This is a genomic window from uncultured Aquimarina sp. (genome assembly GCF_947495315.1).
Taxonomy (GTDB): domain Bacteria; phylum Bacteroidota; class Bacteroidia; order Flavobacteriales; family Flavobacteriaceae; genus Aquimarina.
The window spans coordinates 1-52,842 of the sequence record NZ_CANLYD010000026.1; the positions used below are offsets into that span (position 1 = coordinate 1).

48 protein-coding genes are annotated in these 52,842 nt (G+C 32.2%); 30 read left to right on the forward strand and 18 right to left on the reverse strand.

Going from position 1 to position 52,842, the window contains the following annotated elements; genetic code table 11:
* Window positions 1–235: 235 nt before the first annotated feature.
* Together Q0910_RS27690 and Q0910_RS27695 are read right to left on the reverse strand one after the other, a co-directional pair.
* On the reverse strand, window positions 236–1,105 hold the full coding sequence (locus tag Q0910_RS27690; protein ID WP_299223816.1) for a type IV pili methyl-accepting chemotaxis transducer N-terminal domain-containing protein: 870 nt from the start codon (window positions 1,103–1,105) through the stop codon (window positions 236–238).
* A gap of 30 nt (window positions 1,106–1,135) precedes the next feature.
* Entirely contained in the window at window positions 1,136–1,489 is a 354-nt protein-coding gene (locus Q0910_RS27695; RefSeq protein WP_299223818.1) for a hypothetical protein, read from the reverse strand.
* 1,004 nt (window positions 1,490–2,493) lie between these two features.
* On the opposite strand from Q0910_RS27695, the gene Q0910_RS27700 reads away from it, so the two are divergent.
* The 3 genes from Q0910_RS27700 to Q0910_RS27710 all read left to right on the forward strand — a co-directional run bounded on the left by Q0910_RS27700 (window position 2,494) and on the right by Q0910_RS27710 (window position 6,428).
* A complete protein-coding gene (locus Q0910_RS27700; RefSeq protein WP_299223820.1) occupies window positions 2,494–3,123 on the forward strand; it encodes a hypothetical protein in 630 nt (209 codons plus the stop codon).
* Window positions 3,124–3,160: 37 nt separating this feature from the next.
* Window positions 3,161–3,820, forward strand: coding sequence for an alpha/beta fold hydrolase (locus Q0910_RS27705; protein WP_299223822.1), 660 nt, complete (start codon window positions 3,161–3,163; stop codon window positions 3,818–3,820).
* Between the two features lie 73 nt (window positions 3,821–3,893).
* Window positions 3,894–6,428 carry a PQQ-dependent sugar dehydrogenase gene (locus tag Q0910_RS27710; RefSeq protein ID WP_299223824.1) on the forward strand — a complete coding sequence of 845 codons (2,535 nt, stop codon included), beginning with the start codon at window positions 3,894–3,896 and terminating at the stop codon, window positions 6,426–6,428.
* 11 nt (window positions 6,429–6,439) lie between these two features.
* Here Q0910_RS27710 and Q0910_RS27715 read toward each other — a convergent pair whose 3' ends face one another.
* The 4 genes from Q0910_RS27715 to Q0910_RS27730 form a co-directional block, all read right to left on the reverse strand.
* On the reverse strand, window positions 6,440–7,030 hold the full coding sequence (locus Q0910_RS27715; protein WP_299223858.1) for a DUF1801 domain-containing protein: 591 nt from the start codon (window positions 7,028–7,030) through the stop codon (window positions 6,440–6,442).
* A gap of 381 nt (window positions 7,031–7,411) precedes the next feature.
* Window positions 7,412–7,765 (reverse strand): nuclear transport factor 2 family protein, encoded by a 354-nt coding sequence (locus Q0910_RS27720; RefSeq protein WP_299223861.1) that lies wholly within the window; start codon window positions 7,763–7,765, stop codon window positions 7,412–7,414.
* Between the two features lie 97 nt (window positions 7,766–7,862).
* Window positions 7,863–8,447 carry a Crp/Fnr family transcriptional regulator gene (locus Q0910_RS27725; protein WP_299223863.1) on the reverse strand — a complete coding sequence of 195 codons (585 nt, stop codon included), beginning with the start codon at window positions 8,445–8,447 and terminating at the stop codon, window positions 7,863–7,865.
* Between the two features lie 243 nt (window positions 8,448–8,690).
* Window positions 8,691–9,134: an SRPBCC domain-containing protein gene (locus Q0910_RS27730; RefSeq protein ID WP_299223865.1), complete on the reverse strand. Its 444-nt coding sequence runs from the start codon at window positions 9,132–9,134 to the stop codon at window positions 8,691–8,693.
* 114 nt (window positions 9,135–9,248) lie between these two features.
* Between Q0910_RS27730 and Q0910_RS27735 the strand changes: the two genes are divergently transcribed.
* Window positions 9,249–9,671 carry a hypothetical protein gene (locus tag Q0910_RS27735; protein ID WP_299223867.1) on the forward strand — a complete coding sequence of 141 codons (423 nt, stop codon included), beginning with the start codon at window positions 9,249–9,251 and terminating at the stop codon, window positions 9,669–9,671.
* 245 nt (window positions 9,672–9,916) lie between these two features.
* On the opposite strand, the gene Q0910_RS27740 is transcribed toward Q0910_RS27735, so the two are convergent.
* Window positions 9,917–10,840 carry an AraC family transcriptional regulator gene (locus Q0910_RS27740; RefSeq protein WP_299223869.1) on the reverse strand — a complete coding sequence of 308 codons (924 nt, stop codon included), beginning with the start codon at window positions 10,838–10,840 and terminating at the stop codon, window positions 9,917–9,919.
* A gap of 583 nt (window positions 10,841–11,423) precedes the next feature.
* Window positions 11,424–13,826, reverse strand: a complete 2,403-nt coding sequence (locus tag Q0910_RS27745) for a TIM-barrel domain-containing protein (RefSeq protein ID WP_299223871.1) — start codon at window positions 13,824–13,826, stop codon at window positions 11,424–11,426.
* Window positions 13,827–14,155: 329 nt separating this feature from the next.
* Between Q0910_RS27745 and Q0910_RS27750 the strand changes: the two genes are divergently transcribed.
* Entirely contained in the window at window positions 14,156–17,020 is a 2,865-nt protein-coding gene (locus Q0910_RS27750) for an esterase-like activity of phytase family protein (RefSeq protein ID WP_299223874.1), read from the forward strand.
* 89 nt (window positions 17,021–17,109) lie between these two features.
* Here the strand turns inward: Q0910_RS27750 and Q0910_RS27755 are convergent, their stop codons facing one another.
* On the reverse strand, window positions 17,110–17,628 hold the full coding sequence (locus Q0910_RS27755) for a hypothetical protein (protein WP_118456476.1): 519 nt from the start codon (window positions 17,626–17,628) through the stop codon (window positions 17,110–17,112).
* 1 nt (window position 17,629) lies between these two features.
* On the reverse strand, window positions 17,630–18,391 hold the full coding sequence (locus Q0910_RS27760) for an MBL fold metallo-hydrolase (protein ID WP_299223877.1): 762 nt from the start codon (window positions 18,389–18,391) through the stop codon (window positions 17,630–17,632).
* Between the two features lie 172 nt (window positions 18,392–18,563).
* Here Q0910_RS27760 and Q0910_RS27765 point away from each other — a divergent pair, with 172 nt between their 5' ends.
* The 16 genes from Q0910_RS27765 (at window position 18,564) to Q0910_RS27840 (ending at window position 31,860) form a co-directional block, all read left to right on the forward strand.
* Window positions 18,564–20,009, forward strand: a complete 1,446-nt coding sequence (locus Q0910_RS27765; protein ID WP_299223879.1) for a TonB-dependent receptor — start codon at window positions 18,564–18,566, stop codon at window positions 20,007–20,009.
* A gap of 131 nt (window positions 20,010–20,140) precedes the next feature.
* Window positions 20,141–21,268, forward strand: a complete 1,128-nt coding sequence (locus Q0910_RS27770) for an alpha/beta hydrolase-fold protein (protein ID WP_299223881.1) — start codon at window positions 20,141–20,143, stop codon at window positions 21,266–21,268.
* Window positions 21,269–21,380: 112 nt separating this feature from the next.
* A complete protein-coding gene (locus Q0910_RS27775) occupies window positions 21,381–21,800 on the forward strand; it encodes a hypothetical protein (RefSeq protein ID WP_299223883.1) in 420 nt (139 codons plus the stop codon).
* 81 nt (window positions 21,801–21,881) lie between these two features.
* Window positions 21,882–22,556, forward strand: a complete 675-nt coding sequence (locus Q0910_RS27780; protein ID WP_299223887.1) for an SMI1/KNR4 family protein — start codon at window positions 21,882–21,884, stop codon at window positions 22,554–22,556.
* A gap of 98 nt (window positions 22,557–22,654) precedes the next feature.
* Window positions 22,655–23,935 (forward strand): sigma-70 family RNA polymerase sigma factor, encoded by a 1,281-nt coding sequence (locus Q0910_RS27785; protein WP_299223889.1) that lies wholly within the window; start codon window positions 22,655–22,657, stop codon window positions 23,933–23,935.
* Between the two features lie 83 nt (window positions 23,936–24,018).
* Window positions 24,019–24,375: a YciI family protein gene (locus tag Q0910_RS27790; protein ID WP_299223891.1), complete on the forward strand. Its 357-nt coding sequence runs from the start codon at window positions 24,019–24,021 to the stop codon at window positions 24,373–24,375.
* A 161-nt stretch (window positions 24,376–24,536) separates the two neighbouring features.
* Window positions 24,537–25,874, forward strand: coding sequence for a DUF2268 domain-containing putative Zn-dependent protease (locus tag Q0910_RS27795; RefSeq protein ID WP_299223893.1), 1,338 nt, complete (start codon window positions 24,537–24,539; stop codon window positions 25,872–25,874).
* 206 nt (window positions 25,875–26,080) lie between these two features.
* Window positions 26,081–26,635 (forward strand): dihydrofolate reductase family protein, encoded by a 555-nt coding sequence (locus Q0910_RS27800; protein ID WP_299223895.1) that lies wholly within the window; start codon window positions 26,081–26,083, stop codon window positions 26,633–26,635.
* Window positions 26,636–27,044: 409 nt separating this feature from the next.
* The gene (locus Q0910_RS27805; protein ID WP_299223897.1) at window positions 27,045–27,626 is read left to right on the forward strand and encodes a TetR/AcrR family transcriptional regulator; all 582 of its coding nucleotides are present in this window, start codon (window positions 27,045–27,047) and stop codon (window positions 27,624–27,626) included.
* A gap of 1 nt (window position 27,627) precedes the next feature.
* Window positions 27,628–28,065, forward strand: coding sequence for a DinB family protein (locus Q0910_RS27810; RefSeq protein ID WP_299223899.1), 438 nt, complete (start codon window positions 27,628–27,630; stop codon window positions 28,063–28,065).
* A gap of 67 nt (window positions 28,066–28,132) precedes the next feature.
* Entirely contained in the window at window positions 28,133–28,882 is a 750-nt protein-coding gene (locus tag Q0910_RS27815) for a hypothetical protein (RefSeq protein WP_299223901.1), read from the forward strand.
* Between the two features lie 67 nt (window positions 28,883–28,949).
* Window positions 28,950–29,375, forward strand: coding sequence for an SRPBCC family protein (locus Q0910_RS27820; RefSeq protein ID WP_299223903.1), 426 nt, complete (start codon window positions 28,950–28,952; stop codon window positions 29,373–29,375).
* Window positions 29,376–29,428: 53 nt separating this feature from the next.
* Entirely contained in the window at window positions 29,429–29,917 is a 489-nt protein-coding gene (locus tag Q0910_RS27825; protein ID WP_299223905.1) for an SRPBCC family protein, read from the forward strand.
* Window positions 29,918–30,256 (forward strand): helix-hairpin-helix domain-containing protein, encoded by a 339-nt coding sequence (locus Q0910_RS27830; protein ID WP_299223907.1) that lies wholly within the window; start codon window positions 29,918–29,920, stop codon window positions 30,254–30,256.
* On the forward strand, window positions 30,240–31,241 hold the full coding sequence (locus Q0910_RS27835) for a zinc-dependent alcohol dehydrogenase family protein (protein ID WP_299223909.1): 1,002 nt from the start codon (window positions 30,240–30,242) through the stop codon (window positions 31,239–31,241). Before Q0910_RS27830 ends, Q0910_RS27835 begins: the two co-directional genes overlap by 17 nt.
* A 190-nt stretch (window positions 31,242–31,431) precedes the next feature.
* Entirely contained in the window at window positions 31,432–31,860 is a 429-nt protein-coding gene (locus tag Q0910_RS27840; RefSeq protein ID WP_299223911.1) for a DUF1801 domain-containing protein, read from the forward strand.
* A 64-nt stretch (window positions 31,861–31,924) separates the two neighbouring features.
* On the opposite strand, the gene bcp is transcribed toward Q0910_RS27840, so the two are convergent.
* Window positions 31,925–32,374 (reverse strand): thioredoxin-dependent thiol peroxidase, encoded by a 450-nt coding sequence (bcp, locus tag Q0910_RS27845; protein WP_299223913.1) that lies wholly within the window; start codon window positions 32,372–32,374, stop codon window positions 31,925–31,927.
* 167 nt (window positions 32,375–32,541) lie between these two features.
* Between bcp and nth the strand changes: the two genes are divergently transcribed.
* A complete protein-coding gene (gene nth / locus Q0910_RS27850) occupies window positions 32,542–33,192 on the forward strand; it encodes an endonuclease III (RefSeq protein WP_299223917.1) in 651 nt (216 codons plus the stop codon).
* Window positions 33,193–33,236: 44 nt separating this feature from the next.
* Here nth and Q0910_RS27855 read toward each other — a convergent pair whose 3' ends face one another.
* Window positions 33,237–33,386: a hypothetical protein gene (locus Q0910_RS27855; RefSeq protein ID WP_299223920.1), complete on the reverse strand. Its 150-nt coding sequence runs from the start codon at window positions 33,384–33,386 to the stop codon at window positions 33,237–33,239.
* Between the two features lie 73 nt (window positions 33,387–33,459).
* A complete protein-coding gene (locus Q0910_RS27860; protein WP_118456486.1) occupies window positions 33,460–34,044 on the reverse strand; it encodes a sigma-70 family RNA polymerase sigma factor in 585 nt (194 codons plus the stop codon).
* 239 nt (window positions 34,045–34,283) lie between these two features.
* Between Q0910_RS27860 and uvrA the strand changes: the two genes are divergently transcribed.
* The 4 genes from uvrA (at window position 34,284) to Q0910_RS27880 (ending at window position 39,813) form a co-directional block, all read left to right on the forward strand.
* Window positions 34,284–37,064, forward strand: coding sequence for an excinuclease ABC subunit UvrA (gene uvrA, locus Q0910_RS27865; RefSeq protein WP_299223923.1), 2,781 nt, complete (start codon window positions 34,284–34,286; stop codon window positions 37,062–37,064).
* A gap of 85 nt (window positions 37,065–37,149) precedes the next feature.
* Window positions 37,150–37,794 (forward strand): peroxiredoxin-like family protein, encoded by a 645-nt coding sequence (locus Q0910_RS27870; protein WP_299223926.1) that lies wholly within the window; start codon window positions 37,150–37,152, stop codon window positions 37,792–37,794.
* A gap of 126 nt (window positions 37,795–37,920) precedes the next feature.
* The gene (locus Q0910_RS27875; protein ID WP_299223929.1) at window positions 37,921–38,571 is read left to right on the forward strand and encodes a hypothetical protein; all 651 of its coding nucleotides are present in this window, start codon (window positions 37,921–37,923) and stop codon (window positions 38,569–38,571) included.
* Between the two features lie 144 nt (window positions 38,572–38,715).
* Entirely contained in the window at window positions 38,716–39,813 is a 1,098-nt protein-coding gene (locus tag Q0910_RS27880; RefSeq protein ID WP_299223931.1) for an amidohydrolase family protein, read from the forward strand.
* A gap of 58 nt (window positions 39,814–39,871) precedes the next feature.
* Here Q0910_RS27880 and Q0910_RS27885 read toward each other — a convergent pair whose 3' ends face one another.
* Entirely contained in the window at window positions 39,872–42,241 is a 2,370-nt protein-coding gene (locus Q0910_RS27885; protein WP_299223934.1) for a T9SS type A sorting domain-containing protein, read from the reverse strand.
* A 245-nt stretch (window positions 42,242–42,486) separates the two neighbouring features.
* Between Q0910_RS27885 and Q0910_RS27890 the strand changes: the two genes are divergently transcribed.
* Entirely contained in the window at window positions 42,487–43,812 is a 1,326-nt protein-coding gene (locus tag Q0910_RS27890; protein ID WP_299223937.1) for a hypothetical protein, read from the forward strand.
* Between the two features lie 60 nt (window positions 43,813–43,872).
* On the opposite strand, the gene Q0910_RS27895 is transcribed toward Q0910_RS27890, so the two are convergent.
* From Q0910_RS27895 to Q0910_RS27910, 4 genes are read right to left on the reverse strand one after another with little or no spacing between them, the layout of a single operon-like run.
* Complete coding sequence (locus tag Q0910_RS27895; RefSeq protein ID WP_299223940.1) at window positions 43,873–45,330, reverse strand: polysaccharide biosynthesis C-terminal domain-containing protein; 1,458 nt, start codon at window positions 45,328–45,330, stop codon at window positions 43,873–43,875.
* A complete protein-coding gene (locus tag Q0910_RS27900) occupies window positions 45,330–46,637 on the reverse strand; it encodes a glycosyltransferase family 4 protein (protein ID WP_299223957.1) in 1,308 nt (435 codons plus the stop codon). Before Q0910_RS27900 ends, Q0910_RS27895 begins: the two co-directional genes overlap by 1 nt.
* Window positions 46,638–46,640: 3 nt before the next feature.
* The gene (locus tag Q0910_RS27905; protein ID WP_299223942.1) at window positions 46,641–49,079 is read right to left on the reverse strand and encodes a YfhO family protein; all 2,439 of its coding nucleotides are present in this window, start codon (window positions 49,077–49,079) and stop codon (window positions 46,641–46,643) included.
* Window positions 49,080–49,110: 31 nt separating this feature from the next.
* Window positions 49,111–49,380, reverse strand: coding sequence for a DUF4834 family protein (locus Q0910_RS27910; RefSeq protein WP_299223945.1), 270 nt, complete (start codon window positions 49,378–49,380; stop codon window positions 49,111–49,113).
* A 100-nt stretch (window positions 49,381–49,480) separates the two neighbouring features.
* Here Q0910_RS27910 and Q0910_RS27915 point away from each other — a divergent pair, with 100 nt between their 5' ends.
* The 3 genes from Q0910_RS27915 to Q0910_RS27925 all read left to right on the forward strand — a co-directional run.
* A complete protein-coding gene (locus Q0910_RS27915) occupies window positions 49,481–51,127 on the forward strand; it encodes a transporter (protein WP_299223948.1) in 1,647 nt (548 codons plus the stop codon).
* A gap of 242 nt (window positions 51,128–51,369) precedes the next feature.
* Entirely contained in the window at window positions 51,370–52,074 is a 705-nt protein-coding gene (locus Q0910_RS27920) for a FadR/GntR family transcriptional regulator (RefSeq protein ID WP_299223951.1), read from the forward strand.
* Window positions 52,075–52,360: 286 nt separating this feature from the next.
* Window positions 52,361–52,842: carboxypeptidase-like regulatory domain-containing protein (locus Q0910_RS27925; RefSeq protein ID WP_299223954.1), on the forward strand; the 482-nt coding region annotated here is incomplete at its 3' end.

The following is a 52,842-nucleotide window of genomic DNA, read 5'->3' on the forward strand; positions in this document are numbered from 1 at the left end:
TGGGGAACCAGACTATTGAATCCATGACGATATTCAAATCGATCTCTAAAATCTAAATCAATACTTAATTCCTGAGCCGTTATAATACTCGTTAATAACAAAGTACATAATAATAATTGTAATTTTATTTTCATATTCATTAGTTTTTAAAAGTTTAGACAAAAAAAATACGTATTAAAAATTTTGTTTAAAATACGTAATTTTCCCCGTTTCACTAACGGTAATATGTAATAATTTATATCTTAACTTTTTCGTATAAGCTAGTTACTGCATTAAAAGCTTTTGTTAAATCGTTACTAATTTTATACATTTCTACAGGTTTAAACCCCTGATTCATTAGCTTTTCTTTACTGTTTTTTACTTGCTCCCATTTAGACATAGCTAATCCTAACTTTTCATCAATTTGCTCATTATTAAAATTAGATATCAGTAACATTGTAATAGCTCCGTCAAGTTCATTAAAAACATTATTCAACATTTGCTCAGAATTTTTAGTCTTCAAAGTAGTTTGATTTGCAAAATAATATAATGCCAATCTTTGAGAAAGCATACGCTGTCTTCCAGCCATGTTTATCATCTTTTTAAGCTCTAAATCAGATTCACTCGAACCATCATCCTCAAGTAAATTTGCATCACTTTGATTGGCTCCTTTTGACTCTACAATAACAGCAGATACTACATCATTTGTTGCTTTAAGCAAATCTGTATTTAAATCTACAATCTTTTTTGCATTATCGTAATTAGGAGTAGTTTCAATAAGCTTTTTAAACTCTGCCCATATAACATCTACCTTAGCGATTCTGTCTTTAGTAACTTTATAAGCAGAATTTTGGTTAATAATACCATTTTGTTTTTCGAAAATGATTTTACTGGTTAATAGATCTCTTTTTGCTTTTGTATCGCTAGGATTCTCTACCAAGTATAAATAGGATTTAGCCATTTTCTGACTTAGCATACGTTGCTTACCTGAAATATTAACCGCTTTATTAAAGGTTAACATTCCGTATTTTACACTTTGTTGGGCACTAATAGTGTTTGTTCCAGATACTATCATTCCGATCAGGAATAAAAGCATCATAGATTTGAGTGTTAAGTTTTTTTTCATTTTTTTTCTTTTAATAGTTTAAATTGATTTTTAATACTCTTCTAGGGATAATTGAGTGATTTTATTATCTGAGGATAATTTTAATATTAGAATTGTTGATGCATTTTCGAACTCAACTAAGTAACGTTTGGTTCCTTCATCATCAACTAAAAAAGAAGATTCTCCTATAGTTCCTTTTTTAGCTTGATTATCGGCTATAAAGCTTTGCACTTTATCTAAGGTAAATGACGATTGTAAATCCGAAGAAAATAACTCGAACAGTTTATTGGCATCTTTTGCATTATATGCATTAGATATTTTTGTGATAGTCATTTGATAGCTATCTTCCGTCTGTGTAAAACTGAAGCAGACACACAGTAATAGTAAGTAGGTAATTTTTTTCATGAAATTTGGGTTATAAATGATTAAACTATGGTTTAGCCGTAATAAATTTACGTTTAATTTCTTGCTAAGAAACCATAAATTGATATTCAATTATCAATTTTTATCGATTAAATACGTAAATAAACGATTAAATGTAATTTTTTGATTTTTAATTTTTATTATATAAAAACTTATTCAGGGAATTTGTAGTCATTCAGATTTCAAAATGGAGCTATACTAAAAATCCGTTTTCTTTCATTAGAAAAAGTATACTACATTTAAAATAGTTACTTTTTTATTTGTAGCCTATGTTTCTACAAGAAGGGCTTTTTTTTTATTTAAATAATTGATTTTCAAATTATTTATAAAAGCGTTAAAGAAGTATTTTTTTTTCATAGATTGTTAAGTTTGGTTATTCAAACTTAAGTTAATGATACGGTAAAACCGTAAAATTATTATGCTTTTAACATATTTTTATGTTTTGTTTAACGTAGTCCTAAATTAAAATGATTTACAAAAAACAACAAAGTAATACGTTTACAAACCAAATCAACCCTCATTACAACTGTAAGAATATTCATCATATTTCTTTAGTAAAATAAAAAATTTCTTGAAACCACCTATCCCCGAGGCAGAGCCATAGGGATATTTCGCTGGTTTCATTTTGATCTTGGGATCAAAAAACGAAATTTTATATTTCCCCCTCACCCCAACCCTCTCCCCCGAAAGGAGAGGGAGAAATAGGAAACCCCGAGGCAGAGCCTCGAGGAATTCTTTAGATTAATTATGTAGATTATACACTAAGAAAGACTAATAATTGTTTACTAAAAACAATAGATTTTAATTTTATGAATAGAATCCTCAAAATAATTTTTAAAATAATAATAGTAACATTTCTAACACTATCAACCCAAGTTGGAGGAGTTATATATTTGATAATTGAATTGACCCTTAAAAGGACTATCAGAAACTATCGATTAATAAAGGTTGGAGTTTTTATTATAACGTATTTAATAATAACATTTATGATAGTCCCTTATCTTGCTCCAATTTTCGGAAGAGAAAAAATAAAAAACAATGAACTAATTGAGGCCTGTACACTGTTTACAATACTTAGTAACAGAAACTACGTCACTCCAGAATTAAATGTTTCTTTACTAAATATCGCAAGTACAATCAATAAAATGCACCCTAATATTAAAATAGTATATCTGGATGCTAATTTTCCATTCATTAATGGATTTCCTTTACCTCCGCATCTAAGTCATAATGATGGAAAAAAAATTGATATTTCTTTCATTTACACAAATAACAAAGGAAAGATTACCAATAAAAAACCGGCACTTTTAGGTTATGGCGTATATGAAGGACCAAATCTAGGAGAATATGATCAAATCAAAGCGTGTAAGAAAAAAGGATACTGGCAATATGACTTTGCAAAATATCTCACATTAGGAATCTCAAATAATCAACTTAAGCTTTCAGAAAAAGCAACAAAAGATTTACTTTTGGCAATTGTAAATCAACAAAAGGTGGGAAAAGTTTTTATTGAACCTCATCTTAAAAGTAGATTAGGAGTAAAAAATCCTAAAATACGATTTCATGGATGTCAAGCGGTCCGGCATGATGATCACATACATTTACAACTAAAATAGACCTAGACTGAATTAGTCTGATATAAAAATAAGTAGTATGGAAATTAAGACCTTATCATTACATCATATCATCAAAGAACCAACTATAAAAAAAGATAAAACTCCTGTTTTATTTATGTTTCATGGGTATGGTAGTGATGAAAATGATTTGTTTTCATTTGCTTCCGAGCTTCAGGATGAATTATGCATTATATCCGTTAGAGCTCCGTATCCGATGCAACCATATGGCAATGCTTGGTACGCCATTTATTTTGATGCTGCACAAGGAAAATTTAGTGATGATGAACAAGCTATAGAGTCCCGGGATAAAATAGCAAATTTTATAGATGAAGCAATTGCAGCTTATGATCTAGATGTGGATAATGTAACCTTACTTGGTTTTAGTCAAGGTACTATTCTTAGTTATGCTGTAGCACTCTCCTATCCTGAAAAAGTAAAAAATGTAGTAGCATTGAGTGGGTATCTAAATGAAGATATTCTCAAAGAAAATTATGAGCATAATGATTTTTCAAAACTTAATTTCTATTGCTCGCACGGAAGTGTTGATCAAGTGATTCCAATTGACTGGGCTCGCAAAGCTCCATTAAAACTTGCTGAACTCGGAATACAAACTTCCTTAAATGAATTCCCTGTGGGTCACGGAGTAGATCCTCGTAATTTTTATCAGTTTAGAGAGTGGCTGGGTAAACACCTTTAAAAATCCTACAAAAATCATACTAAGTAATAGTTTTTTTCGTTGGAATAGAGTCACTTATCTTAAAACTCTAAAAATGAAAACGCTAACCACCCCAATTGTTTTCGTGCTACTTTTTTTTACCTTTTTTGGTACAGCACAGATCACGTATGAAGCTGCATTCCCTAATATAGATTTCGAGTTCCCTACAGAAATACAATCTCCCGGTGACGGAACAGATCGAATGTTTATTGTAGAGCAACGAGGAAGAATCAAAGTGTTTCCTAGGAATAATAATGTTAGTACCAATGAGGTAGACACATTCTTAAACATCACTGATCGTGTTAGATTCAGAGATGGTCAGGAAGTAGGTTTACTAGGACTAGCTTTTCATCCTGATTATAGCACTAATAGATATTTTTATACATATTACACAACGGATAGCCCAGTATCAGGTATTGCTGTAAGAATGGTGCTGTCCAGATTTACAGTAAGCCCTACGAATCCCAATTTTGTAGATCCAGATAGCGAACTGGTTCTTTTTCAGTTTGATAAAAATCAAAATAATAGCAATCACAATGGCGGTAAAATTGCTTTTGGATTAGACGGGTACCTTTATATTTCTATCGGTGACGGCGGTGGTGGAAATGATCCTGAAGGTAATGGACAAAATAAGAACACTGTTTTCGGAAGTATTCTGCGTATTGATGTGGATTTAGATGGAAACAATCCAATAGAAACCAATTCTGATTTACCCAACGGAAATTACGAAATCCCTAGTGATAATCCTTTTGTCGGTCTAAGCGGATTGGATGAAATATATGTCTATGGAATAAGAAACACCTGGAAGTTTTCATTTGATAACGAAACTGGCAGATTATGGGGTGCCGACGTTGGTCAGGGAGCTTTTGAAGAAGTGAACATCATAGAAAATGGTAAAAACTATGGCTGGAGTCGATTCGAAGGGAATTCTATAGCTAATAGCAATGTTATTATTAGCGAACCAACTGTTTTTCCTGTACATGTCTATAACCGTAACCAAGGAGATCGTTCTATTACAGGAGGCTATGTATATAGAGGATCTGAAATTACCAGTTTAAGTCCAGATATCAGTTCGAAATACATTTTTGGTGATTATGTCAGTGGGAGAGTTTGGGTATTAGACTATAATCCATCAACTGGAACTGGCAGTAGTACGTTGTTATTCAATACATCTGGCGAATTTGTTTCTTCTTTTGGAGTAGATAAAAATGGAGAATTATATTTTAGTGATTATGGAAGTAATGCACAAATTTATAAACTAGTAGATGGCACATCCACCCCATCTGGAACTGCAGTAAATGGTATTGGACAGTGGGAAGAATTAAATCAAGGAATCCCTAATGGAATTGTACAATCCGTAGTTACAGATACAAACGGAGATGTATTTCATGCAGGAACCTTTAATCAAGCTGGAAACATAACCACTAATAATATTGCAGTATGGAACGAAGCTTCTGGTTGGAGTACATTAGGCATAGGATCTAATGGAACTATTAATGCTCTTAAAATTGCACCAAACGGAAATTTATATGCAGGTGGAGCTTTTACAGAAATAGGAGGGGTTTCTGCTCAAAATATAGCCGTGTGGAATGGTAGTAACTGGTCTCCCCTAGGATCAGGAGTTGATGGAACGGTAGCTGCCTTAGAGATCGATAATAATAATAATGTATATGTTGGTGGAGTTTTTGAAACCGTAAATGGAAATACTGTCCGAAATATCGCTTTATGGAATGGTACAACCTGGTCTGCATTAACTGATGCCACTAGCGGTGTATCAGGTACTAATAATGAAGTTCGATCTTTGGTATTAGACAGTGATGGAACACTTTATGTCGGAGGAAATTTTGATGAAGCCGGAAACAATACTGCCAATAGAATCGCCACTTGGAATGGAACTAATTGGGGAACGTTAGGCTCCGGAACTAGTGGTTTTGTAGAGGCTATTGCGGTAAGCTCAACAGAAGTATTCATAGGAGGTAACTTTTCTATTGCTGGAGGTCAGACTGTAAATCGTATCGCAAGATGGAATAAAAACACAGCTAACTGGTCTGCTTTAGGCAATGGCGTAAACAACATTGTAAATTCATTAATTTACGATGGAAACAACTTATATGTTGGTGGTGCTTTTGATACTGCAAATATTGATAATAGTAATAGTATCATTGTAAATAATATAGCAAGATGGAGCGAAACTAATGGTTGGGAAGCTTTAGGTACTAATACGAATGTGGGAGTAGATATTAAAATCAACACCTTGGATTTTGCTTCTGATAGTGACGGAATAAATAAAATTTTTGTAGGTGGAAACTTTTCAAGTGCAGGAGTAATCAATGCAAATAATACAGCTAAGTGGGTTTCTGGAAATGCATTAAGTATTCCGGATATAGATCGGCAAACGGTTTACCTCTATCCTAATCCCACTACTGGAATAGTACAACTTCCTAACGTAAATGATTGGATACTTTTAGATAATTCTGGTAAAATTATTGATAAAGGCAGAAGTGCTACTCTTGATATATCTGGATACGCAGTGGGGATGTATTTTTTAAAAATAAAAAACAGTAATACCTTAAAGATCATTAAGAAATAATAACAAAAGTCTTAACGATATTTATCGTTAAGACCAACACCATCCAAAATCATAGGTGTAATTTTTTCTACTCTAGAAATTCTGGTAGTTTCTCGTTTTGCTGTGGCTATATATTCTTTGTATTCCTTTTGTTTAAATGGAGTTAGTTGCTCAAAACAAGTTTTCAAATCAGAATTAGACATTAATATGGCTTGTAATTCTTCAGGCATTTCGACATCCTTAGATTTTTCTATTTTTATTTCTTTACTATCTTTTTGATTCTGAATCGCTTCGTGTACATACGGCAACACAAACTCTTTGTCAATTTCTTCAAAAGTATTAAACCTCCATTGTCTCAAACCTTTTGTCTTTCCTTCTTGAGCATTAATTAGTTTATTATGGGGATCCTTCAGAAATACTCCTTGATAAAACCAAATCCCTACATAAGATTTAAAAGCGCCTATACCTATCACATTTTTACCTTCAATCATATATACTGGGATACCCCATTTTATGGTTTCTTCCATTTCTGTAGAAAGCATAATAGATCTAAGTAATTCTAAACTTTCTTTCCAATCCGCTTTCTTAGATATAAACTCCTCTACCGATGTATTCTTTTCCATAATCTAAATATATAGTACTTGCTAATGTAAAAAAATCTCTCAAAAATAATATCAATATAATTCTGAAAAGTTTTATGCAATCTATAAAAACATTGTTATGATTTTTATTCTATTTTACCATTAATATTATGTTTTGATAAAAAATTTCAGATCTCTTCACTTGCATTTATGCCCTTATACTATTACTCTAAAACACCATACATTGGTTTCTTTATTAAACTTTGATGAATAGACTTAACTTAATTATTGGAAACATTCGATTATAGGTAGTATCGACCTAATAAGTACTGTCTTTCCATTTTATAGCTTACTTAAATGAAAAAACGCAAGTCTTTTGACTTGCGCTTAGTTAATTATTTTTCATACTTAGTTAAACATAGGTTATGCTCCGTAGTAAAATTTCTCCTTTATTATTTTTCCATCCTTCCAATCTTGAACAGCAACCTGAGTATAATTTTTAATCCCCCAGTCTTTATGAGTATAGTCGAAATGCCATTCTACCATTGTTGTATTTTCACCGACTGTTACTTTTAAAGGTTGTGCACCTCTAAATTCTGTAATTGCTCCAAAGAATTCTTCTTCACGTTTTCTATTGGCTTCTTTACCTTTAATAACCGGATTATCGTTTTCTTGCATTACAATATCGTTATGATAGAATTGGTCAAAAGCTTCTAAGGCTTTTCCTTGAAGTATCATGTTATTAATTGTGCTGATTTTTTCTAAAAGAGTATTCATTTTTTTATTGTTTTAAATATTATTATACAAATGTCCAAAACAAGGAGCAAAGAGAAAATGAAGTAGATTATGAAATAATGTTAAACTAGATTAACATCTATTGATTTTGTATTAATTGGCTTTTAATTTTACTTAAAAATTCCTTGGTAATACCGAGATAAGAAGCAATCATGTATTGAGGAACACGTTGCTCTATTTTTGGGTAGGTTTCCTTAAAAATAAGATATCGTTCTTTTGCAGTCAAACTAAAATTTCGAATAATTCGTTTTTGGGAAGCTACAAAAGCACGTTCTACAATCTTTCTAAAAAGGCGCTCCAATTTTGGTATTTCTGAATACAATTCTTCGAGCGTATTATTAGTAAATTGAATAAGTTGAGTATTTTCTAGGCATTGAACATTATAATCTGCAGGTGTTTGGGATATAAAACTCCCTAAATCCGATGTCCACCAATCTTCAATAGAAAATATAACAATATGTTCCTGTCCTTCTTTATCCATGTAAAACATTTTTGTACATCCAGATAAAATAAAACATACACTATTACATACATCCCCTTGTTGAACGATATATTGATCTTTGAGATAATCTCTATATCTAATTTTGGAGAACAGGATGTCTTCTTCTTCCATAGTTAAATTGATATACTTATTTATATACTCCAATAAAGGTTTACGATTCATCTATATTTATTGCTTACGTCTAAAGTGTTTGTTTATGGTCTAACCATTTCTTTTCATTTTCTCTTTCAATTCTATAGTTCTTTTATCTGTTCTTGAAAACCTCATTCAAAGTTAAATCTATTTTTATGAATGCAGCAATTGGTCACTAATTAGATATCTAACACCATAAGTTGATCTAGCTCCTTTTTTAAAATTATTAGCAACTAATATTCATATCCGAGTTTTTAAAACTAAAAAAGTATTTTATGTAAGATTACTTTCTAAATACTCCTTCAATCTTTCTCCTATAAAATAATTCCATCCTTGTTGGCAACTCTCTCTCGTAAATTCTGGAATATTTGATGGAAAATCTTCAGTTACATTAAGAGATAGCTTAAGTGTTACCTGATCTTGTTTTTCGGATAACTCAAAAGTTACCGAAGCATCACCAGGATATTCTTCATAACTCCAAGTATACGTAATTTTCTTATTAGGGATTACTTGTATTACCTTCCAGCAATGAGTGTACCTCCTATCTTCTACCTGCACTAAAAATTGTGTTTCAAATCCTACCTCAGGCATAAAGGATTCTATGTTATCAAAGAACCAAAGTCGCATATCTTTTACATCAGTTATGGCTTTCCAAACCTTATCAACCGTCGCAGTAAAAGTCTCATCAACGGTAATAGGCGCATCTGTAGTTTCCATATTTTTAGAATTTTATAAATAGTGATATTACCTATCCCTAAAATAAGGATGTTCTGTATATCTACAAAATATTAATATGGCACCAAATTTGATTCGATTTGTCAAAATCAAATTATGAGGGCTTTACTTTTTATTACATTTTTTTTACTATTATTTTCATCTTGTATACCTACTAAAATAGCACCCAATATTAAAGAAGATAAGGTAATGACAGCCAAAAAATTCAAAAAACAACTTCCTAAAAGACAAGGTTTTATTTTTGAAGATCCTAAAAATGCTAATGAGTTTTATGCTTATATCAATGCCAAATTTAAATTGAACAACAAAGATGTTCGATGGAATGTTCCTTTTACCCTAAACAATAAAGAATATTATCTCTCATTTTATGAAGTAGAAAGAACTTCTAAAACTATTAATATAGCTCCAATTATAGCTGATGCCGCTTTAGTAGCGGCATATCAGACAGTAGGAACTGCTTTTGAAAATTTTTATACTTCTAGAAGTGGAAAAGTGGTATGTAGTTATTACGATAAATGAAGAAGATTTTATGGACCCTCTTGAAGAGAACTACACAAAAAGGGAAGAAATTGTAGCTTTTCTACGACAACTCAAAAAAGAATATTTATCTACTAGTAATTATAACAAATATTTATTAATGGATTAATGTAATTATAAGAAACAACTGAGGAGTTAAGAATGCAACCACCTCAATTTACTCGTTATCCATTTTGATTTTTGATTCTAAATCTGTCAAAAAACACAATGGGTTTAGTTTATTGTTTTTATACAATAGGTATATAAAAGTCTACCAAAAATTTATTCTCGGGATGTTCCCGGAAATCATTATGATATATTTCAAAGGGTTTTTCTTCTGCTTTTAGGTATCCTTGTTCGTTCATCCATACAAAAAGACTACTCCAGGCTTTTTCGAAATCATTTGGCGTAATTTCAAAACGCCCCACAATACTTCTCCCATTTTTGATTGTAACCGGAATAATTTCACCTTCAGCAGTCACTGGCTTCTCCATCAACATACAAATACTCATTCGCACCTTATCTGGTGAAGTGATTTTAAAACTATCATGAAACACTCTTCCCATTTTTGTTTCGGGATTTTCCATCACCCCTTTAGATCTCACCCACTGTATCAGCTTTTCAAAAGCGTTTTCGATTCCACTCATTCCTATATGGGTAATACTAGCAAAATGTAATTCTGGTGTTTCTTTTACTTCAATTTTTGCATTCATCTTAATCCAATTTATATGATCATAACTATTGCAAATGTATTTTTCGAAGATCGAATTCTCTTGTCCGATCTTGCTTTCGGCTTTACCAATCTTGCTAAATTTGCTTGGAAGTTGTTTTCGAAACTCTGTTGGGTTAACTCCATAAAATTTTTTGAATGCTCTGGTAAACGAAGAATTACTATTGAAGCCATATTGAAGTGATAATTCCGTAATATTTACCTCTTTCTTATGCATTAATACTGAAGCCATTTTTTCAATCCGTCTCCTGTTTACATAAACATTAAGGGATTCTCCAATTACTGTTTTAAAAATCCTATGAAAATGATACGGAGAATACATACCTATATCCGAAACAGCATCTAAGGATAAATCACCATCCAGATGATCATCAATATATCGTAATGCCAAATTAATTCTGTGGGTGTATTCTCTATTTAATTCTTGTTCTGTAGCTATCATTTTTTAATCAAACAATTTGTAAAAACACAATCAGGAAAACAATAATCGGAAATAAAACTAAATCAGTAACTCTAATTAATCGTTCATCCCATAAATCTGTTTTCGATTTACCTAATGCAACAAATTCTTTTTTTTGAATTTTTAAACTTGCTAATCGAAAAACTTGATGGATTATTAAAAATACCGAATAATTTCTTAGTCCTCTAATTGATGGCCAGTCAACTTGATCTAATTCCAACCGGTAATATATAAAAACGTGTATCAGTGAAAAACCAAACCAAATTAACCATACATTAAATTTTCTTAGAGATTCATAATTAAAAAAATAAGTAAAGAAATATGTCCCTATAGAATACCAAAATATAGGAAATCTACTCTGAAAATCAATGCTCTTGATACTAAAAATATAAATAGTTATAAGTAAATAAACACCGATTGTAATCCAATCCCAAGCTTTAAATTTATCAAAGTATAAAAATTTACTTATTGACATATTGTTTCATAAAAAACATTAAACTCTTATAATTACAATCATTCCATATAACCAATTTAGGAATATCTTTTGTATCAACAAATATAATGTTTACAACTGTATGCCAACTCTCTCAATAACCGCAGAATTCCAGTCAAATTCTATGGATAAGGTATTTTCTTTTTCATTCCAATTAGCCTCAACGGTTTTGCCTCCAACCGTAACAGATTTTGGAGATGTTTCAATATTATGTGCAATTAGTGAGATCTTACGAGTTGTTTTAGCATACTCATTTCCTGTATTAGCTTTAAAGTCTATAGACAGTATATTATCAGTATTCTTACTTTCAAAATTTAGTATTTCATACTTTCCTTTCTCATAAGCATTTGAAGTTACACCATCATCATCATATAACTTTCCAAAACTATTTTCGGCCTTTACATCGTAATAATAGTGTAAGATGAGTTCCTTTGTATTATAAGATTCCGTATTCTGAATTGTCGTCACCATCGGAATAAATGATCCTCCTTTTACAAATACAGGAATATGATCTTCTTCGGTTTCCACTGTAAGATATCTTCCTCCTTCATATTTTTGACCACTAAAGAAATCATACCAATTGGAGCCTTTAGGAAAGTACACATCTTTTGATACCACTCCAGATTTTACAATTGGAGACACAAGGAAGTTATCACCCCATAAATAAGTATTGGATACTGTTTGTAATTCTTTGGTATCAGCATCATCAAAAAACAGTGGTCTCATTAATGGAATACCAGTTTGATTATTTTCAAAAGCCAAGGAGTAATTGTATGGAAGCATTTGATATCTAAGTTCTATACTCTTTTTAGCAAGAGCTTTCGTTTTCTTATCATGAAAAACAGGTTCCGGAGCGATATGCTCCTGTGCGTGTGGCCTATAGATAGGCTGAAAAACTCCATACTGTAACCAACGCGTATACAACTCTGCATCAAATTTTTCTCCGCCAGCAAATCCACCAAGATCCGAATGCATATATCCTAATCCTTGAATTGCCATAGACAAAGCTATTTCTGTCTGTGGTTGTAATCCACCCCAACTTCTACTTACATCTCCTGACCAAGGAATCATACCGAATCGCTGTGATCCCGAATATCCTGCACGCATTAAAATAAACGGACGCTGCTCCGGGAAATCCTTTTCATATCCTTCCTGAACCAATCTTGCCCAATCGTGACCATAGATATTATGTACTTCATCAGCAGATCCAGTAGCATGTAATAATGCTGAAGGATGTACTTCTGGTTCTCCAAGATCTCCCCACCATCCTGAGACTCCATATTCCTGAGTATAGGTTTTATAGATATTCCAGAACCAGGCTGCACCGTTTTTATCATAGATATCTATAATTCCAGTATTACCAAAATAGAAATCATATCTATAAGGATTACCCGCAGCATCTTTTCCTAATACTTTTTCGGCCACAGCTTCCTCCCATTTTTTGGATGTTGATAAAACAAAAGGTTCTGTTATCAATATGGTTTTTACTCCTTGATCTTTAAAATCATTGATCATTTGTTTTGGATTAGGGAATGAATCTTTAAGAAACTCAAAGTTCCCCATATGACCTTTAATGTCTTTTCCGAACCAATAAATATCTAGGATTACTGCATCTAATGGAATAGAATCATTCTTAAACTTAGCAATTGTCTCTTTGGTCTCTTTCTCTGAATGATATCCAAAACGACTAGCAAAATTACCAAAAGCCCATCTAGGCGGCAATGGTTGTTTACCTGTTAAATCTGTATACTGATCCATTAAGTCTTTCCAATCATCACCAGCCACAACTTGATACGTCTTTCTACCATTAATAGTCTCATAACTAAGCGTATTATCTTTTTTACTATCAATATCCAGAAATCCAATAGGTGCATTATCAAAATGAACTGCATACGTCTTAGAAGACAACACTAATGGCATTGTATAATTCATTAGTTCAGAACGGGTTTCATATCCATAATGTGCCTTATTATATAATTGTAATCGATTTCCTCTTCTATTAATTCCTACTACCCTTGCTCCTGCTCCATAAATAACTTCTTCTTTATCTAGATTAAAATTCAGAATTTCCGTAGAATCAGTTTTGACATACCCTAACTTTTCAGAAATTAACTCCTTATCCTTATAGAAGTACGATATATGAAAAGGTTCTTTGGTGATATGAACATAAATTCCATCAGAACCATATGCAATAATTTTATCAGTTTCTTTTAGTTGTGATACTATTCCTTTTTCTAAAACTACTGCATGGGATTCTGGGTTAAAAGTTTCTCCAGTAGGAATGAAAGAAGTTTCTATAATCTTATCAGAATATAATTTGATTATGTATTTCCCATTATCCCTAGCAATCTCTATAAACCGATCTTCTTGGTAACTATCAATATTAGCAATAAAATCGCTTGTAGCTGTTTTGCAGGAAAGCATTAAAAAAGTAAGTGTTCCGAAAAGCAAAAAGGAAAAAAATCTTGACTTCATATGTAATGGGTGTTTCTGATTTAGATAAGAATCAAATATACTAGAATCCCCTTAGAATAAGAATATAACAATAAATAGCAATACCGAATTATCGAATTTTCAGTTAAACTGAAGAAACGTAAGAAAAACCATAACAGTTTACTACAACGATTTCGTTAGTATATAGACTTCATTTTTTCGATTAGTAATACAATTCATACAGCAGTTACAGTATCATAAAACACCTAACCTTATCCTAATAATTTATTGAGATATACTAAACGTTTTGGTAATATCGAAGCTATACATTTAGGGTATCAATAACCAATTTAATCTTAATCAATTTACACATGAAAAATCATTATTACTCTTTGTTCAGTGAATACAGAAAATTAATACGCTTTTCTGTATGTCTAAGCTTGTTTTTTTCTTTCTCAACTTGGGCACAAACACAAAAAAGTAAAACAAAACCACAATTTGATCTTCCGAATGACAATTATTATGGTCAGGAAATCTACGCAAAAGGTAAAGGGAAATCTTTTAGAAATTTTGGAGATTTATTATTTTCCAGAGCAGTATTAAAAGCTCCAAGTTTTTCAGAAGGGCCTACTTCAGGGCTTTTTATCGGTGATGGACCAATCAATGAACAAGAACTTCCTTTTGCAAACAAACAACCTATTCAAGGATTCTCCGCAGTATTGAATAATATGGACGGAACCTTTACTGCAATGTCTGATAATGGTTTCGGAAGTATTGAAAATTCTTCGGATTACAACTTACGTTTGTACAAAATCAAACCTAGATTTGAAACCTTTTTCAGAAAAGGAGAAGGAGATATTCAGGTACTGGAATATATAGAACTAAAAGATCCTAATGGATTAATCCCTTTTGCAATTACCAATCACTTTAGTCAAGATAGAATATTAACAGGTGCCGATTTTGACATCGAGTCTATCCAAAGAACAAATAATGGTGACTATTGGATCGGAGATGAATTTGGTCCTTTCTTATTACATTTTGATAAAAACGGAGTTTTATTAGACGCTCCTTATCCGCTACCTGATCTAGACAATCCTAGTAAAGAATTGCGATCTCCACAAAATCCATTTAGTGAAGAAGCAAGTGCGATAAGAGTTATGAATGCAATGAGAGCACATGCACAAGCTAATAGCAGTAAAACTCCGGTAATGTCACCTTGGTTTGTTATGCTAGACGATAATGATGAGACTACCGCAGTAGGAAGTAGAACAACACCTTCTAATGGTTTAGCAGAAGCATCAAGTGAATTATTTAATGTTTCCTCATTAAACCGAGCAGGACATCCTGTGGTTGTATACACTGTAAACGATACTCAAAACATGAATCGTTTATTAGATTTAGACTTACAAGGGATTATTTCTGATCGTCCTGATCTTTTATTGGAAGCTGTACAAAATTTTGATAAAAATCAAGATGGACATGCTGATTATATGGATGCTAACGGTCTAATCGATGTAACCCTTTTTGATGCACAAGGACATCGTGGTGCTCGAAATTTACGCCCAGAAAACACCTTACCATCTATGGAAGCGGCCTTAGATTACTTAATGCCTACACTAGAAACAGATTGTGGAATTACATTAGATGGAATCCCGGTATTAGATCACGATCCACATATAGAAGCAGCTAAAACAAGAAAAGCAGATGATACTAACTACGAATTTGAAGATGAAGTATTCGTAAAAGATCTTACGCTATCCACTATTCAAAACACTTTTATCGCAGATAAAATATTATCAGGAAGACCAGCACAAACTAATGATCTTTCACTATCTCCTGTATCTGTAGCTTTTTCTAGTGAAAAAGGTTTTATCGATCCTTACATCATGCCATCACTACAGCAGTTATTTGATTTTGTAGAGTTTTATGTCGGCTATTATAAAAATGGTGAAGGATCTGCTCATCCAGAAGCGACAAAACGTTGGATGAATGCTTCTAAAGTTCGTTTCAATATAGAGACTAAAATCAACCCAAGAACAGATCTTGACGATCGTGGAGATGTATTTGCCGAGAGAACATTTGGTCCTGAAACATTTACTAAAGCAATTGCCGATGTTATCGTTACCAATGGATTAACAGATCGTGCGGATATACAAAGCTTTGATTTTAGAACATTACTACTTACACAAGAACAATATCCAGAAATTAGAACAGTTTGTCTATTTGGTGATTTCCCTAAAGTTGGTGATGCAGGTGACGGTACTAACTTACAAGATCAAAACGGAGACAATACTCCTTGGTTAGCAGGAATGTACTGGCCATATAGAGTTACAAAGTTAGATACTCCTTTTAATGTAAAGCAAAGTGGTGGTTTTGAAGGAATGGCTTTAACTACAGACAATACTACATTATTACCACTATTAGAAAAACCTTTAGAAAATAGTGAGAACAATAATTTATTAATTCACGAATTTAATTTAGCGAGTAAATCCTATACCAATAAAAAGTATGAGTACCCACTTAACGAAAGAGCATCTGCTATTGGTGACTTCATCATGTTTAGTGGACAAAGAGGGTTGATTATCGAGCGTGATGGATCTCAAGGAGATCTTGAAGGGTTCAAAGCTATTTACGAAATAGAATTAGATGAAGATTCTACTATGGTTCAAAAACGACTAAATGTAGATTTATTAAAAATTAGGGATCCAAGAAGAATTTCAGAACCTGGTTTACCTGGAGATGTAGGAATCGGTAGAGATTTTGCCTTTCCTTTTGTAACAATAGAAAGTGTTGTTGTCTTCAATCCATATTTAATAGGTGTATTAAATGACAATAATTATCCATTTAGTGTAGGGCGACACGTAGGCGAAGGATTACCAGATGACAATGAATTTATTCTTATTTGGTTAGACCAACGATTGGGATTACCTTGGTATAACAATAGCGGTAACATCTCAAGACTCCAAGATAATGGTTTCAAAACCTATCCTAATACTTTTACAGATCAAGTTACTTTCTCCACTACGAATAAAAATATAAACTCTATAGCGATCGATATATTCGATATAGCAGGAAATATAATAAAAAGAGAGCGTTTTTCAAATACCGATAAGGATGATTTTCAATATACCTGGAATGGTCAAACAGGCAATGGTATCGAAGTAGCTACGGGAATTTATATTGCAATCATTGAAGCAGACGGAGAATTCTTCAAGAAAAAACTCGTAAAAAAATAAAGCCGAAAATTAACCAACTTTTTATCAAGAAAAACCAAAAAAAGACCTGCTTATTTTAGCAGGTCTTTTCATGCATTTTTTAATATATATTAATTTCTAGGATATAAAAATGATTTTTCGACCTCAAAATCGACTACTCCATCCTTTCTAACATCATAAATAATAAACAATTGCCCCCAATAAACACCATCTGTAAAATCGGCTATAATCCATTTATGATTTAGTAACCGAACCTTATTAATGGCCATATTTCCTTCCATCCCAACAAAAGGAACGATTGGATTATCTGTACCTGCTTTATTCTGACTTACTATTTGATCACTGATTGTTAATTCTAATTTTTTAGCATCATAGCCTTGCTCTTCAAAATAACTGATCGCTTCCTCATCACTGTCCAATGAGAAATAAGTAAGATCCAAGATTTTTTCAATTAATGAATCCTTTTCTAGATCTTTAGATTTTAATTCTTCTTCCTTCTCCCCTATTTTTTTTACTAAATTTTCAATCTTACCATCATAAGATTCTTTTGCCTTTTTGGCATTCATAAACTGAAACAAGATGAACAACACTGAAAAAATAAATAAGTATAAAAATATTCTACTTCGCATATTAAATTGTGATTTTTAGATTATCGTAGGCAATAAAAACGTTTTTTGGTAATTGTTGTTGTACTTCTTCATGAAATCCTAACATATGGCTGATATGTGTCAGATAAGCTTTTTCTGGTCTAATTTCATCAATAAACTCTAATGCTTCTTCCAGATTAAAATGAGAATGATGTGGTTCTATCCTCAATGCACTTACCACCAACGCCTTAACACCTTCTAGTTTTTTTCTCTCTTCTTTTTCAACTGTTTTCACATCCGTTAAATATGCAAAATCCTTGAATCTAAATCCAAAAACCTGTAACCGATTATGCATCAGATTTATTGGAATCACGTCCAGGTTGCCCAGTGCAAATGGTTGGTTAGTTAGTTCATTTTCTATAACACTGGGTGCTCCCGGATATTTATTCTGTGATGAAAATATATAGCTAAATCTTACTCTTAAAGATTCTAATACTCTTTTATGTGCGAATACGGGAATATCTCCTTGCCTAAAGAAAAATGGTCTTATATCATCCATTCCCATGGTATGATCTGCATGCTCATGGGTAAAAACAATCCCATCGATCCTGTCTATATTATTTGCTAGCATCTGTTGTCTAAAATCTGGTCCGCAATCAATTATATATTGATATTCATCCCAAGCAACCATTACTGATACTCGTAATCTCTTATCCTTTGGATCTTTACTTAAACATACAGGATGTGTACTTCCAATTATCGGAATTCCTTGTGATGTTCCTGTACCAAGAAATGTAATCTCCATATCTTTATTAAGTGAAAGCAAATGTAATTATAATTTTTTTGCTCAAAAAGTAATTCATTTCTACTGCTTATTATTTATACCTATTATAAAATGCAAAAATTTGCATCTAGTTTTTTTTAATAATACTTAATGTATTAGTAACTTTACATAAACAAAAAAAGCCCTTTTCGCTATGCCTATTACTATCATGGGAGACAAAGAATTTGAGTCTGTCCCTTCACTTAAGAGTAAAGCCTTACGAATTAATCTTAATGCTAACATCTATGGTACCTTTGCAGAAATTGGTGCCGGTCAGGAAACAGCACGTAATTTCTTTAGAGCTGGTGGTGCCTCTGGTACTATCGCAAAGGCTATGAGTGCCTATGATAAAGATTTTAGTGATGCCATCTATGGTATAGAAGATGACAAACGTTACGTTACCGAAGCGCGATTAAAAAAAATGTTGAAGCACGAAGTTCGTCTTATAGAAGAACGTATTACTAGAGAAAAACATCCAAATAAATTGTTTTTTAGTTATGCTAATACTGTAGCTACAATTGATTTCGCTAAAAAATATAAAGGACATGGTTGGGTAGGTATTCGATACCAAACGAAACCAGACGAAGATTATAATGAGATTATACTACATATTCGTTTTCACGAAAACGATGCGAGGTTACAACAAATGACGCTTGGAGTATTAGGTGTAAATCTTATTTATGGAGCATATTATAAATATGACAATCCAAAAAAGCTTTTACGATACCTATATGATCATTTAGATAAAGATCAAATAGAAATTGATACTATAAATTTTTCAGGACCTAGATTTAAGAAAGTTGATAACCGATTAATGAGTTTACAGTTGGTTAAAAATGGAATGACGGAAGCGGTAATGTTTGGTCCAGATGGTAATAACGTTTTACCAGCTGCTGTTTTATACAAAAAGAATATTCTCGCTCTTAGAGGAAGTTTTAGGCCAGTGACTAAAGTAAATATGGACATTTACAAGAAGTCTCTTAATATGTTCCTGAATGAAAATAAGGTACGTAAGGAAAAAACGATAGAGATTTTTGAAATTACGCTTTCTAATCTTAGAGCAGAAGGAGAAATTGACGAAGAAGATTTTATGTGCAGAGCCCGTTTGCTTTGTTCTCTCGGACAAACAGTAATGATCTCTAATTTCCAGGAATATTATAAAGTTGTGGAGTATTTCTCTAACTATACAAAAGAGCGTATGGCGCTATCAATGGGTGTAAACAATTTGGTAGATATTTTTGATGAGAAATATTACCGACATCTGAGCGGTGGTATTCTAGAGGCCTTTGGGAAACTTTTCTTTAAAGATTTAAAAGTATACTTATACCCATTAAAAGATCCTAAAACTGGTGAACTTACAACTAGTGAAAATCTTAAGGTACATCCTAGAATGAAAGAATTATATAAATTCTTTAAACATAATGGAAAGCTACAAGACATTGTGGATTATGATCCTACTATTATGGATATATACTCCAGAGAGGTGCTTCAGAAAATCCAAGAAGGAGAACCTGGATGGGAGGAACAATTACCTGATCTTATCCCAGAAATGATTAAGGAAAATAATTTCTTTGGTTATAAAGAAACGGAAACGGTGTAATTAAGTTATTACGGAAGGTATATAACGTTTACTTGCACCTACAATTAAGTACAAATGCGTATATAGTTACAAAAAGTAACTATATACGATTGTAGTAGAACATTGAGAAATTACAATAAGGAATCAAATTCATGAAGCCATTATTCATTCTTATCGTATGCTGTTTTATAAATGTAATATGTATCGCACAAGAAGATAATTCCCAAATTGCTATAGGCATTAATCACACTATTAAATCTTCCATATTAAATCAAGATAGAACAATTCAAATTTATACGCCTGATGGTTATTCAGATTCAGAACAAGAATATCCAGTACTTTATATTTTAGATGGACAATGGTATTTTTTAAGTGGTGTGGCAATTCAAAAAGCCTTACGTACTCCTGGTGCTATTCCAGAAATGATTGTTGTAGGCATCAATAATAGCAATCCATTAAGAAGAACATTATTTGGAGGTGAAAATGAAAAATTTACTGATTTTTTAATCAATGAAGTCATACATTATATAGATTCAAATTACAGAACAAATAAAGAACGTGTCATTTTTGGATGGGAAGCTGCTGCTTATTATATAAGTGAGTTGATTTTTAAAAAAAGTGAAGTCTTTAATGGAGCAATAATAACCGATGGTGGTTATGCTTCTGAAGACTTAGTCAAAGAGTTTACTTCGAAGAGAGATGTTTATCTATTTATGGCTAACTCTAGAAAAGACATTTATTATATCGGTTCAACTGAAGCGTTCCATAAAATATTGAAAAAGAACAATCCCGAGAATCTTATTTGGAAATACGATTTATTTAATGATGAAGTACATGAAACCTTAGCGCATTTGGCAATATATAAAGGATTGAAATACTATTATCATAATTATGATTCACCAGTTTTTGAAAGTATACAACAATACATTGATTCAGGTGAAATTGGTTACCTGACTGCTTATTTTAAAGAAAGAGCAAAACGATTTGGAGGAGATGATCATATAGATAATAGCACAAAAAATGGATTAATTTGGTTAGCATGGAACAGAAATAATTTTGAATACTTTAATATTTTTATGACTGAATTTAAAGATGTTTTAACTACAGAAAGGTATGCTTCAGCGTATTGGCAAAATCGTTTTGGACAGTTTTACCTAAAACATAAAGATTACCAAAACGCAATTAAATATTTTAATGCTGGGTTAACAAAATATCCAAATTCAAGTTTTGAAGAAGAAATGCAACTGGGCATGATGAATGCAAAAAGTATGAAAGATTAATCAACTAAAAAGAAGCACATAAAAACATTCTACAACACCGTATAACAAATCATAACCACCTTAGGTAAGCTAAGCTTGTTATACTTAAAGCTATAACAAATTAAATTAAAAAATGAAAATTAAGTCTATTTTTATAACTCTACTATTTCCATTTCTTTTTTACTCCTGTAATATGAACGAAGGAGGAGTTAGAACAACAAACAATATGGAAAAATACGCTTTGGATTATATTAAGGATAACCAATTATTAGAAGAGAGAGAAAAAATATTGGCTTATTATGATTACACGGTCTCACTTAAAGGTACGGAATCTGTTTTACTAACCAATTCTCGATTGATCTATCATAATAAGGAAACACAGACAACATCTATTGATATTACAGATATTGTTGACCTTCAACACAGAAAAGAGTCTTTCATCGGAGATATTATCGAAGTAATTAGTAAAAATGGGGATATTATGATGATTGAAATTGCCCCTTTAAATCAAGGAGAGACTTTTTTAAAAATTTTAAAATCCAAAATAAATTAACGAGAAATAAAAATAACACAGATAAATATAAATCGATCGGTTAAAGTATACTTGCCGTCATATACCATAGAATTGAACTAAATGACTAATTGGGATGAAATAAAAAAGCTTTATAATATAACCGAAAAAGAAAATAAATTTGGTTATCAAGTGGATGAGATTAATGAAGTTGAAGCTCGGTTAAAAATTAATATTCCTCAAACACTAAGAAGTTATTATTTCACTTTAGGTAAAAATGAAAATATTAATAATTCTCACAACAGACTCTTAAAGCCAAATAAAGAAATTGGATTTTCTATTGATGGATATTTAGTCTTTTACGAGGAAAATCAAGCATCAGTATATTGGGGAATTAAACAAGAAGACCTGGAGCTTAACAACCCACCTGTTTGGGGGAATTATGGAACAAATGAATCTCCCGATTGGCATTTAGAAACAAAAACAACCGAGAGTTTTCTATTACTTATGGGAATTAATAATGGAACATTAGGTGGGCTAAAATACAATGCAAACTGTTTTGAAACCATTGAACTTGATACAGTAAAAAGGATTCAGAAAAATTGGAATGAAATCAATAAAATCAGTTGGGACAAGCAACGAATTTATACTAATGATTTTGAAGAAGTCCTTAGCTTAAATTTTGATGAGAACAGCAATTGTACTGCTATTTTTATTGGAACAAGCCATAAAGAACGATTTGATAATCTTTTAGAGAGCCTTACTGTTGATTGGTCTTATACGTCCTATGAAGAATAAAACAATTAAGAAAGAAACAACAATCCACAACGTTAGAAACTAATTTAGTGTAAAGTCTAATCTTTAACTTGTGTAAACTATGTATCTTAACTAACATTTTGGAAGAACTAAAAAACATATCTGAAATAAATAAATTAGTTGAGCATTTTTTTAGACACGAATCTGCAAAAATGATTTCGGTTCTAACAGGTATCTTTGGTAAGAACAATCTAATTCTTGTTGAAGATATTGTTCAGGATACATTAATAGAAGCCATAAGTAATTGGACTTATAAAGGCATTCCAGAAAACCCTGTAGGTTGGTTATATACTGTTGCTAAAAATAAGAGCTTGAATGCTATAAAGCGAAAAAAACACCAAGAAAAGTATATTTCCGAGAGTTTATATTTTACAAAAGTACAAGAACATACCAAACTGAACTCAGTTCATTTTTTCTCAGAAGAAAGTATCTCAGACGACCAATTGCGAATGATGTTTATGTGTTGTCATCCATCTATCTCAAAAGATTCGCAAATTGCCCTAATGCTCAAAACATTGTGTGGATTTAATATCGCAGAAATAGCTAAATCGTTCTTAACCAATAAAGAGAGTATCAATAAACGTCTAGTTAGAGCCAGAAAAACAATAAGAGAAGACAATGTTCCTTTTGAAGTTCCTTCGAAACAAGAATTAGACACAAGAGTTGAGGCTGTTTTAGAAGCTATTTACCTCTTGTTTAATGAAGGGTACAGTGCTTCAAACGGAGATAAATTAATTCGTACAGAACTTTGTCAAGAATCAATTCGGCTTGCAGAAATGGTTGCTAACCACAAAGCCATAACCAACAAGTCTAATCCCTATGCCTTGATAGCACTAATGCAATTAAATTCGTCACGTTTTAAAGCTAGAGAAGATGAAAATGGTAACATATTAACCTTGAGCCAACAAAATCGTTCTTTGTGGGACTATCATATTATGGAGCAAGGGTTTTCGAATTTAAAAAAAGCCGCCAATATTGAACACATTTCCAAATACCATATTTTAGCAGCCGTTTCGGCTTATCATTGTTCGTCCAAAGATTTTGCGTCAACTGACTGGAAAAGCATTCTAACATTATATGATAAATTATTAATTATAGATAACTCTCCTATTGTTATTCTTAACCGTGCTATTGTGTTATCAAAAGTAGGTAAGAATAAAAAAGCACTGAAGGAGTTAGAAATAATCGAAAATGACAAGACCATCAAGTCCAACCATCTATTCTATTCGGTTAAAGCCGAGTTCCTAGTTCAATTAGAGAAACATGACATGGCAAAAAAAACACTTAAAAAAGCCATTGAACTTGCTCCTCTGACTCAAGAAAAACAAATGTTAGAAAATCGATTTAAAAATTTATTTTGAAAGAAAAAGTAATAATGATGTCCCTATTATCTAAACTCGATTGTTATTAATTATAAATCATTATAAATTAAAAAAAAAGAACAATGAAAGATTATTTATTGATTATCAAAACAGAAGGATGTGTTTGGACAGATTTATCTCCTGAGCAATTGCAAAAGCATATGGAAAACGGTGGGGCTTATATTGGAAATCTTATGAAATCCGGTAAACTTAAAGTTGCTAATCCAATTGAAAAATCTGGTAGCAGAATTGTAACAAAAAACAATGAAGGTCTTAAAGATGGGCCCTTTAATGAAAGCAAAGAGGTTGTTGCTGGATTCTTTCATATTACCGCAAATAATGTAGATGAAGCTGTACAAATTGCTAAGGAGAACCCTATCTTCAATGATATTACCACTAAAATAGAGGTACATCCATTAATGCCAATTGGAGGAAATTAATTCAATTTCGAAAAGTAAATTTTGAAAAAAAATCTAACCTAAAATTAAAAACAGCATAATGTAACTTCTAAACAAAAACTTTGTCTTCTTATTAAAACAAATATTTGTTTTAATAAGAAGACAAAGTTTTAAAATTGTTATGTAAATTAAAACTACTTAACATGAAATCATTAAAGAAAGAAAATAAAAATCATTGGCTATTCTATCTATTGCTCATATTCCTTATATGCGGTTGTAGCAACAGTAAAAAAGACCAATTAGAAGAAAATAAGTTAGATTTCGACAAGGCTTTTGATAGTTTTAACATTGCCAAAAAACACCTAAAAGAAGATAAAGACACCTTAAAAGCAATAGATTATTTTATCAAGGCAGCTGAGTATGGCTACGAGCCAAGAAATGCTTACTCGAATGCTATTGTTGAATCGTTAGCTATAAATAAGCTGGATACCGCCATGAAGTTGGCGTTTAAAATGGCAGATTATGGGTTTAGGGATGTCAGAGCAATGGATAACGAATATTTTAGAAAACTTAAAAATCACCCAAAATGGGATAGTTTGAAATTAGTTCTTGAGCTAAATGCTAAATCATACGCTAAAAATCTTCAAGATTTAAACAATGTGAAGTTAATAACTTCCGACATACAAAATTTTTGGAATGCTTATGACCTAGCTTCAAAAGAGATAGAATATAGTTCGAAGCGTGCTATTTATTTAAATGAATATTTTGAAAAAGGAACAGTTGGACTTAGAGATTTTACATTTCTAAAAATACGAAATGGTATAGATCAGTTTGTAGAATTTGTAGAATCTCATAGGCCATATTACGATGGTATTAGAAAAGCCAATTCAACCGCACTTAAAAACTTAGCCAAAGTTGATGTATATTTTAAAAAAATAGATAGTATTATTCCTAATGCGACCTTCCCAAATTATTATTTCGTTATGGGGTGTCATACATCTTTTGGCACAGTTAGCTTAAATGGATCATTGATTGGTCTAGAAAATGTTATTGACGAAAGTACTCCTATTGAAACATTACCAGGACATAGAATAGATGTTGTTTCACAAGCCGATTTTTTACCTTTTGTGTTAATTCATGAATTAATACATACGTATCAGAACACCTCTGATAAAACATTGTTAGGTGCTACAATTGTAGAAGGTACTGCTGATTTTTTTACTGAATTAGTAGTTGGTGAACCCAATCCTAAACCCAACTATAGAATATATGGAGAAGCCAATGAAAAACAAATTTTTAGCGAGTTTAAAGAAAATTTAGAAAACACAAATCATATCAATTGGATTGCTAGTAGGGACGATAAAAAAAAGAAACAAGGGTGGCCAAATGATCTTTCTTATTTTATAGGCTATAAAATCGCGAAAGGATACTATGAGAACTCAATAAATAAAAAGGAAGCGATTAAAGATTTATTAGATATTAAAAATCCTCATGATATTTTAAAGAAATCTAAATATCAAGAATATATCAATGGACTTTAATAATTCTCGTAATTGTTTAAAAACAAAAGCGTTGCCAACGATCAACTGAGTAAAAAATAAACATTCTCAAATAAAGAAACTCTAGTAATTTCTTGAGTAATGTCAACAAAAAAGAATGAAAATTAAGTGTATTTTTGAAGAAAGTGATTAAATTTCAAACAACTGAATATCAATACAATAATTTAGTATTAGTTAGAATTTGAAAAATGAAAACTCAAACACCTAAAGTGACTATACATATGGTTTCTAGCCTCGATGGATTCATCGCCAAAAAGGACGGAAACGTATCCTGGATGAGGTCAACGGACAAATATGATAAAGGAATAACACTTACCGATGAATACATTTCAGAATTTCTGAAATCTATTGATTGTTATGTTATGGGTTCAAAAACCTATCAACACGCACTAGAACTTGGGTGGCCATATGGAGATATTCCAGTTTTCGTATTGACAAATAAAAACCTAATAACAGACAAAAAAAATGTAAAATTCTATTCCGGAGAGCTCGAAAAAATTGTGAATGACAAACTAAAACCAAATTTCAAGAATATTTGGATGGTCGGCGGTTCTATTCTGACAAAAGAATTTATCCGAAAAGGTTTGGCTGACAAAATAGTTACAACGATTATGCCTGTTATTTTAGGAAATGGAACATTATTTTTTGATTATATAGGACAAGAACATTTATTGCACCTTGAAGATGTTCTAGCATTTGACGATGGAATGGTGGAACTGTGCTACGAAATAAAAAGAGAATAAAAATGTGTACCAACAAAGAACTTTAAGAAAACTGGAACGAATGAAACAAAATTTGTTAAAACTATCTGTTTTTTTTATCTCATTAACAAACTGTCATTCACAAAAAAAATCAAAAGCCTTGCAGGATTTGACGTTTTAACCAATTCAATAAATACTTTTTCATAAATCAAGAATGCATTTGCTTTAGATTGCTGCTATAAATCACAGCAAAGCCTTTTATTTAATATCTCTCAAAAGCAAGTGGAATTATCAATTAGAATAAATTTGTTACTATCCAACATATAAATTCTTGACTTATATTCACCACTTAACATATACTTAATGTTACACTCAACCATTAGTGAAATTTGGTAGACTCATATTTTTGTCTATATTTGCATATAGATAGATCGGTCTAATTAATTAAATTATGAATATTAAGCATAGTAAAGAAGACGTATTAAATAAAGGAATGATGTTATTTCGATTGAACGGTTATCATAATACCGGAACAAACGAAATTTTAAGAGAGACCGGTATATCCCGAGGTTCGTTCTACAATTTTTTCAAAGACAAAGATGATTTTGGGGTACAGGTATTAGACTATTACACAATGAGTACTACTAATTATATCAATGAACTTCTAAATAAAAAAGGATTAAACGCAAAACAGCGTATCGTTCATTTGTTTGAAATCTTTACGGAAAGTTACACTAAGGTAAATTACAAATGGGGATGCCTATTGGTAGGTATGACTCAAGAGTTATCTGGTATTAATGAACTTTTTACCCAAGCCACAGGACGCAATTTTGAAGAACTCATAAAGCCCCTTACTATTTGCATACAACAAGGACAAGAAGCTGGAGTGATAAATAAAGGTCAAAAGCCAAGAGCAATGGCTCTATCCATTTGGGGATCTTATAACGGAGCATTGGTCCTAATGAAATCTGGATTGCATCAAGAACCCTTGGATGCTTTTTTAGAAAATTTAAACAAAACACTTAAAGTATAAAATGACGCAGGGAGAACTTATAAAAAAATGGAAAGGAAATAGACGGTTTACGCTAAAATTTGTTGACATATTCCCAGAGGAAGATTTTGAATTTAAACCTACACCGGAGATGAAAAGCTATAAATCTCAACTAAGTCACATTACCAGTTGGTTACGTACCCATAGTCGTTTTGTTATAGATGAAACATTTGAAAAAGCAAAAATGACCTCGAGAGATTTAATAAGACTAGCTTTAGAGGACTTTTTTGACACCTTCATTGAAAGACTGGAAAAAATGGATGAATCTCAATTTGGAGAAATTGTAGATGTATGGTATGGTAAAACCACTAGATATCAAATTGCTAATATCATGGACAATCATTTATCTCATCATAGAGGGCAAATGATCGTATACTTAAGACTTAAAAATCATAAGCCACCATCCTACATTGGGTGGTAATATATTTTTTACATTTCAATTAGACAGACCAATCTATATAATTAAAATTAATCTCTAAAAATTAAAAATGAAAACAAATAATTATCTAAGTCTATTGTTTATCTGTTTGACAATATTTCAATTGTCAGGCTGTGAAGATCCAATAAAAACAACCAATTTCACCATTAAAGCTGGAGCTATGGTAGAAACACTTTATTTAAATGTACCTAATGGTAATACTAGCATAGCTAGTAAGTTACTACCTGCTTATGCAAAAACTGTTTCTTCATCCGGAGGTGAGGTACTTGCTACATTTGAAGTAACACAATTACCCGATACAGATCGTAAAATGACACATATTGTGCTCATTCAATGGACAGATCCATCAAAGAGAACCGGAAGTGTAAACAAAGGTAGTTTCAAAAAAATAGTAGCTGCTCTCGGAAGTGAAAATATTCAATATGGTTTCTTTGGTTCACAACAAGATACACCAGTGACACTCAGCTCTGATAAAATTTATGATTTTACAAGCGCATGGTTTATTTCAGATGATCCGTGTACATTCCCTTCGCTATTTGGGGTATTAGGCACTTATTTTTCAAAAATTCCACCAGTACTTCAGGAATATAAAATTTCTCAGACCGCATTTTTTGGTCCCCATCCCGCAATGCCTAAAACGGAGACAAACGTATTTGTACCACATATGTTTGGAATTTTTGAATGGCAAAAGTTTGAAGACCGGGAACTTTTTAACAAGGCCCCAAGATATACAGAACACGTTGACATACGTAATTCGGTACTAAAAAAAATGGATGTAGTTTTCGCAAAAGCTATTTAATAAAATTTATATTTCTAATAAATAGATTGGTCTATATACTAATATTTAATCTTTAAAATTTAATACAATGAAAAAAACAATTCAGACGGTAAATCAAGTAAATGCACCATTGGATAAAGTATGGGCAAAGGTAGGTCCAGGAACCAATATGGATAAATGGATGCCTATTGTAGCCACCTGTCGCGTAGAAGGTGATAAACGTATTTGCGGCACACATGAAGCAGGGGATTTAAAGGAAACTATCTTAAAATCTGATGACAAAAATAAAGTGTTCCAATATCGCATTGATGAGCAATCTATGCTCCCTGTAACAAACATTATAGGTACAATGACACTTTCAGAAAAGAATGGCGGAACGCAGCTTAATTGGGATGTAGAATTTGACATTTCTGAAGAAAATGCAGGAGCGTTCGAGGAAATTAAAACAAACACCGAAGGTCTTTATCAAATGGCAGCAACTAGTCTTGCCGAGTATGTAAATGCTCAAAACTAATAATTCAACACCGTCTATTCATTTCTGAATAGACGGTGTTTTAAAAAAATAAAATGACAAATATAACATCAACACGTACCATCCCATTTTCAAAAGAAAAAATATGGGAGATCATAGACGATTTTGAAAACATACATGTATGGAACCCTGGCGTAAAATCCTCCTACTCTACCTCCACTGGTAAACCCACAGGCAAAGGAGCACAAAGACATTGTGATTTAGCCCCATTTGGTTCTTTTGAAGAACGTATCACAATATATGAGCCTCACAAAAAAATGGGCATAGATATTTATGAAGGCGCAAAACTCCCTCCCATTAAAAATATGAAAGCCCAGCTAGACCTGGAAGAATTGGGTAAAAACAGTACAAAGGTCTCCTTCTCCTTTAGCTATGACACCAAGGGGCTTATGGGTAAAATTATGAACCCAATAATGGTGAAGCCTAAAATGATCGATGGGACAGAAAATTTCCTTAAGGGACTTGAACATTATATCAAAACAGGTAAAAAAATTACCAAGTCAGAACTTAAAAAGGTTATCTAAATGAAAGTTCTCCAATATGACAATGGAATAAAAGAATTGAAAATGTTGCCTCGTGTTGGTGATAAAGCAGCATCATGTTTATGGAGAATAGGGATACATAAAATTGATGATTTAAAATATCGAAGTCCAGAAAAACTCTATACTCTATACAATAAACTTATTGGTAAACAAACCAATAGGGCATTACTCTATATCTTTAGATGTGCCGTATATGTTACAGAAACACCTAAAGAACTTCAAGAAAAGGAAAAACTAGATTGGTTTTATTGGAATGATAAGAAGAATAAAAACTGCATAGAAGACTTAAAAAAATTAAAGTATCATGAACAGCGTAGTTAAATTTAACAAAGCAGAAGGGCCAAATGCATTGGCACTAATTACTGAAGACATTCCTACACCTAGTCAAGATGAAGTCGTAGTACAAATGAAAGCAACAGGTCTAAACCGTTCAGAACACATGTATATGAGCGGTGTTTATGTAATAGCACCTGAATTCCCATCAAAAATAGGTACGGAAGGATCAGGTATTATTCATAGTCTAGGTACAAATGTTTCTGACTTTAATATAGGGGATGAAGTATGTATCACACCCAATATATTACCTAATGAATACGGTGTTTTAGGAAAATATATGTGTATCCCCAAGGAAGCGATCGTTTTAAAACCAAAAGATATAAATTTTACAGAAGCGGCCTCCGTATGGATGTCATTAGCTACCGCTTATTGTGCATTGGTATCTAATGGAGGTTTAAAGGAAAATACAAATCAAACCGTAGTCATTACGGCAGCAAGCTCGGCAATAGGTATTGCAGTCATACAAATGGCTAAACGATATGGTGCAAAGGTAATTGCTACATCTCGTAGCAGTTCTAAAGATGCCTTTTTAAAAGAAAATGGAGCCAATGCAATCATACATACTGATTCTGAAGACCTTACGGAAAAGATTTTGGAACATACAAATGGTAAAGGTTTTGATATAGCCGTAGACCTAGTATTAGGTACATTTACAGAAAAATTGGCCAATGCAGCTGCGCAAAAGGCAACCATAATTGCTGGAGGTATTTTATCCATGGAAGTACCTGAATTACCATTCTTTCCCCTAGTTATGAAAAACCTCAAACTCACAAGTTTTCACGTCGTGTTCCATTTATTCAGAATACCCGATGTTTTTGAGAAGGCAAAGGTTGAAATCCTAGAAGGGCTTAAAAATAAACACTATTGGCCTGTAATTGATAAAGTCTTTACGCTGGAACAGGCTTCTGAAGCGTACCGATATCTAGAAGCAAGTATGCAAAAAGGTAAAGTTGTGATCCAAATAGAATGAAAAAACTGCATATCACAAAATACCTTATAGTCAATTACTAGGCTAGGATGCGTTTAAATACTATCACGGAAAAACTTCAGAATTTCTAAAAACCCCGAAAACAACGTCAACATTCATCGGAATCTTGTTTTCTCATAACAAAAACGTATTAAAACTAATTCTTTTCATAATTTTATATCTTTTGAAACCTATGTCAGAATTACACATAAAAACAAATCCAAAGGTCGAATCGGTTTATCAGAACTACACAGATCCTGTTCGCAAGAAAATAATGAATCTTAGAAACCTAATTATTGAAACCGCAGAAGAAACAGATGGAATATCAAGTTTAGAAGAGACCTTGAAATGGGGGGAACCTAGTTTTTTGACCAAAAAAGGAAGTACTATTAGAATTGACTGGAAAAAAGGAAAACCGAATCAATACGCTATGTATTTTCAATGTACGAGTAAATTGGTAACAACTTTCAGAGTTTTATATAAAGACACATTTCAGTTCGAAGGAAATCGTGCAATAATCTTCCCGATGAATGCTAAAATTCCTAAAAAGGAACTAAAGAACTGTATTACTGCGGCATTAACTTATCATAAAGTGAAACATCTATCAACTTTAGGTATATAAAATAGAAAAGCATCTGTAGTAAATACACATGCTTTTTTATAGATATTAGTTTTAAATAGTATCGCTACAGTATTTGTGCTGCGTGATCTTTAGTTTTTACCTTCATAATAACTTCAGAAAGCACTCCGTTTTCATCAATTACAAAAGTTGTACGGTGGATTCCATCATATTCCTTTCCCATAAATTTTTTAGGCCCCCAAACACCAAATGCTTCTATCACTTTCTTATCCTCATCTGCTAACAATGGATAAGGCAACTCATATTTATTTTTGAAATTCTGTTGACGCTTTGCACTATCTGCACTTACACCAAGAATCTCATATCCTTGTGCTTGAAAAGTTTGATAATTATCTTTCAGATTACAAGCTTCAGCCGTACAACCAGGTGTACTAGCTTTTGGGTAGAAAAAAACAACTAGTTTTTTTCCTTTGTAATCTTCTAAACTAATAGTATTTCCATCTTGATCCAATGCTGAGAAATTAGGAGCTTTATCTCCTGCTTTTAATGATGTCATTCTTTTAAAATTATGTGAAAATTTAAAATTAAGTTTGTTTAAACTTTTTTGATAAAATTAAAACAAAAATAATAATTCAATGATGATTTTATTAAAAATTTAAGTTTTAATTGGATATCTAAAACCTCTTAAATATTCATATTTTAGCAAGAAATAATTCTATTCATATGACCAAACAGGAAAAGGTTGATTTCACAATCAAAACACTCAGAAAATTGTATCCAACCATACCCATTCCATTAGATCATAAAGATCCGTACACACTGCTTATTGCTGTTTTAATGAGCGCTCAAAGCACTGATGTTAGAGTAAATAAAATCACTCCTCTCCTATTCGAAAGAGCCGATAATCCGTATACAATGGTAAAACTATCAGTAGAAGAAATTAGAGAAATCATAAAACCTGTAGGTTTAAGTCCTATGAAATCAAAAGGAATTCATGGACTATCCCAGATTCTGATTGACAAACATAATGGAGAAGTACCCCAAAGTTTTGAAGATTTAGAAGAATTACCTGCTGTTGGTCATAAAACTGCTAGTGTGGTTATGTCTCAAGCTTTTGGCGTTCCTGCATTTCCGGTAGATACTCATATTCATCGTTTAATGTATCGATGGGGTTTTAGTAATGGTAAAAATGTAACCCAAACAGAAAAAGATGCCAAACGCTTATTTCCAAAAGAATTATGGAATGACCTTCATCTACAAATTATTTGGTATGGAAGAGAATATTCTCCCGCCAGAGGTTGGGATCTTGATAAGGATATTATAACTAAGACAATCGGAAGAAAAACGGTAATCAATGAGTACCATAAAAAATAAAAGACCTGCAATCTAGGATAGCAGGTCTTTCACAAAGTTTAGTTTTAATTTAGAAGTGCTTCAAACTTCATATTTTTATAATCTATAACACTTAAAGCCTTTGAGTAATTTAGTAGAAAATCTATAGTGATTTCCTTCGGTACTAATTGTTGTTGCTCCTCTTTTCGAGAAGACTTAAAGTAAAATTTTGCCATATTAATTAATCTTAAATTAAGGGTTATTTTTATAAATAACGAGGCAAAATATACTTTATTGCATAAAGAAATGTTAATTTGTTAAAACGATATTGTTTTTCTCAATAACCTTTCTCAAGTTAATTAATGCATATCTCATTCGCCCAAGAGCTGTATTAATACTCACACCTGTTTTATCAGATATTTCTTTAAAACTCATATCACGATACATACGCATTACTAATACTTCTTTTTGGTCTTCTGGCAATTCCTGAATCAAATTACGTAGATCTTCTTCTACCTGATCTTTTATGATTCTTTTTTCTGCATTCAGATCTCCATCACTAATAATTGAGAAAATACTAAATTCTCCATTATCTTCGAATTTCGGCATACGATTTCCTTTACGGAAATGGTCAATAACTAGGTTATGCGCAATACGCATTACCCAAGGTAAAAACTTTCCTTCTTCGTTATACTTTCCAAGTTTTAAAGTACGAATTACTTTAATAAACGTATCCTGAAATATATCCTCGGATACATCACGATCAAAAACTTTGGAATAAATAAAACTGTAAATACGTTGCTTATGACGTTCGATCAGTGTAGATAAGGCGTTTTCCTCACCGTTGATGTAATTGTTTACCAGAACAGCATCCGATATTGTGTAATCTTTCATACCTATTACTTAATTTAGTACCAACAAGCTTGGGGCTCGGGCTATGTTAAACTTTAAAAGTAAAGGTATACTATAGGCTATTCTTTTTAGATTTAGGTTTAATTACTGGGGCTAATATAATAACAATCCTTGAAAATCAAACTATTTTCTGTTAATTTTTTTAACTTAACTTTCCGGATCAATCCTCTAGAATACTTCTGAAGTAATCATTATATTTGCCCTCACACCGCATATTTACTATGATTCAAGACATTACAACTTTAGATCCAAAACATAATATATTAATTAAAGGAGCTAAGCTGCATAACCTCAAAAATTTGGATGCAGCCATCCCAAGGAATAAATTAGTCGTAATTACTGGGCTATCTGGGTCCGGTAAATCTAGTTTGGCTTTTGATACTTTGTATGCAGAAGGTCAACGTAGATATGTAGAGAGCCTTTCTTCTTATGCAAGACAATTTTTAGGACGACTCAATAAACCAAAAGTTGATTATATAAAAGGAATAGCTCCAGCAATTGCAATTGAACAAAAAGTAAATTCTACCAATCCTAGATCAACCGTTGGAACTACTACAGAGATTTATGATTACCTAAAACTTCTTTTTGCCAGAATTGGTAAAACCTACTCTCCTATTTCGGGGAACCAGGTTAAAAAAGATACTGTAACGGATGTAATTGAATATGTAAAAACATTTGATGAAGGTGAGAAACTATTATTATTAGCTCCGATTCATGTAGAAAATGGACGTACAACAGAAGAAAAACTAAAAGTATTACAACAGCAAGGATATGCTCGTGTAAAAATTAATGATACCATCTGTAGAATAGAAGAGGCTCACATAACAAAAAAGGATGAAGTATACCTTGTAATAGATCGAATCATAAAAAGAGATGAAGAGGATTTCTATAACCGCCTTGCAGATGCAGTTAGTTCTGGATTTTTTGAAGGAAAAGGAACTTGTTTTGTTGAAACTTTAAAAGATAATAATTTACGACAATTTAGTAATAAGTTCGAATTAGACGGAATGACATTTCTGGAGCCTAATGTGCACTTATTCAGTTTTAACAATCCTTATGGAGCTTGCCCGGAATGTGAAGGTTATGGCGATGTGATTGGTATTGATGAAGACTTGGTAGTTCCTAACACTTCTCTTAGCATATTTGAAGGAGCAGTTTTTCCATGGAAAGGGGATGCTATGAGTTGGTATAAAGATCAATTGGTTAATAGTGCTTATAAATTTGATTTCCCAATTCATAAACCATATTTCGAATTGTCACCAGAGCAGAAAGAGCTGCTATGGAAAGGGAATGAATATTTTGAAGGTATTGATAATTTCTTTATTGAACTAGAAGCCAAAGCATATAAAATTCAGAATCGAGTGATGCTTTCTCGCTATCGCGGAAAAACAAAATGTGCTACCTGTAAAGGAAAACGTCTTCGCTCGGAAACAAATTATGTAAAGGTAGGAGAAGCAACGCTTACAGACTTGGTTGAGAAACCACTAAATGAACTTGCTGACTTCTTTAAAAACTTACAACTTAATGAGTATGACGCTCAAATTGGTAAACGATTACTGAAAGAAATTAATAGTAGACTAGAATTTTTAGATAATGTAGGTTTACAATACCTAACACTCAACAGAAAATCGAATACATTATCTGGTGGAGAATCTCAGCGAATTAACCTGGCTACTTCTTTAGGTAGTAGTCTCGTTGGATCTATGTATATTTTGGATGAACCAAGTATAGGTTTACACCCCAAAGACACCGAAAAACTGATTAAAGTATTACAATCTTTGCGAGATTTAGGGAATACAGTCATAGTAGTAGAACATGATGAAGATATCATGAAAGCTGCTGATCAGATATTAGATATTGGTCCGGAAGCTGGAACATATGGAGGAAATTTAGTCGCTAGTGGTACTTTTGATCAAATCTTGAAATCCGATTCACTTACTGCTAAATATCTTAATGGTGATCTTGAAATTGAGGTTCCAAAAGAAAGAAAAACTTTTAAGTATTATCTAGATATTGTCGGAGCTCGTGAAAATAATCTAAAGAACATTGACATCAAGATTCCTTTGGGTATTTTTACCGCTATTACAGGAGTTTCTGGTAGTGGAAAAAGTACCTTGGTTAAAAAAATTGTATATCCTTCTGTTCTAAAACAATTAGGAGGATATGGTGAAAAAGCAGGTCAATTTACAGAACTTAAGGGTAACTATAGTAATATTAAACATGTAGAATTTGTAGATCAAAATCCTATTGGGCGTTCATCCAGATCCAATCCTGTTACTTATATCAAAGCATATGACGATATCAGAAGCTTATTTGCCAGTCAAAAGCTATCTAAAATACGTAATTATCAATCAAAGCATTTTTCTTTTAATGTCGATGGTGGACGTTGTGAAACCTGCAAAGGTGAAGGCGAAGTAACCATCGAAATGCAGTTCATGGCTGATGTACATCTGGAATGTGAAACCTGTGGAGGAAAACGATTCAAAAAAGATGTATTAGAAGTTACTTTTGAAGATAAAAATATAGACGACATCCTTACCATGACTATCGATAATGCTATCGATTTCTTCTCTATTCACGAACAAGCTAAGATCATTAGAAAACTACAACCGCTGCAAGATGTAGGGCTTGGATATGTGCAGTTAGGTCAAAGCTCCTCTACCCTTTCTGGTGGTGAAGCGCAACGAATTAAATTGGCTACTTTTCTGGTAAAAGGAAGTACAAAAGATAAAGCACTCTTTATTTTTGACGAACCTACTACAGGATTACATTTTCACGATATAAAAAAGTTATTGAAATCCTTTAATGAACTCATCGATAAAGGACATTCTATTTTGGTAATAGAACATAATTTAGATTTGGTAAAATGTGCAGATTACGTAATCGACTTAGGACCAGAAGGTGGAAAAAATGGTGGAAAAGTAATTGCGCAAGGAACTCCAGAAGAAGTTAGTAAAAATAAGAAATCATATACTGGACAATATCTAAAGGAAAAACTCTAAAAATATTAACATAATTGTAATATATCAATCTGTAAAGTGACACAAAAGATTTCGGCTAAGCTAGCCAATAATTAAAACTAATAAAATGTCACTTACAGAACAACTAAAAGCACGAGCTGATCAATCGGCAAACAAATATCCAGAAACTATTCATAAGATAATGAATAATGGAATAGCCAATGTTAAGGATACTCAGCTTGTATCCAAAGCTTTAAAAACAGGAGATGAAATTCCTGAAATCTTGCTACCTAATGCTGCTGGAGCCAACATCTCAATACAAGAATTACTAGTAAACAAAAAAGTAATTCTTTCGTTTTATCGCGGAGGCTGGTGTCCATATTGTAATCTAGAACTAAAAGCATTACAACAATATCAAAATGAATTTGAAGGATTAGGAGCAACATTGGTTGCTATAAGTCCGGAAACTCCAGATAATTCTCTCACTACTTCAGAAAAAAACAATCTAAGCTTTGAAGTTCTTTCTGATATAGATAATAAAATAGCCAGAGAATTCAACCTAGCATTTACACTTCCTAAAGATTTAATAGAAGTTTATAAAGGTTTTGGAATTGATCTAATCAAAAGTAACGGCAATCAGGATTATCAATTACCAATCTCCGCAACCTATATAATTGATCAAGACGGAATCATAATTTATGATTTTATCAAAGAAGATTACAAAGAAAGAGCAGATCCGAAAGAAATTTTCAACTTTTTGAAAAACAATTAATTACACCTTATTTATCATCAATTTTATTATGACTAAAAAAATTTGGCACGCCATTTGGTTAGTTACTAATCAAATAGCGGAAACCGAAAAGCTAATGAGTAGGTAAAAACCCAAAACATTTTAGTTATGAAAAAAATGATACTTTTTATCGCAGCAATGTTACTAGTTGGAACAGCTGCACAAGCGGCCGATCAAAAACTGTCGGATCAAGTTGATAGGGTTACAAAACGCTATCGTTACGCACAACCTATTGTATTTGTCGAAGGTGGTGTAACATTCTTTGTGTATCCTAATGGAGAAATTGATTTTAAAAATCCAAAACGAAGAAATTATAATAATTGGGATTGGAATTCCAGAAATTACAATTCACCAGGACGTACTAGAGGTTATAGACACAACAATCGTTTTACTGTAAGGTATGATTATTATGGAAGATTGAAACGAGTAGGACTTACTACTATTGGTTATAATCGATTTGATCAGGTAAGAAGAATTGGTTCTGTGCTAATGAGATACAACAGAAGAGGAAAATTAGCGCAAGTAGGTGGATTACGTGTTTTCTATGGGAAACGAGGAAGAATTAGACATATAGAAGGTAATATTCATTATACAGGATGCGGTTTTTGTGGAGTTGATGGATGTAGTATAACCCACGATCCATATTACAACTTTAACGGAAGATCAAATCATTACAAAGGAGATGATCAAGATGATGATGATGATCACTATAAAAACAGAAAAAGAAAAAAGAAATATAGTAATCAAGATGATGATTAGTATAAATAGTTAGTTGGTTAGTTGTTAGAAAGCCCGTTACTGTCTTGGTAACGGGCTTTCTTTTTTAACTAAAAATGTTAAGCTTTCTTCCAGACTGGGCGATTATTTTATATTTATGATGTAATATAAAAATTAGATCATCTTATGAAATTTTACAAATTCTCAGTTCTACTACTTTTTATGTTGTTTATACATGAAGTTATTGCTCAAAAAATGCAATTCGAAGATTATGATCCACCTTCTACCTTAGTTGTTCCGGAAACCATTATTAAGAAAGCTAAATTTCCCTTTATCGATGTACATAACCATCAATTCAGAATGCCTACACAAGATCTAAGTGAACTCGTTGCAGAAATGGATAAACTGAATATGGTCGTGATGGTAAATTTATCAGGAAGAGGAAGAGGCTCTGACGAACATCTTAAAGGAGCTTTAGAAAATGTAAAAACCAACGCATCAAATCGTTTTATAGTCTTTACGAATATTAACCTACAAGGAATTGACGACCCCGACTGGACTAAAAAAACTGTAACCCAAATAGAAAATGATGTTGCAGCAGGTGCCAATGGACTAAAAATATATAAAAGCCAAGGAATGGATAATAAGGATAGTAAAGGTAATCGTATAAAAATTGATGATCCACGTATCGGACCAGTATGGGAAAAATGTGGAGAATTAGGAATTCCTGTATTGATACACGCTGCTGATCCGAAACCATTTTGGGATACACATGATAATCAAAACGAGAGATGGTTAGAATTAAAATTACGTTCCAGAAGAAAAAGAGATGCTAACGTAACAGGTTCTTGGGAAACGATCATACAAGAACAACATAATATCTTCAGAAAACACAAGAACACTAAATTCATTAATGCCCACTTAGGTTGGTATGGTAATAATTTAGCTAAACTTGCACAGTTAATGGACGAAATACCGAACATGTATTCTGAAATTGGAGCAGTAATTGCGGAACTTGGAAGACAACCTCGTAATGCAAAAGCTTTTTTAACCAAATATCAAGATAGAATTATGTTTGGTAAAGATTCTTGGAATCCAGAGGAATACTATACGTATTTTAGAGTTCTGGAGTCAAATGATGAATACTTTCCTTATTATAAAAGATACCATGCATTCTGGAAAATGTATGGATTAGATCTAGATGACGAAGTTTTGAAAAAATTGTACTACAAAAATGCATTAAAAGTAATTCCGAATATTGATAAAAGCTTATTCCCAAACTAGTATACTAGTAAATAAGAGAGTATTTTGAAAAATACTCTCTTATTATTTTTAGAAAATCTTATTGAATAATAATCATACTAGATACTTTCTTTGCTCCAAACTCTGAAGTCAAAATATATTGTCCGGCGGACAATCCTTCCGAATTTAATTGAAAAGTATTAGGACCATCCTTTCCTTCATAAGTAAACTCTTTTACTTTTTGACCGTTAATTGTATGCAAAACAAAACGAATTGATGTATCACCACTTAAAACAACATCAGCATTAATTGGCATACTCCTTTGTACAGGATTCGGATAAATTTTTACACTATTTATTCCTCCTAGTCCTTTATTAATAGAACTACTATTGACTGATGCTCTGCTAGGTGCCGACACAAAAACGGGATCACTTTTTATCACTAAATTAGGAATAGCAGAATTACGAACATCACAGGAATAGGTACCATCTGATGGAACCGCAAATAAGGAAGCATTAGGTCCTGAAGGATTCCAGGTATAATCAATACCTCCTCCAACATTTACAGATACTATGTTTCCGGATACGAGAGTGGGAACATTACGTTGTGGATTATACGAAAAATTGAAAGTTCCTATTACACTACTATAAGGTAATAGATCATTAAAATGTAAATTGTTATTAATTACATTTAGGTTATTTAAAGTTCTACCAGCACCAAAAACATTAGAGGGTAAAACTAATTCATCAAAAAGATTATCTCGTGCATTACATAGTGTAATGTTTGGCATATTAGAGATATCCAATGTTCCTTCAAATTGATTATCTGCAATTACAAAATACAACATTTCATCATAAGTTCCAGACATAATTAATTGACTTAATCCTAATCCTTGCACTCTAAAATCCAGTAATTTTCGCATTCCAGAAATATCCATCGTCCTACCTGGAGTTACCGGATTGTTATAGAAATATAACCTACTTAATTCTGAATTGCTACCAAAATTAAAATCCGTAAACTGATTATCTCGCGCATTACACTGTCTAAGGTTTGGCATATTAGATATGTCTAAAGTCCCTGAAATTTGGTTTTCCTGAATCATAAAATAAAACATTTCATTATATGTTCCAGAAACGATCAATCGTCCTAAATTTAATCCATGAACCCTAAAATCAAGTAATTTTCGCATTCCAGAAATATCCATCGTCCTACCTGGAGTTACCGGATTGTTATAGAAATATAACCTACTTAATTCTGGGTTACTACCAAAATTAAAATCAGTAAACTGGTTATCTCGTGCATTACATTGTCTGAGGTTTGGCATATTAGATATATCCAGAGTACCGGAAATTTGGTTCTCCTGAATCATAAAATAAAGCATTTCATTGTATGTCCCAGAAACGATCAATCGTCCAAGATTTAATCCTTGAACCCTAAAATCAAGTAATTTTCGCATTCCGGAAATATCCATCGTCCTACCTGGAATTACAGGGTTATTGTAAAAATATAACCTGCTTAACTCTGGATTACTTCCAAAATTAAAATCCGTAAACTGATTATCTCGTGCATTACATAATCTGAGGTTTGGCATATTAGATATATTCAATATACCTGAGATTTGATTATCTGGAATAATAAGATACAACAGGTTATTGTATGTTCCTGAAGTCGTCAAACCACTTAAACTTAGTCCTGACGCCCTGAAATCAGTTAATTGATGCATTGTAGAAATATCAATAGTTTTACCCGCAATAAAAGAAGGGTTTTGATAAATATATACTCTTTGTAATAATAAATTTGATCCAAAAACCACATCACTGAGATCGTTATTATGAACACTGACATCCAGTAAATCCGGCATTGTAGAAATATCCAAAACACCAGATATGTTATTTTTGCTCAGATTAATTCGTTTTAAAGCTGTAAGATTAGAAAATGATGCTGGAATTGGTCCATTAAGGTTGTTATTGGACAGCCTTAGTCCAGTAACTCTGCAGTTAGTAACGGTGACTCCTTCCCAAGTTTCCATCGGATCAGTTAACCAATTCGAATTTCTAAACCAAAAAGAACCATTAGTACTATTATAAAATTCTACCAAGGCTTGTCGATCACGATCATAATCACTAATACTGCTGGAAAAAATACCTAAAGCCACCGTATTAGCAAGTGGAACACCATCTACAATTACATTATAATCTCCAACATCTGTATTACTGAAATTGGTAATTGTAAGTGTAGAAGAGGTTGCTCCACTAATATCAATTTCGTTTAGAGTCCATTGATATATAGCTCCCGCAATCGGTGAGGTCAAAGTAGTAGATGCACCTTCGACTATAGTAATATTCGAAAAAGCTTCCGCTTGAACAGAAATATTAGGCTGTCCTATAGTACATTGTCCAAAAGTCGCATTGGTAAGGATTCCTATAAATAGGATCATTACACATTTAAGTGTGAAGAAATAAGTTTTCATATTATAAAGTTTTAAGATGAATAAGTATTTCTTTGTGTAGACTTCCATTAGAAGGTTAACTTTCTGTTTAAAAAAATAAAAACCTAAAAGACACTGATTTACAATAATTTAAACACAAAATATAGTAATTATCACCTTTTAAAAATTTATCCACATATCCTAAAACCTGTTTTTGGCACGCTGCTTGATACTATAAAAGAGAGTACGAAAAATTAATTTTGGTGCTTGTTTTAAAATCACAGATTATGAAAAATATTGTTTTACTTTTTACCGGCTTATTAATAGCATCTTTTACTGCTAATGCGTTTGATACAAATTCCGAAACCGTATCTCGATACTACAATTATGGAAAATCTTTCATCTTTAGTGAAAACGGAGTAGAGTTTTCTGTATATGCAGATGGACAGTTTGATTTCTATGTAAATAGACCAAGAGGTGGTGTTAGTGTAAATGTTAACAGACCTGGAGTAAACATAAGTTTTAATTCTGGATATAATTATGATGCTTATGTGCAGTATGATGATTATGGAGCGGTAGTACAGGTAGAAGATGTTCCTGTATTTTATGACTACTATGGTAGAATTAGCCAAGCTGGTGATGTATATATTAACTATAATCGTTTTGGAAGAGTATCTAGAGTTGGTGGATTATATGTGAACTATAACAGTTATGGGAATTTTGTAAACTGTACAGGATATATCAATAACTTTAATAGACATTACGTATACAGACCATTTCATGCCTTTTTTACGGTTCCTGTTGTTAGCAGATGTATTGTATTCAATAGACCATATAGAAGATTCTATAACCCATATAGATGTTCTTATAACGTATTCAGAAATAACTACTACAGTGGTTATTATGCTAAACCATATAGAAGTCGTAACTATTACAGACCCAATAATAGAGTAGCTAGTTATAATAGAGGAAATAGAACGAGTAGAGCTAGAAGTTTAGACTACAGAAATCGTGATAGAAGAACGGCTATGTATACCAGAAATGATCGTAACTATAGTACTGTAAACCGTAGTAGATCAACTTCTGTAAATAGAAACAGAGCAAGAGTAAATGATAATACTTCTAGAAGTACAACAAGAAATCGTACTGTAACCAGAAGAAGTGCTGAATCAAGAGATCGTGTACAAGCAAATACAAGAGGTACTCAAAGTAGAAATAGAGTTCAGACAACTCAAAGAAGCAGAAACACAGTAGCCAATCGTTCTACTAGAAATTCTGAGTCTAGAGACCAAGTAAGACGTAGTGATAGAAATAGAGTAGTATCAAAACCAAGAAATACTCAGAATAGAAATCGAGTACAGTCTACTCAGAGATCTCAGAGAAGTAGAAATACGGTTGCAAACCGTTCTACAAGAAGTAACAATAAAGTAAGAACGACTAGAAGTAATGGAAATAAGCGTTCTGGAAATGTAACAAAACGTTCTAATAACAGTCGATATACTAGTAAAGGAAATAGTTCTAGATCGAAAGTTCAGAAACAAAGAAGTAATACTTCTAACAGAAAAGCAAGATCAAACAATTCCAGATCTCGTACTGCAAGAAGTAGAAGTTAAAAAATATAAAGAATTTATTTTTTTGGTTGGTTAGTTGGAAAATCCCCCAGAGTTGTATGCTTAGGCACCTCGGGGGATTTTCTTTAATATATTATTAATATCCTCTGATATCTTAAGAAAATATAACAAAATAATATATCCTGCTCCGATTAAAATACTTTTCAAAGTAATATTTACTATCGGATGAAATCCAAAATCCCAAAAATAAAATCCAAACACGAATACAATAATTAGTAGTAATGTTATTAAGGTGTTTTTGGAAAATGGATGCATTTTAAACTTCTTTTGAACAATCCATATCTTCGCTAGATTATAACAAAATACTGCTGCAAACGAAGCTATGGCTGCTCCGGTAACTCCAAAAATTGGAATACAAATCCAATTAAGAATAAACGCCAGAATCGCCATTCCGATTCCTATGTACAAGATCAATCGGTAATAATCAGAATTGAATAAGATAGAATTATTGTTTCCTAATAAGTTGTCAAATAATTTAGCTGCTCCTATCAATAACACTACCCATATAAATAATTCATATTCCTGCGGAATTAATTCGAAAAGTTGATTTACATTACAAATAATCAATACAAACAACAACCCACTAATTGTAAAAAGGTTCAGAGAACTTTTTTTATATAATTCTCGCAGTTGTTCAAAACCTTTTTCATTAATTAATTTAGCTGTTAATGGATATGTAATCTGATGCATTGCTCTTGATGGAATGATAATCACACTGGCAATATAAGCGCAGATACCATATTTAGCGACATATTCAATAGGAAGATAGCGTTCGATCATCGTCTTGTCTAGATCTATTAATAAAGTAGCAACCGATCCTGCTAATAAAATTAATAAGGAATACTTAAAAACTGAAACGTAATTACTAGGCAAAGAGAAACTAAATTTAAATTCATGCAATCCAAACGCATACATTGACATAATTACTAATCTCAGGATATATACCATAACAATAGCATATATAAATTGCTGAACCGTAATCATTTCGATAGACACAAAAATCAAAAGAATCATAGTACATACCCGTACGAATAATTCTTTCAGAATATTACCAAAGACACTTTTCAACTTTACTTTGGCCCAGGCAAAAAATATTTCAAAATAAGATAAAGCAATTGCCAGAATATAAATTGTCCATACATAAGGTTGTACAATCGTATTATCTTCATTAAAAAAATCAAGAATATACTCGTATAGTGCAGAACCAATTGCTCCTACAAATAATGCAATACACATTGGTAAAATAAGCATCATAGTCAGAAACTTATTTCGCTCTCCTCTATTTGTATAAGAAGAATAAAACTTTACCAAGGTATTATGAACACCAAAAGCCATCAAAGGCCAAATTAAATTGGATACTGAAAATAAATAAGATACAAGTCCATAATACTCTTCTTCCAAAAATTTAGTAAACAGAAACAATGTATTAATTGCACCAATCCCAAAACCTAAACAGGTAATGATTACATTCTTTATGGATTGATTGACTACTATTCCCATTATTTTGGTCTATGACTCTTTTTTTTTAGGTTTTTTAACACCAAAGACATCTCTTTGGTAAGCGTTCTTCTACTATATTTCTCTATTCTCTCAGTTTTTGCTATTAGTTTTCCTTCCTGAAATTCCTTAAAATAACTGAGTATTACGCTTTTCATTTCACTCTCCTCAGAATACTCAAAGAAATAACCAGAATTTGTTTCCCTTATTAATCTTGATATATCAGCATCTTTAGGTCCGATAGCTAAAATAGGCCTTTTAGAAACCATATATTCAAATAACTTTCCGGGTATAATACATTTAGTTTCAGGTTTATCTATTTCTACTAATAATAAAACCTGAGAACTATGTTGAATCTCTATTGCTTCTTTATGAGAAACATATCCTTTGTTATCCAAAAAACCAGATAATCCAGCTTCATTGATAGAAAACAATACATCTTCACTTACCGCTCCAACTAATCGCAATCTAAAAGCTTTTGCAAATTCATCATTTTCTTGCGTAAGATCATAAAGTACCTGCCATAATTTTTCTGGATTTCTTCCTGATAATAATGAACCTATATGCGAAATTGTAAATTCACTATCAAGTTTTACTTCTGAAACCTTTTCTGTATCATATCCATTAGTAATTACAGAAACTGGCTTATTAGTAATTTCAAGGAACTCTTCTTTCGTAGTATAACTTGTTACAGTTATATGATCCACAGATGTTAAAACTTCTTGTTCTAATTGCTTATGCTTTTTTATTGAACGCTTCGTAAGTTTTAATTTATCATGATATCCAATTGTAGTCCAGGGATCTCTAAAATCAGCTATCCACTTAAGATTGAGTTTTTCTTTTAACTCCTTCCCTATCAGATGAACACTATGTGGTGGGCCTGTAGTAATTATAGTATCTATATTAGCTTCGGAAATATATTTTTGAAGAAATTTTACAGACGGTTTTATCCAAAACTTACGTGCATCCGGTATAAAAAAGTTTCCTCTTATATATAGCAAAAGTTTTTGAATAAGAGATTGTTTTTCTTTTTTAGCAATAATACCTTTACTAATGGTTTTAGATGATTTTTTAGAAAAAACTTCAGCTAAACGGTAAGGTTCAAAAATAGGTTGTTTTAAAATGGTTATTTCGGCAGGAACCTCTGATGCTAGTGATTCATCTATTAAAGGGTATGTTGGATTTTCTGGAATATACACTATAGGCTCAATTCCAAAATCTTTAAAGTATTTAACGAATTTAAGCCATCGCTGTACTCCAGGACCACCTGCAGGCGGCCAATAATATGTGATGAGTAATACTTTCAAAATCTTTTAAGAATTCTCTTCTGAAACCTCCGTTTTTTGTTTTTTATATTCAAAAAACAAGGCTCCCAAAAATAATAACCCAAAGATAATAGAACTTGCCAAAGTAATTGTACTTCCCGTTTTTACCACTTGCGGTTCGAACTTAAACTCTATAGTATGTTTTCCTACAGGAACTTTTAAACCCCTTAACATATAGTTTACAGGATAAATTGTTTCCAACTCTCCATCTATATATGCATTCCATCCATCTTTATAATACGTTTCCGAAAAAACAAGAAATCCTGGCTTTTCTGTATACGAATTATACGCCAAGTGATCTGGATCTGTTTTAGATATAGAAATTGTAGCAATACTATCTTTAATAAGTTTGTAGCCCTCTAATGCTGATTTAAATTCTTTCTTAACAACAGCCGTTTTCTTAGTATCAATAGTATTTAATGACTCAAATTCTGACTTATAATCATCAACAAATTTTAATTCTTCTATAAACCAAGCTGGTCCATTTGCCGAAGGATTCTCTTGTACATCCAGACGTCTTTCTTCATTTTGTTGTATCACATATTTAATGTTCAACATATTAATCACTTGGAGATTGCCTTTGGTAATATGTTCATTGTAGATATCGTCTATTTTTCTAGGTCTTGCCGCAGAATATCCATTCACAGAATTGAAGAAATAATTGGTATGAGAATTTCTAAATCCTCTTGCTTGATCCAATACTCTATAATACGATTTATCTTTTAAAATTTCCTGATCTACTGCAGTTGGTTGAAAATATGATTTATAGGTGCGTTTCGAAATAAAAGACTCGTTATCCACACTGCGTCGATCCACTCCTACTAAATCGATAAGAATAAGAACGCCAACACCTATAATCATTAGGTTTTCAGAAACTTTTTTCTTTAAAGTGAACCAAAGTAGTCCTCCGATTAATACTATGAAAATTAAAGATCGAAGACTATCACTTTTCATAATAGTAATACGATCTTCTTTAATTGCATCAAAAATTGCGGGTTGTTCTATGGCTACCTGAACATCATTAGGAGACTTAAAACTAAATAAACTTCCTCCAAATAACCAAAATATCAAACACAATCCTCCAAAAACGCCTAGAGATATAAAAAATTTCTTTTGTCGCTCTTGAAATGAGGTTTTCTCATTAAATAATTGATACAAACCAAATACTGCTGCAATCGGTATTACGAATTCTAGAATAACCTGAATACTAGAAACTGCTCTAAACTTATTATATAGCGGAACATATTCTACAAAGAATCGAGTCAGAAAATCTAAATTTTTACCCCAACTTAAGGTAAGCGATAAAATAATTCCGCCAAGTAACCACCATCGCAGCCTACCTTTTACTAGTAATAACCCTAATAATGCCAGAAACACTACTGTGATACCTAAATAAGGTGGAGCCTCGACAAAAGGTTGCGCTCCCCAATATAATCCAGTAACATTCGCATAATAGTTTGCTGTCTCCGGAGACTCTCCTAACATAATCAGTTTTTGATAAAAAGCAGAGTCTTTTCCTAAATCAGAAGCTCTTCCCAATCCCATCAATTTAGGAACAAAAAGGTTTAAAGATTCTAATTTACCATAACTATATGCTGTAATATATTCATAATCTAATCCATCTTTTACAGAAGAAGAAGATGTTTCTTCTGCTAATAAATTTTCACCTCTAATACTAGTCTTTGCATACTCTGATGTCGCTAATAATGTAGTAGCATTGGTGGCTAGTCCTAAAATTGCTGCTATAATTAAAATAGCCGAAGATTTCAAGAAATGTGGAATCTCTTTTCTTTTAAAAGCATCTATAAAATAAGTTACGCCAATTACAAATACTAGTAAACCCAGATAATAGGTCATTTGATAATGATTCGCCTGGATTTCTAACCCCATTGCTAGAGCTGTAAGCATAAACCCCCAGACATATCGTTTCTGGAAAACTAATAAAATACCAGAAACGACTAATGGAAAATAGGCGATCGCATGGGCTTTTGCATTATGCCCTACTCCTATTATGATGATAAGATATGCAGAAAATCCAAACGCCAATGCTCCGAGAATTGCCATTTTCCATGGAATTCTCATAACCAACAATAGTATATAAAAACTGGTAAGATATAGAAATAAGTAATCCGCAGGTCTTGGTAAAAATCGAATTAAACGATCCAACTTATCCATATAATCGTGAGGAAATTTCGCACCTATAGCGTATGTAGGCATTCCACCAAAGGCTGCATTGTTCCAAAAAGTTTCCTTTCCAGTATTTTTCCGAAACTCGTTTTGTTGCCTAGCCGTACCTTCATACAATTTGATATCGCTTTGAAATATCATTTTTCCGCTAAGAACGGGGTTAAAAAAAGCAAGTGAAGCGATTACAAAACCTAAAACAACAAGTAAATGAGGTAGAAATCTTTTTAGATAAGCCATCATGTGCGAAACAATTTACGAATGAAGCGCCAAATTAATCAATTTCCTCATAATCGATGTACTCTCCCACATCTTTATTAGTAGATTTTTGTTTAGATTTTTTATCAATGGTTATATCTTCCTTTGGCGAAGATTGGGGTTGTTGGTATTGCTTAAATTGCTGTTGAAATTTTTCTCCTGCTTTCTTTGTTACGTATCTAAGCAATAGAGGACCAAATAAACGCGTTAATATCTTTAATCCGTAATATATCAATAACAGAATGAGAATTACCTTTAATACCCCTGATAATGAAGCCTCTTGCATATTATTTTTTTTCAAAAATAGGGAACTCTCTATACAATTACATGAAGTCAATCCTAAAAAAATGATAAAATCTGCTATATTTGAACCAAATCTATTGAATATGAGCCCTAAATCTTTGCTATTGTTGGTAAGCCTATTCCTACTCGGCTTTACCACATCTGCACAATATACTGAGAAAATTAACACAAATAGACCTGGGACTTCTCAAGGTGCATTCTCTGTTGGTAATAATGTATTACAATTAGAAGGTGGTTTCGGTTTTGGAAAAGAAAAACACAAATTATTTGACACCAAGACGAATACATTTAATTTCGACTACACTATTAGATATGGGTTATTGATAGAGCAGCTGGAAATTAATTTGAATGGTAGTTTTAGAAGTGAAGGCATTAAACAAACGGTAGGTGCTAACGAAGAAAAAATAAGACGAACAGATTTTGAATATAATACTATAGGAGTTAAATATCTTATTTACGATCCATATAAAAAACCAAAAGATCAGGATTCAATAAATTACGATGAACTAAAAAGCTGGAAAGAACGCTACAGATTTAAATGGAAAAGCCTTGTTCCCGCAGTATCCGCTTATGTTGGTATGAACTATGTGAATACAGACAACGCTTTTACCTTTCCTACTGATCAAACAATTAGTCCAAAAATTGTTGTAATGACTCAAAATAACTGGTGGACTAGTAATGCTGGAAGCTGGGTGTTGGTCACAAACTTAATCATAGATAAAATAACCACAGATAATCCTGCATATGGTTGGATTATTACTAGTACTCACACTCTAAATGATAAATGGGCCGTCTTTGGTGAATATCAGGGACAGAAAAGTGATTTTTATAGTGACAATATACTAAGGCTCGGTGGAGCATATTTGTTCAATGATGACTTGCAGATTGATGCCAATATTGCAACAAACTTTAAAGATACTCCTTCTATTTTTCGAGTAAGTGTTGGTGCTTCTTATAGATTTGACTGGCATAAAAAAGATGAAATTATAGAAAAACCAGGTTTTGAAAGTGGCATAAAGAACGAAGAGGAATTAAATGAAAAAGAAAATGATAGTTTAAGTATCGATCGGGAATTCGAAGAACTAGAAAATGATAGTTTAAAATTAGAGAAAACACCATTCATAAATGAGTTCGAAGATAGCAGCCTTAGAGATGCAATGGAAAAAGATCTCGACGAAAGAAGAACTGCACAGCGCTTAGAACGCGAGCGAATCGAAAAAGAAAAACAAGACAAAAAAGACGATAAAAAGTTCCAGAAAGAAGAACGCAGAAGATTAAAGCGTGAAGCTAAGGAAGCTAAACAAGCAGAAAAAGCTCGAATCAAAGCCGAAAAAGAAAAGCAAAAAATGATCGAGGATATAGATGCTGAATTGGATAAAATGGAGCAAGATGAAGGTGTAGATGATGAGTTAAAGAAGATTGATGAAGAACTCAAAAAACTAGAGGAAATGGAGAAAGACGTTGATCCTGAAAAGGAAAAAGAACAGAAAGAAGAGAAGAAAAAAGTTGAAGAAGAGGAGGAAGAAGAAGATGTAGATGCGGCTTATGACAAACTTCAAAAAGAGCAAGCTCAAGCTAAAAAAGAAGAAGAAAAACGCAGAAAGAAGGAAGAGAAGAAACGCTTGAAAGAAGAAAAGAAAAGAAAAAAAGAAGAAGAAAAACGTAAAAAAGCGGAAGAGAAAAAGAAAAAAGAAGAAGAAAAAGAAGGTGATGATAATAATGAAGGCTAGTTCTTCTTAGTTTTTAACACCTCTTTATATATAAAAAGGGCTGAACATATTATTATGTTTAGCCCTTTTTCAGTACACCATATATACAATTGCATCATCAATCCGAATGTTTCGAAAATAACAAAATCCTATAAAAAAGATCATTTTTTTAATATTTCTATCATTTTTTAACATTTAAAATACGTAGGTTAAAATAAAACTCTTATATTTGGTTAACCAATTTGGTTGACCAATTTAAAAATATGAGAATTAACCTAGGAAACGATCCTTTATCTTCTAAAACCGAAGTTGAAACCGTAATCTCAAAAATAAGAGACCTAATCATAAACCGGCAACTTGAACCAGGAGATAAACTACCATCAGAAAGAGCACTATCCAATAAATTCGACGCCAGTAGAAGCCAATTACGGCTAGCCATACAAAAGTTAGAATTTTATGGACTAGTAAAGAGATACCCAAAAAGCGGAACTTTTGTGTCCAAAATTGGTGTAGGGGCTCTAAACTCTATGATGGCAAATATTTTACACTTACAAACACCAGATTTTAAGTCATTGGTAGAGACGAGATTAATACTGGAAACAAAAGCCGTAAAATTAGCGGCTGTGAGAAGAACTGAAAAACAATTATATCAAATTGAAAAAGCACATGAAGCATACATTAAAAAATCTATTAATGGTCAAAATGCATTAGACGAAGATTTATTGTTTCATCTTAAAGTAGCAGAAGCAAGTTGTAACAGTGTTATTAACTCCTTGATGCTAGTAATCACGCCTGAAATAATCACAAATTTTGTTACAAACAAAATTTGTGATGCTCAAAACTTTTCAAGTTTGATAAAAGAACATCAGGATATTGTAAATGCCATAAAAAATAGTGATCCGGACGAAGCCACAAAAAGTCTAAAGATTCATTTTAAAGACTTATACAATTATTGTCATACTAATTAAAAAAAACTAGCCTATGTAAACTTTAATATTAAAAGAAAAAAGGACAGGCAAAACCTATCCTTTTCAATTATTCTGTAATCACTTCAAGTTAGAGGGAGAAGTCAATTAACAAGAATAATAGTACACTATTACCTAAGTAAACATGCAGTAGCAAATATAACAATTCATACTATGGTTGAAATTTTGCTCTTGTTAATGTTTAGTTAAGTAACGCACAAGTCAAAATAGCTTAAAAAAGCAGATAGACTTATATCTGAAACAAAACTAATCATTGAAACAATTACACATGAATCACAAAATAACTATAGCTTTACTACTATCGTTATTGTATCATTTCACCTCATATGGGCAAGAAAGTTATGAGTTAACTGGTATAGTAACATCAATAGAAACAAATACACCTATTCCCGGTGTGAGCGTCCTTGTTGTTGGAACTTCTACAGGAGCAGTAACAGATTTTGACGGGAAATATACTATAAATGTAAAATCGGGTGATGTGGTACAATTCTCCTATGTAGGACTTACTACAAAAAATGTTACGATATCTGGACAGACTACATTAAATGTATCTATGGAAGAAGATTCAGAATCGTTGGAAGAAATCGTTGTTATAGGGTATGGATCTCAAAAGAAAAGTGATGTAACAGGTTCGGTATCTTCAGTAAACTCCGAAGAGTTAAATGCTTTTCCTGTGTTAAATGCAGCGCAAGCCCTTCAGGGACGTGCAGCAGGTGTTGTAGTTCAATCTAATAATGGTGGAGAACCTGG

Bases quoted from the DNA above. Each gene is read 5' to 3' on its own strand.
- Q0910_RS27690 (WP_299223816.1), bottom strand. From the start codon at position 1,105: ATGAAAAAAAACTTAACACTCAAATCTATGATGCTTTTATTCCTGATC.
- Q0910_RS27695 (WP_299223818.1), bottom strand. From the start codon at position 1,489: ATGAAAAAAATTACCTACTTACTATTACTGTGTGTCTGCTTCAGTTTT.
- Q0910_RS27700 (WP_299223820.1), top strand. From the start codon at position 2,494: ATGATAGTCCCTTATCTTGCTCCAATTTTCGGAAGAGAAAAAATAAAA.
- Q0910_RS27705 (WP_299223822.1), top strand. From the start codon at position 3,161: ATGGAAATTAAGACCTTATCATTACATCATATCATCAAAGAACCAACT.
- Q0910_RS27710 (WP_299223824.1), top strand. From the start codon at position 3,894: ATGAAAACGCTAACCACCCCAATTGTTTTCGTGCTACTTTTTTTTACC.
- Q0910_RS27715 (WP_299223858.1), bottom strand. From the start codon at position 7,030: ATGGAAAAGAATACATCGGTAGAGGAGTTTATATCTAAGAAAGCGGAT.
- Q0910_RS27720 (WP_299223861.1), bottom strand. From the start codon at position 7,765: ATGAATACTCTTTTAGAAAAAATCAGCACAATTAATAACATGATACTT.
- Q0910_RS27725 (WP_299223863.1), bottom strand. From the start codon at position 8,447: ATGAATCGTAAACCTTTATTGGAGTATATAAATAAGTATATCAATTTA.
- Q0910_RS27730 (WP_299223865.1), bottom strand. From the start codon at position 9,134: ATGGAAACTACAGATGCGCCTATTACCGTTGATGAGACTTTTACTGCG.
- Q0910_RS27735 (WP_299223867.1), top strand. From the start codon at position 9,249: ATGAGGGCTTTACTTTTTATTACATTTTTTTTACTATTATTTTCATCT.
- Q0910_RS27740 (WP_299223869.1), bottom strand. From the start codon at position 10,840: ATGATAGCTACAGAACAAGAATTAAATAGAGAATACACCCACAGAATT.
- Q0910_RS27745 (WP_299223871.1), bottom strand. From the start codon at position 13,826: ATGAAGTCAAGATTTTTTTCCTTTTTGCTTTTCGGAACACTTACTTTT.
- Q0910_RS27750 (WP_299223874.1), top strand. From the start codon at position 14,156: ATGAAAAATCATTATTACTCTTTGTTCAGTGAATACAGAAAATTAATA.
- Q0910_RS27755 (WP_118456476.1), bottom strand. From the start codon at position 17,628: ATGCGAAGTAGAATATTTTTATACTTATTTATTTTTTCAGTGTTGTTC.
- Q0910_RS27760 (WP_299223877.1), bottom strand. From the start codon at position 18,391: ATGGAGATTACATTTCTTGGTACAGGAACATCACAAGGAATTCCGATA.
- Q0910_RS27765 (WP_299223879.1), top strand. From the start codon at position 18,564: ATGCCTATTACTATCATGGGAGACAAAGAATTTGAGTCTGTCCCTTCA.
- Q0910_RS27770 (WP_299223881.1), top strand. From the start codon at position 20,141: ATGAAGCCATTATTCATTCTTATCGTATGCTGTTTTATAAATGTAATA.
- Q0910_RS27775 (WP_299223883.1), top strand. From the start codon at position 21,381: ATGAAAATTAAGTCTATTTTTATAACTCTACTATTTCCATTTCTTTTT.
- Q0910_RS27780 (WP_299223887.1), top strand. From the start codon at position 21,882: ATGACTAATTGGGATGAAATAAAAAAGCTTTATAATATAACCGAAAAA.
- Q0910_RS27790 (WP_299223891.1), top strand. From the start codon at position 24,019: ATGAAAGATTATTTATTGATTATCAAAACAGAAGGATGTGTTTGGACA.
- Q0910_RS27795 (WP_299223893.1), top strand. From the start codon at position 24,537: ATGAAATCATTAAAGAAAGAAAATAAAAATCATTGGCTATTCTATCTA.
- Q0910_RS27800 (WP_299223895.1), top strand. From the start codon at position 26,081: ATGAAAACTCAAACACCTAAAGTGACTATACATATGGTTTCTAGCCTC.
- Q0910_RS27805 (WP_299223897.1), top strand. From the start codon at position 27,045: ATGAATATTAAGCATAGTAAAGAAGACGTATTAAATAAAGGAATGATG.
- Q0910_RS27810 (WP_299223899.1), top strand. From the start codon at position 27,628: ATGACGCAGGGAGAACTTATAAAAAAATGGAAAGGAAATAGACGGTTT.
- Q0910_RS27815 (WP_299223901.1), top strand. From the start codon at position 28,133: ATGAAAACAAATAATTATCTAAGTCTATTGTTTATCTGTTTGACAATA.
- Q0910_RS27820 (WP_299223903.1), top strand. From the start codon at position 28,950: ATGAAAAAAACAATTCAGACGGTAAATCAAGTAAATGCACCATTGGAT.
- Q0910_RS27825 (WP_299223905.1), top strand. From the start codon at position 29,429: ATGACAAATATAACATCAACACGTACCATCCCATTTTCAAAAGAAAAA.
- Q0910_RS27830 (WP_299223907.1), top strand. From the start codon at position 29,918: ATGAAAGTTCTCCAATATGACAATGGAATAAAAGAATTGAAAATGTTG.
- Q0910_RS27835 (WP_299223909.1), top strand. From the start codon at position 30,240: ATGAACAGCGTAGTTAAATTTAACAAAGCAGAAGGGCCAAATGCATTG.
- Q0910_RS27840 (WP_299223911.1), top strand. From the start codon at position 31,432: ATGTCAGAATTACACATAAAAACAAATCCAAAGGTCGAATCGGTTTAT.
- bcp (WP_299223913.1), bottom strand. From the start codon at position 32,374: ATGACATCATTAAAAGCAGGAGATAAAGCTCCTAATTTCTCAGCATTG.
- nth (WP_299223917.1), top strand. From the start codon at position 32,542: ATGACCAAACAGGAAAAGGTTGATTTCACAATCAAAACACTCAGAAAA.
- Q0910_RS27855 (WP_299223920.1), bottom strand. From the start codon at position 33,386: ATGGCAAAATTTTACTTTAAGTCTTCTCGAAAAGAGGAGCAACAACAA.
- Q0910_RS27860 (WP_118456486.1), bottom strand. From the start codon at position 34,044: ATGAAAGATTACACAATATCGGATGCTGTTCTGGTAAACAATTACATC.
- uvrA (WP_299223923.1), top strand. From the start codon at position 34,284: ATGATTCAAGACATTACAACTTTAGATCCAAAACATAATATATTAATT.
- Q0910_RS27870 (WP_299223926.1), top strand. From the start codon at position 37,150: ATGTCACTTACAGAACAACTAAAAGCACGAGCTGATCAATCGGCAAAC.
- Q0910_RS27875 (WP_299223929.1), top strand. From the start codon at position 37,921: ATGAAAAAAATGATACTTTTTATCGCAGCAATGTTACTAGTTGGAACA.
- Q0910_RS27880 (WP_299223931.1), top strand. From the start codon at position 38,716: ATGAAATTTTACAAATTCTCAGTTCTACTACTTTTTATGTTGTTTATA.
- Q0910_RS27885 (WP_299223934.1), bottom strand. From the start codon at position 42,241: ATGAAAACTTATTTCTTCACACTTAAATGTGTAATGATCCTATTTATA.
- Q0910_RS27890 (WP_299223937.1), top strand. From the start codon at position 42,487: ATGAAAAATATTGTTTTACTTTTTACCGGCTTATTAATAGCATCTTTT.
- Q0910_RS27895 (WP_299223940.1), bottom strand. From the start codon at position 45,330: ATGGGAATAGTAGTCAATCAATCCATAAAGAATGTAATCATTACCTGT.
- Q0910_RS27905 (WP_299223942.1), bottom strand. From the start codon at position 49,079: ATGATGGCTTATCTAAAAAGATTTCTACCTCATTTACTTGTTGTTTTA.
- Q0910_RS27910 (WP_299223945.1), bottom strand. From the start codon at position 49,380: ATGCAAGAGGCTTCATTATCAGGGGTATTAAAGGTAATTCTCATTCTG.
- Q0910_RS27915 (WP_299223948.1), top strand. From the start codon at position 49,481: ATGAGCCCTAAATCTTTGCTATTGTTGGTAAGCCTATTCCTACTCGGC.
- Q0910_RS27920 (WP_299223951.1), top strand. From the start codon at position 51,370: ATGAGAATTAACCTAGGAAACGATCCTTTATCTTCTAAAACCGAAGTT.